Below are 57,671 nucleotides of genomic sequence, written 5' to 3'. Positions count from 1 at the left end.
GGCGGTCCGCGCGGACCGATCGGGATTGCCCTGAAGGAAGATCGCCGCGATCTCGCCGAGGCGCGCCTGCTTACGCTCAAGACGATGTTCGGCGACCGGCTCTATGTCGAGCTGGATCGGGTTTCGGGCTATGATCGCATGATCGAGAAATCCTCGATCGATCTTGCCTATTTCCATGAATTGCCGCTTGTCGCCACCAACGAGGCCTTCTTCTCGTCGCGCGACGAGTACGAGGCGCATGACGCGCTGATCGCCATCGCCGAGGGTTCGGTCGTCGCCGTCGACACCCGCCGCCGGCTGTCCCCGGACAATTTCCTGCGCAGCCAGGCCGACATGGCGAAATTGTTCGCCGATCTGCCGGAAGCCATTGACAACACGGTCGAGATCGCGCTGCGCTGCTCCTATTATCCGAAAACCCGCAGCCCGATCCTGCCGCGTTTCACGGGCGGCGATGCCTCCGACAAGGACGCCGCCGAAAAGGCCGAGGCCGCCGAACTTGCCCGACAGGCGCGCGAGGGGCTCGATGCCCGGCTTGCCCTGCACGGGCCGACACCCGGCTATACGGTCGAGCAATATCGCGAGCGGCTCGAATTCGAGCTCGGCATCATCGAGAAGATGAAATTCCCCGGCTACTTCCTGATCGTGGCCGACTTCATCAAATGGGCGAAGGCGCAAGGCATTCCGGTCGGGCCCGGGCGCGGTTCGGGCGCCGGCTCGCTGGTCGCCTATTCCACCACCATCACCGACATCGATCCGCTGCGCTTCTCGCTGCTGTTCGAGCGCTTCCTCAATCCGGACCGCGTGTCGATGCCCGATTTCGACATCGACTTCTGCCAGGACCGGCGCGAGGAGGTGATTCGCTACGTCCAGCAGAAATACGGCCGCGACCAGGTCGGCCAGATCATCACCTTCGGTACGCTGCAGGCGCGCGCCGTGCTGCGCGACGTCGGCCGTGTGCTGCAGATGCCCTATGGCCAGGTCGACAAGCTGTCGAAGATGGTGCCGCAAAACCCGGCCAATCCGGTCAAGCTCGCCGACGCCATCGCCAACGAGCCGCGCTTTGCCGAAGAGGCGGAGAAGGAGCCGATCGTCCAGACGCTGCTCGACATGGCGCAGAAGCTGGAAGGCCTCTTCCGCCATGCCTCGACGCACGCCGCCGGCATCGTCATCGGCGACCGACCATTGTCGGAACTGGTGCCGATGTACCGTGATCCGCGCTCGGACATGCCGGTCACCCAGTTCAACATGAAATATGTCGAGCAGGCCGGGCTGGTGAAGTTCGACTTCCTCGGCCTGAAGACGCTGACCGTGCTGGAAACGGCGGTCAAGCTGATCCGCCGCCGCGGCATCGACATCGATCTCGCGACCATCCCGCTCGACGATCCCGAGACCTACGCGATGCTGTCGCGCGGCGAAGTCGTCGGTGTGTTCCAGGTGGAAAGTGCCGGCATGCGCAAGGCGCTGATCGGCATGCGGCCAGACTGCATCGAGGACATCATCGCGCTGGTCGCTCTCTATCGGCCTGGCCCGATGGAAAACATCCCGACCTACAACGCCAGAAAGCATGGCGAGGAGGAGATGGCCTCGATCCATCCCAAGATCGACCATCTGGTGAAGGAGACGCAAGGCGTCATCGTTTACCAGGAACAGGTGATGCAGATCGCGCAGGAGCTGTCCGGCTATTCGCTCGGCGAAGCCGACCTTCTGCGCCGCGCCATGGGCAAGAAGATCCGCGCCGAGATGGACAAGCAGCGCGAACGTTTTGTCTCCGGCGCGGTCGAGCGCGGCGTCGCCAAGCCGCAAGCCGACTTCATTTTCGACCTGCTGGCCAAGTTCGCCGACTATGGTTTCAACAAGTCGCACGCCGCCGCCTACGCAGTCGTCTCCTACCAGACCGCCTATCTCAAGGCGCACTATCCGGTCGAGTTCCTGGCGGCGTCGATGACGTTCGACATGGGCAACACCGACAAGCTCGCCGACTTCCGCCAGGATGCGCTGCGCCTCGGCATCGAGGTCCTGGCGCCCTCGGTGATGACGAGCTTTCGTGCCTTCGAGGTCGGCGAGAACCGCATCTATTACTCGATGGCTGCGCTCAAGGGTGTCGGCGACGCCGCGGTGGAGCATATCGTCGCCGTTCGCGGCGAAAAGCCGTTCAAGAGCCTGGCCGATTTCTGCGAGAGGGTCGACCCTAAGATCGTCGGCAAGCGTGTGTTCGAGAGCTTGATCATGGCCGGCGCGCTCGACTGCTTCGGCCATGATCGCGCCCAGATGTTGGCTGGCGTCGAACGGATGATGGGGCTGGCTTCGCTCGCCCAGCAGAACGCGGTTTCCGGCCAGGCCGATATTTTCGGCGCCTCGCTGGGCGCCCAATCGCAGGCGCTCAATCTGCCGGCGACCGATCCGTGGCTCGCCGCCGACCGGCTGCACCGCGAATTCCAGGTCGTCGGCTTCTATCTCTCGGCGCATCCGCTCGACGAATACAAGGCGGCGCTGCAGAAGATGCGGGTGCAGAACTGGGCGGAGTTCTCGGCCGCCGTCAAGCGCGGCGCTTCCGCCGGCCGGCTTGCCGGCACCGTGACCAGCAAGCAAGAGCGCAAGACGCGCACCGGCAACAAGATGGGCGTGGTGGCCTTTTCCGACACCTCCGGCCAGTACGAGGCCGTGCTATTTTCGGAAGGATTGGCCCAGTACCGCGACCTCCTGGAAGCCGGCCGCTCGGTTGTCATCACCGTCGCGGCGGAGGACAGGCCCGAGGGTGTCAATCTGCGCATCAACTCCGTGCAGTCGCTGGAAGACGAAGCAAGCCGCATCCAGAAAGCACTGCGCATTTTCGTCAGGAACGATGGCCCTGCGTCGATCATCCAATCCCAGCTTACCCAGCGCGGTGAAAGCCAGGTGAGCATCATCGTGATCAAGGACGAGGCGCAGGGCGAGGTCGAGATTGCCTTGCAAGGCGGCTATCGCGTCTCTCCGCAGATCGCCTCGGCGATGCGCGCCGTGCCGGGCGTGGTCGAAGTGGAACTGGTGTGACCAGCTTGGTTGCCAGTCGGCAATCCGCGCGAAAGCAGTCGCCCCTCGCACCGTTGCAATCCGCATGAAAGGCGCGGGCGGCAAGGCGCCGCAGAGCTTGTCCGCAACGGCGCGGCTGCGCGACACACTGCGCAGGCTCTATCATGGGCGCTCGCCGGCCGCGTTCCGGTTCCAACTGGTGGCTGTCATCATCGACCTCGCCATCATCGCCTTTTTCATCGCCACGCCGGTCATCCAGCAGTCGGCCTCGTTTCTGTGGCTGGATTATGCCGTGGCGGCTCTCGTCGCCGCCGATCTCGGCGCCAGGCTGCTGGCCTCGAACGACATGCTGCGTCTGACGAAGCAGCCGACCTTCTGGGTGGACGCCTTCATCCTTCTGACGCTGCTGATGCCGACGGCGCTCGCCAATCTCGGCTTTCTGCGCATCCTGCGGCTGTGGTCGCTGTCGCGCAGCGGTTCGATCTGGCGGCATTTCGAGATGCGCGGCCTGCGGCCCTGGCGCGAGGCAAGCCACGCGGTCATCAACCTGTTGACCTTTCTCTTCGTCATCACGGGCTTCGTCTACACCTTCTTTTTCCGCAACGGCGCCGGCCTGGAAAATTACATCGACGCGCTTTACTTCACCGTCGCGACGGTCACGACGACCGGCTTCGGCGACATCGTGCTGCCGGGCATCGCCGGCAAGCTGACGGCGATCGTCACCATGATCATCGGCATATCGCTGTTCGTCAGGCTGGCGCAGGCGATCTTTCGGCCGGCCAAGGTGTTCTTTCCATGCCCGCAATGCGGGTTGCAGCGGCATGAGCCTGATGCCGTGCACTGCAAGGCATGCGGCCACGTTCTGAACATACCCAACGAAGGCGACTGATCGGCGGCGGTTTTACGAAGCCGCCACTTCCGCCGGCCTTGCCGGTTTCCGCTGCAGGTTGAGCAGGTTGCCCATCAGGATGAGCAGTGCGCCGCCGGCGGTGAAAGCGTCGATCTGCTCGCTGTAGAGCAGCCAGCCGATCAGCGCCGATAACGGCACGCGCAGGAAATCCATCGGCGAAATGACGGTGGCGTCGGCATAGCCAAGCGCGCGGGCCATGCAGAAGTGCGACGACATGCCGGTGAAGGCAATCAGCACGATCCACGGCCACAGGTCCAGCGGCGGGTTGCGCCACTCGTAAAGGGCTGGAACGAGGCCGACCACCGACTGGATGATCAGCATCCAAAAGATGATGCGCACGACGCTGTCCGTCCGCGTCAGCGACTTGACCATGACCACCGAGATGCCGAAGCAGACCGCCGCGCCGAGGACGACGAGATGGCCCGGATCGACCGAGCCTACGCCGGGCCGAACGATGACCACCACGCCGATCAGGCCCAGCACGATCGCGGCAAGCTTTGGCCGGGACAGCCTTTCACCAAGAAAAGTCACCGCCAGGATAGCCGTCCAGATCGGTGTGGTGAATTCGATCGAAATCAGCACGGCCAGCGGAATCAAGGTCAATGCGTAGAGCCATGCCGCCTGCCCGGTATAGTGGATGACGTTGCGGGCGACATGGGCGAGGGGACGCTGCGTGCGCATCGCCGCGAACCCGCCGCTCGCAAACACCAGCGGCAAAAGGATAAAGAAGCCGATCACCGAGCGCAGTTCCAGAACCTGGAAGACGTTGAGTTCGGCCGTCGTGGCACGGCCGGCGACCGACATCGCCAGGAACGACGCGATCGACAGCGCCATCCAGAACGCGGCCTTGGGGATCGAGGGAGTCGGTGCCATTTCAGCTATGTCGCAGGCCGCGATTGCCGGAGCAATCGCTAGTCCGGTGTATTCGTCTGGGCCAGTTGCGGCGAGGGCGTTTCAGATCAGTCAGGCCGCAGGCGGAACCTGATACGGCGAGGGGCGTTGAGCCCCTATATTGTCCGTGGTTTTGCAAACGTGCGTTTCCAATGTCGACAAGGAGAGTTTCCATGAGACTATTCGCGCAAGTGGCGCTTGCTGGCTGCCTGGTGGTCGCCGCCGGCGCGGCTCAAGCCGACGAGACCAAGTTTCTCCAGTCGTTCAATGGTAATTTCGCCGGCAAGGGCACTGTCCAGGTGACCACGGATGTGCCGAACGTCAGTGTCTCTTGCAGCTTCAAGTCGAACGCGACTTCTGCCTCGCTCTCGCTGGATGGCAATTGTCGCGGTCTCGTTGTGGTTTCGCGAGCCATCAGCGCGAATTTGAAGGTCTCCGGTGCGAAATACAGTGGCGTTTATGTAGGATCCCGCACAGGGCCAGCACAGCTGAACGGCAGCCGTTCGGGCAACACCATCAATCTTGGCATCCGCTGGGCGAAGGACGTCAATGGCGATCGCAAGGCGCGAATGACGGTTGAGAAGCGAGGCGAGAACGGCATGCGGCTGACGGTCATCGACACGGATCCGAAAACCGGCAAGAGCGTGGTGACGAGCCGGATCGACCTGCAGCGCTCCTGAATTCACTCTTCGATCGGCTCCGGCGGATGGGCATCACGGCCCCTGCCGAAGGTGTAGCCGGTTTCGACGGCTTTGCGGCCGAACTTGTCGCGTAGCGCATCGATGGCGCCCTCGGCCATGGCGCGCTTGCGCGATTGGACATCGACCAGATCCGGCGGATCGGCCTTGTCGTCGTCGGAAAGGTCGCTGACGCCGATGCCGAGCAATCGAAATTTCGTCCCGTCCGTCTCCTTGCGGAGAAGGTCCACGCCGGTTGAAAAGATGCGGTCGGCGAGCCGGGTCGGGTCGCCGAGCTGACGGTTGCGCGTGCGCAGCTTGAAATCCTGGGTCTTCAGCTTCAGCACCACGGTGCGCCCGGCAATGCCTGACTTTTTCAGCCGTGCCGAGACCTTTTCCGAAAGGCCCCTCAGCACCGAGACAAGCTCGTCCAGCGAGGCGATGTCGGTGTCGAAAGTGGTTTCGGCCGATACGCTCTTGGCATCTTGGTCGGGGTCGACGCGGCGGACGTCCTCACCGCGCGAAAGCCGGTATAGCCGTTCGCCCATCACCCCATAGCGGCGCATCAGGTCGCCACGCTCCATCTTCTGGAGCTGACCAATGGTGCGGATGCCGTCCTGTTCGAGCGTAGCGTTGAACGCCCTGCCGACACCCCAGATCATGGTGACCGGCTGGGGTGCCAGAAAATCGATCGCCTCGGCCTCGCCAATGACGGAAAAGCCGCGCGGCTTGCGGAAGTCCGACGCGATCTTGGCGAGGAATTTGCAGTAGGAAAGCCCGGCCGACACGGTGATGCCGATCTCCTTCTCCACGGCCAGCGCGAAGCGCGCCAGCACCACCGCCGGCGGCAGGCCGTGCAGCCGCTCGGTGCCGGCGAGGTCGAGAAACGCCTCGTCGATCGACAGCGGCTCGACCAGCGGCGTCAACGCCTGCATCATGGCGCGCACTTGCCGGCCGACGGCCACGTATTTTTCCATGTTGGGCGCGATCACCACCGCCTCGGGGCAGGCCTCGAGCGCCTTGAACATCGGCATGGCGGAACGCACGCCGCGGATGCGGGCGATGTAGCACGCCGTTGAGACCACCCCGCGCTTGCCGCCGCCGACGATCAACGGCTTGTCCTTGAGCGCCGGGTTGTCGCGCTTTTCGATGGCGGCATAGAAGGCGTCGCAATCGATATGGGCCAGATGCAGCCGGTAGAGCTCGGGATGACGGGCAAGGCGAGGGCTGCCGCAGCGTTCGCAGCGGCGCGTCTCACCGCGCTGAAACGTCAGGCAGTCACGGCAAAAACCGTGATCGGGATTGTTGACAGGAGCCGCCATTTCTGCGAACATAAAGAGAACAAACGCAATGGTACGACAGTGCAGGGTCAGCGACAAGCTTGGCCTGGGGAGAACTCATGAGCACGACCATAGTGCCGTTGGCGCCTGAGCTCTGGCCTGAATTCGAGGATCTTTTCGGCAAGCAGGGCGCCTGCTACGGCTGCTGGTGCACGCATTTCCGGCTGGCGCCGGCGGCGCGGCGCGAGAGCAGCCGCGAACGCAACAAGGATCACATCAAGGCGCGCATCGAAGCCGGCCCGCCACCCGGACTGCTGGCCTTCGAGGACGGCAAGGCGGTCGGCTGGATGCAGATCGGGCCACGCGCCGACGTGCCTGAATGGAACAACAAGGGCAGGGGCTCGGCGCCGATCGATCCCGCCGACGCTGCCGATCCCGCCGTTTGGGCGATCTCCTGCTTTTTCATCCGCGCCAAGGCCCGTGGCACGGGCATCACGCACCGCCTCGTCGAAGGCGGCATCGATTTCGCCCGCGGGAACGGCGCGCGGCTTGTCGAGGCCTGCCCGATCGACCTGTCCCGCGATTCGCGATCAATCGGCCTGTTCGTCGGCTCGTCTCAGGTGAAGGCCGGGTTCGAGAGGCTGGTTGAGCGCAAGGCAGGCCGACCGCTGATGCGGCTGGTGCTGAAGCCTGCTACCTGACTGTCATCGTCTTGCAGTCGTGATGGTATTTCCCTACCAGAGGTACGAAACGATTTTTGCCTCTCGACCGAACGGAGAATTCCCGTGAACCGTGTGTTGCCACTTGCCTTTTCCGCGCTTCTGCTCAGCGCGCCTGCTTTCGGCCAGACCGTGGACAGCCAGGGCGCCAAGCAATTGTCGGATGATCTGTCGCGCTATGTCGGCAAACAGGCGCTCGACAAAGGCATTCTGAAGGTTTCGGCCGAAGGCGACGCCTACAAGATCGTGTTTGATTTCAAGGCGCTTGCAGCAAGCTTTCCCGACCAGAAGCTGGTGAAATTCGACTTTGCGCCCTACGCCCTGCTGGTCAAGCCGCGCAGCGACGGATCCTGGGATGTCTCGATGGATTTTTCGCAGAGCGCCTCCTTCGAATTCAACGGTCCCCAGGGAAAGCAAAACACGCAATTCTCGATCAAGGACGGCAAGGGCAGCGGCGTCTACGACCCCAAGCTGGCCGCCTTCACCAGCGCCACCAGTTCGATGGCCGGAATGACGATGTCGTCGCAGGACGCCAAGCAGCAGATGGATATGACCGCCGGTGCCGGTACCGCGACGCTGTCCGCCACCAAGGCAGCCAATGGCGGCGTCGATTTCACGACCTCGCAAAAGATTTCGAACTTCGTGGAAACGATAAAGTTCAGTGATGCCGAGAGCGGACTGAATTTTCCCGTTACCGTGAAGTCGCCGGAATTGTCGGTGGAGGCCAGCGGCAAGGGCGTGCAGACCAAGCCGCTGCTCGATCTCCTGGCGTTCGCCGTGGCCAATGAGGACGAGAAGACGCTGAAGGCAGACCAGGCACAGCTCAAGGCGCTTCTGCTGGCGGCGCTTCCGGTGTGGGAGCGTATCGACGGAACCTACGGCTTCAAGGATTTCGCGGTCGACAGCCCGATCGGCACGTTCGGCGCCACGCAACTCAGCACCGCGTTCGGTTCCGACGGTGTCGCCCAGAACGGCAAGGTCAACTATGGCATCAAGGCATCGGGGCTGACCGTGCCGCATCAGCTCTTGCCGAGCTGGAGCGTCGCGCTGCTGCCCACCGATATCGACCTGAACTTCGGCGGCGCCAATATCGATCTCGACAGCATGGCGAAGAAGGCGATCGAAGCCTTTGATCTCAATCAGGATCCGCCGCTGTCGGCCGAGTTCGGCGACCAACTCAAAGCCGACTTCCTGGCCAAGACGCCGAAGGTCGTCATCGGCCACAGCACCGTCAAGAACAAGGACATGGAGATCGCGCTCGAAGGCGACATGACAAGCTTCGGCCAGAAACCCGACGCGAATCTCACGGTCGATGTCGCTGGCTTCGACAAGATCATGGAGCACCTGCAGGAAGCGGCGAAGGCGGAGCCAGAGGTCGGGCAGTACGTGCCTGTCGCTCTCATGGCGAAGGGTTTTGCCAAGACGCTGCCGGACGGCAAGCTGGAGTGGGTCATCAACACCAAGGCCGACGGCTCGGTGACCGTCAACGGCGTCATGCTCAAGCCCGCCGATCCGGCGGTGGACGACAGCGTCGACGATGGTGACGGCGCGGACAATGACGGCGTCGATAGTGGCGGCAACGCCAACGAAGGCAATGGCGGCGGCAGCGACGACGGCGGCAGCGATAATGGCGGGTCAGGGGCGAAGCTGAACCCTTGAGGGGGCCTCGAGCAACTTTCGGCAAACTGTAAAGGGTCTTCCCGGGGAAAGCGCTTGGCGCTTTCCTTTTTGGGACTTACCTCAACGCGCGCCGAGCCCCAGCGCATTCGCTATCTTCGGCGCGGCTTCATGCCAGTCCTGGACGACGACGACATCGTCCGAGACCGGCGGCAGGAACGCGCGCAGCGAATTGTCGGCCATGAGATGGAATAGATTTGCGTCGGCGACCGATTCCCGCACCGACGCCAGATTGTGCGGCTGATCGTCGACGAAGACCACCGGCCGGCCGCTCTTGCCGCGCAGCTTGGCCACCGCCGGCCCCTTGGCCATCTCGGTGGTCAGCAGCGGATAGCCTAGCCCCAGCGTATCGAGATGTGCGCGGCGCACCGCACGATGCCGGTGCGGCATGGCCGTCAGCAATATGATTTCCGCGCGGTTTCCAAGCCCCGCCAGAGCGTCCGCGGCGCCATCGGTGATGCTTTGCCAATCGGCCTGCGCGTCGAAGAAATCGCCCAGCAGCGCCGTGACTTCGGGTTGTTCGATCAGCCTGCCGCTGGCCGTTTCGGCGATGTTGCCGGTCAGCCGGAAGGACGCCAGCGTCAGGCCGTAACCGCGCGCCTTGAGGAAGTGCGGGAAGGGGCGGATGAATTCGAGCACGACGTCATCGACATCGAGCACCAGTAGCGGCCGGTCGTCGGCCGCCAGTTCCTCGATCTGGCGCGCGGTTTCGGGATCATCGCTCATGTGGAACGCTCATGATTGTCGTCGCCGAGCGGCAGTGCGCGCAACGCCTTGCCGACAGCGGCCGGCGGCGTGCCGGTCTCTTCGGCGAAGCGCATCAAGGTCGGCTCGTGGGCCAGGATGAATTGCAGGACGCCGGCCAGGAAACCCGGCTCGCCGGCGGCCCGGCGGATCGAATACGCCTCTATTCCCGTGATCGCCAGAAAGCGCGGTAGAAGCTCCGGATCGCCGGCAACGAAGCCCAATGCCTTCACGGCAATGGTTTCGGCCTCTTCGCGCATTGACGCTGCGTTTGCCATCACTACCTTCGGTGTGTGGAATGAGTCTCTCCCGCAGTAATGGCAAGAGTTGCTTGCGGCAAGCCATTAGCGTGTGGCGCGCCTTTTGGACGCGCTGGGAGGCGAGGCGGAATTCGTGCTGCTTTGCAGGCTGCGGGTTTCCGTTTCGTCAATCATATTGCCGTATAGTGAAGCAGGGTTTGGTGCGTTCAAGCAAAGGGCGCATGACGGTCACCTCCGGGCGGAGGACGGCCGGGACGGGATATCGATGCCTAAGAAGGTCATGATCGTCGAGGACAATGAGCTCAATATGAAGCTCTTTCGGGACCTCATCGAAGCAAGCGGTTACGAGACGGTGCGCACCCGCAATGGTCTTGAGGCGCTCGACCTGGCGCGCCAGCACCGGCCGGACCTCATCCTGATGGACATCCAGCTGCCCGAAGTGTCGGGACTGGAAGTGACCAAATGGCTGAAGGAAGACGATGATTTGCACGTCATCCCGGTCATTGCCGTGACTGCCTTCGCGATGAAGGGGGATGAGGAGCGCATCCGCCAGGGCGGCTGCGAGGCCTATATTTCGAAGCCGATCTCGGTGCCGCGCTTCATCGAAACCATCAAATCCTATCTGGGCGATGCCTGATGTTCCCTTCCAGCCGAGCCGGAGCCTTGTGAAATGACCGCGCGGATCCTCGTCGTCGACGACATCCCTGCCAATGTGCGGCTGCTGGAAGTCCGGCTGCTGGCCGAATATTTCGAGGTGCTGACCGCCAATAACGGGCCCGATGCGATCGAGACCTGCGAGAACGGCAAGGTCGATGTCGTGCTGCTCGACGTGATGATGCCGGAGATGGACGGTTTCGAGGTCTGCCGGCGCCTGAAGAGCGATCCGGCGACGTCGCACATTCCGGTGGTGATGATCACCGCGCTCGACCAGGTTTCCGACCGCGTGCGCGGGCTGGAGGCCGGCGCCGACGATTTCCTGACCAAGCCGGTCAACGACCTGCAGCTGATGACGCGCGTCAAGAGCCTGGTCCGGCTGAAGTCGCTGACCGACGAGCTCAGGCTGCGCGCCTCGACCACCCGCAACATCGGGATCGAGGAACTCTTGAGCCGCAATTTCGCTTCCGAGGACACGACGCCGAAAGTGCTTCTGATCGACGAGCGCAAATCGTCGGTCGAGCGCATCCAGAAGATGCTGCGCGACCGTGCCGACCTCGACGTCACCGGCGATCCGCATGCCGGGTTCTTCCAGGCCGCCGAAACGCCCTATGAATGCGTGATGATCTCGACGGCCTTCGCCGATTTCGATCCGCTCAGGCTGTGCTCGCAACTGCGCTCGCTCGATCGCACCCGTTTTGTACCGATCATCCTGCTGGCGGAGGAGGGCGAGGAAGAGCGCATCATCCGCGGGCTGGAGCTCGGCATCAACGATTATCTGATGCGGCCGATCGATCAGCAGGAACTGACGGCACGGCTGCGCACCCAGGTGCGCCGCAAGCGCTATAACGACCAATTGCGCGCCAGCGTCACCCAGACCATCGAGATGGCGGTGACCGACGGCCTGACCGGGCTGCACAACCGCCGCTATCTCGACAGCCATCTGCAGACGCTGTTCGACCGCGCCGTGGCACGGCGCCGGCCGCTGTCGGTGATGATCACCGATCTCGACCGCTTCAAGTCCATCAACGACGCGCACGGCCATGACGGCGGCGACGAGGTGCTGCGCGAATTCGCGCGGCGGTTGCGCAAGAACGTCAGGGGCATCGACCTTGCCTGCCGGTTCGGCGGCGAGGAGTTCGTCGTGGTCATGCCGGACACCGATGGCGTCGTGGCCGAGAAGGTGGCCGAGCGCATCCGGGCCGAAATCGCCCAGAAGCCGTTCGCCATCGGCGCCGACGGCAAGACGATCGAGGTCACCGTCAGCGTTGGCGTGTCCTCGGTGCTGAAGGGTGTGGACACGGTGGCGGCGCTGATGAAACGCGCCGATCTCGCGCTCTACGAAGCCAAGAGTGGCGGCCGCAACCGTGTCGTCGCCAAGGCGGCCTAACGGTCTAGGGCCTGATTATCCGGTCAACCCAACAGGGTTACCCATTTACCTTAATCCAAGCGATTCGCGAGCCTTGGTTAAGAAACTGTTGATTTTCATAAGCTCTTGCGCAAATGTGCAGGCCACGACGAAGCCGGCACGAGGGTAGACAGCCGGCTCGATACCCGAATACCCCATGATGCTCAGGTCCGCCGCATCTCCTGGGTCCGTGGGGTCGGCCGGCCGGCGCTGGCACATAGTGGCCTCCTCGTACCGCTGCCAAACGCCGACCGGCCCCCTTTGTCTCACATGACATCAAGAGTCCCTGCCAAGCCCCGAAGTTCGGGGCTTCTTTCATGCGCGGAAAAACGGAATTGGCCGCTGGGTTTGTTCCGGCGTCTGTCGGCCAGTGGCGCTTCGCGCTTGCCGGCCGGGAGGGCGAAGGAAAGGCGCTGTCCCTTCCATTACATACATATGGCGCACAAGGGGCTTGCGGCAAGACCTGGCTCCTCCCGTACAACCGCGCCCTGGCCAACGGAAACGGGAGTAGCAAAAATGCCGGTATCGATGCCGACTGACGGACCGCGACGGGATCATGCTGTGCTGATCGCCGGAGGAGGGCCGACAGGGTTGATGTTGGCGGGGGAACTCGCACTGGCAAATGTCGACGTGGCCATTGTCGAGCGGCGGCCCAACCAGGAACTCATCGGTTCGCGCGCGGGAGGCCTGCATGCCCGCACCATCGAGGTGCTCGACCAGCGCGGGATCGCCGACCGGTTTGTCTCCCAGGGACACCCGTCGCAGTCGGTGGGCTTCAACATGGTGAAGCTGGACATCGGCGACTTTCCCAGCCGGCACAATTATGTGCTGGGGCTGCGGCAGAACCACATCGAGCGCATCCTGGCCGACTGGGTCAGCGAACTGAGGGTGCCGATCTATCGCGAGCGGGACGTCACCGGTTTCGCGCAGGACGATGGCGGCGTCGACGTCGAGCTGTCCGATGGCCGGCGCCTGAGGGCGCATTATCTCGTCGGTTGCGACGGTGGACGCAGCACGATCCGCAAGACCGCGGGCATCGCGTTCGACGGATGGGATCCGACGATGAGCTGGATGATCGCCGAGGTCGAGATGACGCAGGAACCGGCATGGGGCTTTCGCAGCGATGCCTATGGAGTTCACGCGATGGGCAAGATGGAGGACGGCGGCCGGGTGGGTATCGTGCTGACCGAGAGGCAACTGACCCTTGGCGGCGAACCGACCCTGCGCGATCTCAGCGAGGCGCTTGTCGCTGTCTACGGCACCGACTACGGGGTCCACAGTCCGACCTGGATTTCCCGGTTCACCGATATGACGCGCCAGGCTGCCGCTTACCGCGACAGACATGTGCTGCTGGCCGGCGACGCCGCGCATATCCATCCGCCGATGGGCGGACAGGGCCTCAATATCGGCGTGCAGGACGCGGTGAACCTGGGATGGAAGCTGGCCCAGGTGGTCAAGGCGACGTCCCCTGCAACCCTGCTCGACAGCTACCATGCCGAACGCCATCCGGTTGCCGCGCGCGTGCTGCGCAACGCGATGGCGCAGGTCGCGCTGCGTCGCATCGATGCGCGGACCAAGGCTCTGGGCGATACCGTTGCCGAACTGCTCGCCATGGACGAACCGCGCAAACGGATCGCCGGGGAGATGTCCGGGCTGGGCGTCCACTACGACCTCGGGGAGGGGCACGCGCTGCTTGGGCGGCGAATACCCGACCTCGATCTGCTCACCGCCAACGGGCCGTTGCGGCTGTTCCGTCTGCTGCACGACGCGCGGCCGGTACTCCTTAACCTGGGCGAGCCAGGCAGATTGGAGATCGCGCCCCGGGCCGATCATCTCCGGCGGATCGACGCCAAGTATGCTGGGGCCTGGGAGCTTCCGGTCATTGGGGCGGTCGCCGCCCCAACCGCAGTATTAATTCGGCCCGACGGATATGTAGCCTGGGTGGGAGACAAGACTGATCTTGGGCTGGCCGAAGCGTTGGCCGTCTGGTTCGGCCCGCCTTGGGCGGCTTCGCACAGCCTCGGGTAAGCTGTTGATACATATGGCGTCGTCCTTCGCGGCGGCGCCACCTCCTGACAAGCGATTGACAGGAGGTTTTATCTATGTAGAAATTGGTTGGACCATTGGACCACTTGGAGGAAGCGTGGACCAGAACAGCCTGCCACCCATTCAGACGACGGCGCGCGATGACGCCGTGCTGAAGGCATTGGTGGGCTTTGTCAGCGCCGAGGCTTTGCGGCCCGGTGAGAGACTGCCGACCGAGCGTATCCTGGCCGAGCGGCTCAAGGTCAGCCGCAACACGGTGCGCGAGGCGCTGACGCGGTGGGAAGGACTGGGTCTGGTCGAACGCCGGCAAGGCAGCGGCACCTATCTCAAGGCGGCCGTCTCGCCCGACATGCTGCATCTGCCGCTGACGCTGGCGGGCGGCAATGATTTCACCAGCCTGATGCAGACGCTGGAAATCCGCCGCGCACTGGAGGCGGAGGCGGCGGCACTCTGCGCCGAGCGGGCCAGCCCGGCCGACATGACCGAGATCGAGCGCAAGCTCGACATCATGGAGCAGGCGTTCCGCACGCGCGACGGCATGTCGTCGGAAGAAGACTGGGAGTTCCACCAGGCGATCTACCGGGTCTCCGGCAATCCACTGTTCGAACAGATCATCGCTGCCATGCACGAGTTGTTTCACCGCTTCTGGGAGCATCCGCTCGGCGTGCGCGACTTCGGCCACGCCAGCTTTCCCTATCACCGCACCATCTACGAGCGCATCGCCGCGCGCGACCCGCAAGGCGCCCGCGCAGAGGCGCTGAAGCTGATCGCCACCGTCGAGGACGATTTGAAGCGCGGTGCGGCCAAACTCAAATTCTTGGGCCAGACATGAACGAGCATCCGACCGGTTTCGACCACGATTATCTTGCCGAGGCGGCGACGCTTCTGGCGCATGACGAACCATTCCCCGGTGGCGCCGTCGTGCCGCCGATCTACCAGACCTCGCTGTTCACCTTCGCCAGTTACGCCGAAATGGCAGATACGTTTGCCGGCAAACGAAAGCAGCCGATCTATTCGCGCGGCGACAATCCCACGGTCATGGAGTTCGAGGCGCGCGTCGCCGCACTCGAGGGTGCCGAGGCCGCGCGCGGCTTCTCCAGCGGCATGGCGGCGATCAGCGCCACGTTGCTTGCCTTCGTCGGCGCGGGCGAGCGTATCGTCGCGGTGCGCAATTGTTATGGCGATGCCTACCGGCTGTTCGAACGGCTTTTGCCGCGGCTCAACATCAAGGTCGATTATGTCGACGGCTCGGATCCGGATGCGGTGGCGGCGGCCTTACCCGGCGCCAAGCTGCTTTATCTGGAGAGCCCGACCTCGATGGTGTTCGAGTTGCAGGACTTGCCGCATCTGACCCGGATGGCGAAAGAGCAGGGCATCATCACCACCATCGACAATTCCTGGGCGACGCCGGTGTTCCAGAAGCCGTTCACGCATGGCGTCGACCTGGTGCTGCACTCGGCCTCGAAATATCTCGGCGGCCACAGCGACACCGTTGCCGGCGTGGTGGCGGGCTCGGCCGCGCACATCAAGCACATCAACGAGCAGACCTATTCCTATCTCGGCGGCAAGCTGTCGCCGTTCGAGGCGTGGCTCTTGCTGCGCGGTCTGCGCACTTTGCCGCTGCGCCTGCCGCACCACATGAAAAGCGGGCTCACCATCGCCGAGCGGCTGAAGGCGCATGGCAATGTCGAGCGCGTCAACCACCCCGTCTATTCGAACCATCCGGGCAAGGCGACGCTTGCCGGCTATGGCGGGCTGTTCTCGTTCGAGGTGACGGACGATATTGACATTCCCGTCTTCGTCGATGCGCTGAAGTTTTTCCGCATCGGCGTCAGCTGGGGCGGGCATGAGAGCCTGGTCGTGCCGGCCAAGGCGTCGCTCGAACAGACGCCGGGACTGAATTCGATGGCGCGCTTCGGCGTCAGCCCCCGAACCATCCGCTTCAATGTCGGATTGGAAAGTGTCGAGGATCTCTGGGCGGATGTCGCCCAGGCCTTCGAAAAAGCCAGAAAATAACAAGCGGGTTCAAAATGGGAGTCTTGAACATGAAAAAACTGACCGTCATGCTTGCCACCGTCGCGGGGCTGGCAATTTCCGCCGGAGGAGCGCTCGCCGATTCGACGCTGAAAATGGTCGAGGTCATCACCAGTCCGCCGCGCACCGAGTTCCTGAAAAAGCAGATCGCCGAATTCGAGGCGGCCAATCCCGGCGTCAAGGTCGAGCTCGTCTCGCTGCCCTGGGGCCAAGCCTTCGAAAAGTTCCTGACCATGGTGCAGGCCGGCGATACGCCCGATGTGGTGGAGATGCCGGAGCGTTGGATGGGGCTTTACGCCAACAACGCCCAGCTCGAGGATCTCGGCCCCTATATGGCCAAATGGGACGACGCCAAGACGCTCGGCGACCGCGCCAAGCAGTTCGGCTCGACAGTGAACAACACCCAGTTCATGATCCCCTACGGCTACTATGTGAACGCGTTGTTCTGGAACAAGAAGCTGTTCAAGGAGGCCGGCCTCGACGGTCCGCCAGCGACGCTGGACGAATTCATCGCCGACTCCAAGAAGATCTCGGCCATTCCAGGTAAGTACGGCTATTGCCTGCGCGGCGGCCCGGGTGCCTTCAACGGCATGCACATGTTCATGAACATCGCGCAGGGCAAGGGCGGATATTTCAACGAGGACGGCACCTCGACCATCAATGAAGAGGGCTCGGTCAAGGGCCTGCAGATGCTGGCCGACATGTACAAGGACGGTCTGGCGCCGAAGGATGCGGTGAGCTGGGGCTTCAACGAGACCGTCACCGGTTTCTATTCCGGCACCTGCGCCATGCTCAACCAGGATCCCGACGCGCTGCTCGGCATCGCCGACAAGATGAGCGCCGACGATTTCGCCGTGGCGCCATTGCCGGTCGGGCCAAGCGGCAAATCCTATCCGACGCTGGGCTATGCCGGTTGGGCGATGTTTGCCAATTCGCAGCACAAGGATGACGCCTGGAAGCTGATGGCGACGCTGCTGTCGCCGAAGGACAATCTGGAATGGGCCAAGGAAGTCGGCGTCGTGCCGATCCACAACGGCGCCGACCAGGATCCCCATTTCAAGACCGAGCAGTTCAAGGGCTGGTTCACCGAGCTTAGCGACAGCAGCAAGTATGAAATGGTGACGCCGCCGACGCATCTGGAAAATCTCGGCAATTTCGTCGACCAGGTCGCCATCAAGAATTTTCAGGAAGTGCTGCTCGGCCAGAAGACGGCCAAGGACGTTGCCGACCAGTGGGCTGCCTTCCTGACCAAGGAACAGCAGGACTGGCTGGCGAAGAACAAGAAGTAAGCGCAGGCTTTTCCCTTCTCCCCGTTCACGGGGAGAAGGTGTCACGAAGTGACGGATGAGGGCAGCGCTGAGTTCTCAGAAGCTGGCGCTGCCCCTCATCTGCCTGCCCGTCCTCCGCAGCAGCTGCGCTGCAGCTACGGAGGGTGAACCGGCATCTTCTCCCCGTGTAGTGACTGGGAGAAGGACGCTGCCCCCCCCAACGCCGCTCCAGGGAGCCGTTTCACAGCCAATGACCTACGCCGTGTCCGAAATACGATCTGTCGGCAAGCCGCGACGTAAGTGGCTCACGCATGCCGCCATCGAGCCCTGGCTTTACCTTAGCCCGGCGATCATCCTGCTGGTCGTGGTGCTGCTGGTGCCGCTGGTCATCGGCATCAGCTATTCCTTCCGCAAGTTTTCCGCTTTCAAATCCGAATATGTCGGGCTTGGTCAATATCAGGCGATGCTGTCGGATCAGGTGCTGGGCCAGGCGCTGGTCAACACGCTGTGGTGGACGGTTGCCAGCCTGTTCTTCCAGTTCTTCCTCGGCCTTGGCCTGGCGCTGTTGCTCGACAAGCCTTTCCCAGGCCGCAAGGCGGTGCAGGCGCTCGTCTTCCTGCCCTGGGCGGTGCCGTCCTTCCTGTCGGGGCTGACATGGGCCTGGCTGTTCAATCCGATCATCGGTCCGCTGCCGCACTGGCTGTTCGCGCTCGGCCTGAAGGCCGAGCCGACCAATGTGCTTTCCGATCCGGCCACCGCCATGTGGGGGCCGATCCTCGCCAATGTCTGGTTCGGCATTCCGTTCTTCGCCATCACGCTGCTGGCGGCGCTGAAGTCGATTCCTTCCGAACTGCATGAGGCGGCAGCCATCGACGGCGCTTCGCCGTGGCAACGCTTCACCAAGGTCACGCTGCCGTTCCTGGCGCCGACCATCGCCATCACCGTCATGCTGCGCACGATCTGGATCGCCACCTTCGCAGACCTGATCTTCGTCATGACAGAGGGCGGGCCTGCCGGCTCGACCAACACCGTGCCGGTCTACATCTATGTCAGCGCCTTCAAGTCGCTGGACAAGGGCTATGCCTCGGCGGTCGCCGTGCTGCTGCTGGTCCTGCTCATCGCCTACGCGATCGTTCTCATCGGCATTCGTCGCACCCTTGTGAGGCATGTCTGATGATTGCTGGACGTTCAGCCTCGCAACGGTTTTTCGGCGGCGTCGGTCTCTACGCGGCGATCGCGGCCTACGTGGTCTTCGCGCTGTTCCCGATCTATTGGACGCTGAAGATCTCGGTCACCCCGGAGCGGCTGCTCTATTCCGAGGGCATCACCTTCTGGCCGTCGCAGATGACGCTGCGGAACTTCACCACGGTGCTCGAGGCGACCGATTTTCCGCGTTATTTCCTCAACAGCGTCATCGTCTCGGTGTCGACGGCGGCCCTGGTGACGGTCATCGCGACGCTCGCCGGCTACGCCATGTCGCGCTTCACCTTTCGCGGCAAGGCGGCGCTGGCGCTGATGCTGCTTTTGACCCAGACCTTTCCCCTGGTGATGGTCATTCCGCCGATCTACCGCGTGATGGGCGAGATCGGCCTGATTAACAGCCTGACCGGGCTGATCATCATCTACACCGCCTTCAACACCGCCTTCGCCACCTTCCTGATGCAGTCCTTCTTCGACGGCATACCGAAGGATCTGGAAGAGGCGGCGATGATCGACGGCTGCACCCGCGCCCAGGCAATGCGCAAGGTGATCGTGCCGCTGACGCTGCCCGGGATGGGCGCGACGCTCGGTTTCGTCTTCACCGCCGCCTGGAGCGAGCTTCTGTTCGCGCTGATGCTGATTTCCAGCGACGACAAGAAGACCTTCGCCGTCGGCCTGCTGACCTTCATCGGCAAGTTCGCCGTCGACTGGGGGCAGATGATGGCCGCGTCGATCCTGGCGCTGATTCCGGTCTGCATCTTCTTCGCCTTCCTGCAACGCTATCTCGTCACCGGCCTGACCGCCGGCGCTGTCAAAGGATAGATCGATGGCCTCTGTCACGCTCGAAAAGGTCCGCAAGGATTACGGCGCCGTCCGCGTCCTGCACGCGGTCGATCTCGAGATCGCCGACGGCGAGTTCGTCGTCCTGGTCGGCCCGTCCGGCTGCGGCAAGTCCACGCTTTTGCGCATGATCGCCGGCCTGGAGGAAGCCTCCGGCGGCGAGATCCGCATCGGCGAGCGGCTGGTCAACGACGTGGCGCCCAAGGACCGCGACATCGCCATGGTGTTCCAGTCCTATGCGCTCTATCCGCATATGGACGTGTCGAAGAACATGGGCTTCAGCCTGATGCTGCGAAAAGCCGAGAAGCCGGCGATCGATGCGCGTGTCGATGGCGCGGCCAAGCGGCTGGGGCTCGATACGTTCCTGCAACGCCTGCCCAGGCAATTGTCCGGCGGGCAGCGCCAGCGCGTCGCCATGGGTCGTGCCATCGTACGCGATCCCAAGGTTTTTCTCTTCGACGAGCCGCTGTCCAACCTCGATGCCAAGCTGCGCGTCCATATGCGCGCCGAGATCAAGGCGCTGCACCAGCAGTTGAAGACCACTTCGGTCTACGTCACCCACGACCAGATCGAGGCGATGACCATGGCCGACCGCATCGTCGTCATGCATGACGGGCTTATCCAGCAGGTCGGCGCCCCGCTCGATCTCTACGACCGGCCGGCCAACATGTTCGTCGCCGGCTTCATTGGCTCGCCGGGCATGAATTTCCTGCCGGCAAGGGTGGCGAAGGGCGGCAAGGTGGACGCCGTGCTGTCCGATGGCCAGAAGCTTCGGCTGCCGGACGGCCTGCCGCTCAGGGATGGTGAGGTCATCACCGTCGGCCTGCGCCCGGAGCATATCAGGCTGGCGGACGACGGTGCGCTGCAAGGCGAGGTCGGGGTAGTGGAGCCGCTCGGCCTGTCGACCCAGTTCTATGTCAAGCTGGCCGGCCAGCAGCTCTGCGTCTTTGCCATGGGCCGTGCCGGCGTGAAGCCCGGCGACATGGTGCGGCTGGCGGCCGATCCGGCATCGCTGCATTTGTTCCACGAGAAGAGCGGCGACCGCATCGGATAGCTGTTCACGGCCAAGCACCGGATAAGCAGGTGGACCGTGGCCTGAGTCGCTGCTTCGCTACTCGTTGCTGAGTGTTGTTATGAACCTTTGGCTCTTTGCGGCTTATTTTTTCCGTGCCCTTTCGCTTGCCGCCATCATCCGAGCCAGTCGGTCTTGCACGGCCGGCGGTTCATTGAAAACGTAAAGTCCGCTAAGGGCGGTGTAGAGCGCAACATCAAAAGGCAAGTAGGCCTCGAGGCGATCAAGCAACCAGTCGCTCATCATATCTTCAAAGGGACCGACGCCTAGTTGAGCCACGGCCTTAGCATGCTCTGGTAGGCGGGCTTTCGCTAGAATGGCCATCACACGTTTGAGCTTGATCTCGCGCGGCTCGTCATGCGTGGACCAATGCCATTCCGAAGGATCGGCAAGATAGCTTTCAATGTAGGTTTGCGTATCCAACGGCACATTGCCCTGCGCATCCCTCCTGAAGTCAGCAGGCACCCAAGAGAGATCTTCGCTGAGATCAAGGCGAGTAAAACGGCTCATAGGATGACAACACCACAAAAGTCGGGAATTGCGACATCACAAAAAATCGGTAACTGCGACGATCGGCAGCCGCCACCGTGGAGAGCTGTAAGCGAAAAACGCCGCCCGATGGGCGGCGTTTCGGCATTCCAAAAGGGAAAAAACCCAGACTACTTGATCTTGGTTTCCTTGAATTCGACATGCTTCTTGGCGACCGGGTCGTACTTGCGGAACGACAGCTTGTCGGTCTTGGTACGGCTGTTCTTGCTGGTGACGTAGAAGAAACCGGTGTCGGCGGTCGACAGAAGCTTGATCTTGATGTTTGCGGCTTTGGCCATGATCTCAGTCCGTTATGTTCGTGGGGTTTTGGCCGCTGGAGCACGGGAAAAACACCCGGACGCGGGAAACTTGGCGCGACACATAAAGAACGTGCCTGGAAAGTCAAGCCCGGCGGACCCGATGTGGCCCGCCCAAGCCGCCCGGAATGGATAAATCAGACGGTTTCCGGCTCCGGTGCCGCGACCTTCTTCCAGTCTCCGGTCGTGTTCCACCAGCGATTCGGATTGGCCCGGTCGTCCAGCCCCTTGGAGCGGCTGGCAAGGATCGGCTGGATGCGGATCACCGGCTCCTGATAGGAATGGGCCTGGAAAATAGCCTCGACGACGCGGGCCGCCAGCTCTTGGTCGTCGGGCAATTCGAAGGAAACCTCGACTGTGCCAGGACGGCGGCGCAATTCGCTTTCGGCGCCCGCCGCGGCCCCCTCAAGCGGCCTGTAGCGCTCGATGCCGTGCGCCGACTGATAGGCATTGCGGTCATACTTGCCCATGGCAAGCGGTGCGATCGCCACAACCGCGTCCATGATGCGGTCGACGTCGGCGGCCGGAGCCTGGAAGCTGACGAGCAGCAGGAGCATCATTCGCAGCGAAGTGGTTTCAAAGCCGCTGTCGATCATCGGAGTGTCCTCGGTTCAGGGTGTTTTAGGACACCCTTTTAACCGGTGGCTGCTGACACGGTTCTGTCAGCAGCCTGCCGCTGCGCAGCGTCGATAACGACTGGGTGGCTCTACAGCAGGATCTTGCGAACGAGCCTGAAGCAGACCAGGGCGATGTAGGCGGCGAAGAACAGGCCGAGCGACCAGCCAAAGCCGGAGGGGCCGAAACTGTCCATGCCGATACCGATCGCCTGCGGGCCGAGTACCATGCCGACGCCGTAGCACAGCACGAAAGCGGCGTTGGCCGACGCCAGTTCGTGGCCGGAGAGCTGCGAGCCGAGATGGGCGAGGCCGATCGTGTACATGGCGGCAACGACACCGCCCCAGACAAACAGGAGCGCGGCCATCAAGTGCCAATTGGCGGCAAAGAAGGGCATGAATATCGTGCCGACGAGCCCGACCGTGGCGCAGGCGAGCAAGAGATAACGCCGGTCGGAGACGCGGTCACTGATCATGCCGATCGGGATCTGCAACAGGACGTTGCCAAGGCCGATCATGGTCAGCAGCAGCGCCGCGTCGGCCTCGGAATAGCCGATGCGGTTGCCATAGACCGGGAACAGCGCGAAGCCGCCGGTCTCGACCGCGCCGAACACAAGCACGGCGAAAGTCGCGGTCGGCACCAGCCAGATGTAGCGCAGGAAGTGGCTGGTCTCGCTCTCAGCCACGATGGTGGGGCTTTCGTTGCGGGCGGCCAGCACCGGTATGGCGGCGAGCGTCACCAGGGCGATGATGACGCCGAACGGCCTGAAGCCGGAACTGCCAAGATGGGCGAACAGCCACGGTCCCGCGGCAAAGCCGAGCGACAGGACGGTGGCGTAGATGCCAAGCACAAGGCCGCGACGCTGCGGCGGCGCCGACGTGCTGATCCAGAACTCCGACAGGATGAACAGCACCGTCAGCGCGATGTGCAGCACGATGCGCAGCGGAAACCACATCCAGAAATCGGGCGCGAAATGGAAACCGACGAAAGCCAGCGCGCCGGTGGCGATCATGGCGATCATCGTCCAGGCGACGCCAAACCGCATGGCAAGCGGCGTGGCGAGCGGCGCCCCGGCGATCGAGGCCAGGCCGGCAACGGCCGTGTTGAGCCCGATCATCGAGGCCGAATGGCCGCGTGTTTCCAGGATAACGCTGAGCAAGGGCATGCCGAGGCCAATGGCGATGCCGACGACGCTGATCGACGAGATCGCCGCTACCATCGGCAGCCAGTGTACGCGTTCGTCGCCCTGTGGTTGGGTATCGACCGTCATGAGATGCTGAATACTCTGTCTTTTTGAGATTGCGCAATTCCTGTGGGAAACCGCATCACACTTTTCGTGGAATTGCTCTAGAGAAGTTCGCGGGTGAAGCGGTTGCGGACAAGCCGGTAGAAGGGGACGGGACCGCCCGGTCGCAGCAGCGGATCATCGGCGAGCCGCTTTTCCAGCTCGTCCAGGATCATTCGGGTGATGTCGGGTATGTCAGCCTGCCTGGCCTTGGCGAGCGGCAGCCAGACCAGTTCCTCCAGTTCATTGGTCGGGCCGCCATCGGGCAATTCGATGGCGACATCGTCACGCCAGGCGCTGAAGAAGCGGGTGTCGAAGCGGCGTACCCGGTTCGGCGGCGTGATGGCGCGCGCGATGAAGCGCAGCGCTTCCAGCGATGGCGCCACGCCATGGTCGACGAAACCCTGCCAGTCGCGCTTGGTCGTGGCGAAGGCACCCTTGCGGCCGATCAGCAGGCCGGCTTCCTCGTAGGTCTCGCGGACGGCCGACAAAGCGATGGCGCGGGCGCGGGCATGGCCGGTGCGGCCGGGGCCGGCCGTCAGCTTGGCTTCTTCGTGCGGGTCAAGTGCGGTCGCTGTCGAGATGCGACTGTCCGCTGGGTCGGTTCGGCCGCCCGGGAAGACGAATTTCCCTGGCATAAAGGCGTGCGCGGCGTGGCGGCGTCCCATCAGCACCAGGACGTCGTCGCCCTTGCGGTCGAGCAGGATCAAGGTCGCCGCGTCACGCGGACGCAAGGGCCGGCCGCCATGGGCGGCAAGGCCCTTGTCGAGCTTGTCGACGTCCGCCTTGGTCATTCCGTTCATACGCTCGACCTAGCGGAAACTTCTTGCATGCGAAAGTGGCCTTAGCGATTGGCGTGTTGCGCCAGTGGCGCGTCACGTGCCGGCATGCGGCTCGACCTCGTCCTTTTCACCACCAAACCCGTGCATATAGAACGCCCATTGCAATCCGATGACGGCGCCTTTGACCGGTTGCAGCAGCGCCACCGAGAGCAGGATGGTCAACGGCACCCAGATGAGGATGTGCTGCCAGCTGGACAAGGTCGACGTCGCCTCGACGCCCATGAAGGCACCGAGAACGATATGGCCGACAATGACGATGACCAGATAGGCAGGCAAATCGTCGGCGCGATGGTGATGGATCTCCTCGCCGCAGACGCTGCAGGTTTCGACGGTCTTGGTGAAGCCACGGAACAGCTTGCCTTCGCCGCAATTGGGGCAGCGGCCCAGCAGGCCGCGCTTCATTGCCGTCCACAGAGGGCGTGCAACCCGGCCCGAATGATGTTCGCCGCCAAAAACCTGTTGTTCCATCACCGTCTCCTGCCGCGCGACCCCGATCGCGATTGCGACGCGCGGGCGCGGCCCTTAGCCTTGTGAAACGACCTGCTGGAGCCTGGCAGGGGCTTCGGGTCGGTCAACATCTCGAAACGCATCGCGCCGGCCATCGGCGCCACCTCGACAAGCCGGACCTCGACGCGGTCCGCGAGCTGATACCCCTTGCCTGAACGTTCTCCGAACAGGGAGCGGGCCGTCTCGTCGTATATATAGTAATCGCCGCCCAGAGTTGACACCGGTATGAAGCCATCGGCGCCATATTGCGGCAATTGGACAAAAAGTCCTGATTTGGTGACGCCGGAGATGCGGGCGTCGAAGCGGTCGTCGATGCGCTCGGCGAGGTAGGCCGAGATCAGCCTGTCGACCGTGTCGCGCTCGGCGGCCATGGCGCGGCGTTCCGTGCCGGAGATCAGCACCGCAACGTCTTCGAGGCGGGCCTCCTCGTCTTGCGTCAATCCGCCCGGACCGAGGCCGAGCGCGGCGATCAGCCCGCGGTGCACGATCAGGTCGGCGTAGCGGCGGATCGGCGAGGTGAAATGCGCGTAACGCCTGAGGTTGAGGCCGAAATGGCCGATGTTCTTGGGTGAATATTCGGCCTGGCTCTGTGAGCGCAGCACCACTTCGTTGACCAGCGCCTCATTGTCGGCGCCGCGCACGCGCTCCAGAATGCCGTTGAACTGGCTGGGCCGCATCTGGGCGCCGCGCGCCAAGGACAGGCTGAGCGTCTGCAGGAATTCACGCAGTGATTCCTGCTTGGCCAGCGACGGCGCGTCGTGAATACGGTAGACCAGCGCCTGCTTCTTGCCCTCCAGCGTTTCGGCGGCGGCGACATTGGCCTGGATCATGAACTCTTCGATCAATTTATGCGCGTCGAGCCGCTCCGGCACGATGACGCGGTCGACCGTGCCATCATCTTTCAGCAGGATCTTGCGCTCCGGCAGGTCGAGTTCGAGCGGCTGGCGGCCGTCGCGACCGCGCTTGAGGATCGCATAGGCGTCCCAGAGCGGCCTCAGCACCGTCTCCAGGATCGGACCGGTCTTGTCGTCGGGAACACCGTCGATCGCTGCCTGAGCCTGCGGGTAGGCGAGCTTGGCCGCCGACTTCATCATGACGCGGTGGAAGGAATGCCGGATCTTGCGGCCGTCGGCGGAGAAGGTCATGCGCACGGCGAGCGCTGGACGGTCCTGGCCCTCGCGCAGCGAGCAGAGATCGTTGGAGATGCGCTCGGGCAGCATAGGCACGACGCGATCGGGGAAATAGACCGAATTGCCGCGCTTCAGTGCCTCGCGGTCGAGCGCCGTGCCGTAGCGGACATAGGCGGCGACATCGGCGATGGCGACGGTGGCGATGACGCCGCCGGGATTCTTCTCGTCGAGGTCAGGGGTGGCGAAGACCGCGTCGTCATGGTCCTTGGCATCGGCCGGGTCGATGGTGACCAACGGCAGGTCGCGCCAATCCTCGCGATGATCGAGCGTCGCCGGCTTCACGGCTTCGGATTCGGCTATGACATCGGCCGGGAAGATGTGCGGAATGTCGTGCGCGTGGATGGCGATCATCGAGACCGCCTTTTCGCTGGTCAGCGAACCCAGCACGTTGAGCACCTTGGCGCGCGGCAACCCATAGCGGGAAGCGCGCGCGGGCTCGACCTCGACAAGGTCGCCGTTTTTGGCGCCGTTCTGGAATTCCTTGTCGACGATCAGCTCGGGCTGGCGCCGCTCCACCGGCTCGATGCGGAAGCTGCCGTCCTGAAGCACGCGGAAGACTCCGAGCACTGCGTCCGTGCGCTTCTCGAAAATCTTCATCACCCGGCCGGTATAGGCAGGCCCTGACGGATCGTCGGTCGGGAAGGTCTTGGCCAGCACGCGGTCGCCGATGCCCGGCGCAGGGCCGTTGCCGCCGCGCGAGACGCGGATCGAGACGACCGGCGGCTCGCCGCCGCCTGTCGATTCGGTCGGGTGTGCCAGCAAGATGCCATCGCCGTCGCGGCCAAAGATGTCGAGCACGGCGACATGGGGCAGGGCGCCGACGCGGGCCAGCCGCTTGCGTTCCCGGGTCAGGACGCCTTCGTCCTGCAGGTCGCGCAGGAGATCCTTCAACCAGATGCGGTCGTCGCCACGCAGCGCGAACGCCTTGGCGATCTCGCGTTTGCCGGCGCGATCGGGGTTTTCGCCGATGTAGCGCAGGATTTCGTCACGCGAGGGCCGATAGTCGTCCTTGACCTTGGCCCTGGTGTCGGCGGTGCGCGGATCGCCGTGGCTTCGTCCGGAGATCCTGCGCGCCACGCCGTCCTACCCTTTTTTCTTCGCAGCCGGTTTTTTGGCCGCCGTTTTCCTGGCTGCGGGTGCCTTGGCCGCCGCTGCCTTGCGGAACGGCTTCTTGCCGCCACCGCCCTTGGCTTCCTTCTCGGCAATCAGCGCCAGCGCATCCTCGATCGTCACCGATTGCGGATCCTTGCCCTTGGGCAGCGTGGCGTTGACCTTGCCGTAGTTCACGTAAGGGCCGTATTTGCCGTCGCGCACGACGATCTTGCCGCCGCCACCGGGATGGTCCCCAAGCTCCTTCAGGGCAGCCGGCGTGCCGCCATTGCGTCCACCCTTGCCCTTGGACTGCTTCTCGGCAATCACCGTGACGGCACGGTTGAGACCGATCGAGAACACGTCCTCGATGCTGTCGACATTGGCGTAGGTGCCATCATGCAGCACGAACGGGCCGTAGCGGCCGAGACCCGCCGAGATCATCTTGCCGCTTTCGGGGTGTTTTCCGACGTCGCGCGGCAGCGACAACAATGCCAGCGCCTTCTCATGGTCGATCGACTCAGGCGTCCAGCCTTTCGGCAGGCTGGAGCGCTTGGCTTCCTTGCCGTCGCCGCGCTGGATGTAGGGACCGAAGCGGCCCGAGCGCAGCGTGATTTCCTCGGCAGTGTAAGGATCCTTGCCCAGCAGCCTGGTGCCTTCCTCGCCGCCGCCATTCTCGCCATTGGGGTTGGCGGCGTCGCCGAGCTGGCGGGTGAAGGAGCATTCGGGATAGTTGGAGCAGCCGACGAAGGCGCCGAACTTGCCGAGCTTGAGCGACAGATTGCCGGTGCCGCATTTCGGGCAGATGCGCGGATTGGAGCCGTCCTCGCGGGCGGGGAAAACCAACGGCGCCAGCTCCTCGTTCAGCGCATCGAGCACGTCGGTGACGCGCAATTCCTTGATGTCCGCGACGGCGCCGGAGAAATCCTTCCAGAAGTCGCGCAGCACGTCTTTCCAGGCGAGCTTGCCGTCGGAAATCTCGTCGAGCTTTTCCTCCAGCGATGCGGTGAAATCATATTCCACATAGCGCTCGAAGAAGCTTTCCAGGAAGGCCGACAGCAGGCGGCCCTTGGCTTGCGGCACCAGCCGGCGCTTGTCGATCGTGACGTAGTCGCGGTCTTCGAGCGTCTTCAGGATCGCGGTGTAGGTCGAGGGACGGCCGATGCCGAGCTCTTCCAGCTTCTTGATCAGCGACGCCTCGGAGTAGCGCGGCGGCGGCTCGGTGGTGTGCTGGGTGGCGTTGATCGCCCGGCGGGCGAGCTGCTCGCCGGCGCGGATTTCCGGCAGGCGGCGATTCTCCTCGTCTTCGGCGTCGTCGTCCTTCTGGTCGGTGTAGGCGGCGATGAAGCCGTCGAAGCGAACGACCGAACCGACAGCGCGCAATTCGGCGGTACGGGCGCCGTTCACCGCCTCGATCTCGACAGTCGTGCGCTCGATTTCGGCCGACTGCATCTGGCTGGCGATGGCGCGCTTCCAGACCAGTTCATAGAGCCGCATCTGGTCGGTATCGAGATATTGCCGGACCGACGCCGGGGTGCGCATGAAATCCGTCGGCCGGATCGCCTCGTGCGCCTCCTGGGCGTTCTTGGCCTTGGTGGTGTATTGGCGGGGCTGATCCGGCAGATATTTCGGGCCGAATTCCTTGGCGATGGCATCTCGTGCGGCCGAGATCGCCTCAGGCGCCATCTGCACGCCGTCGGTTCGCATATAGGTGATCAAGCCGGTGGTCTCGCCGCCGATCTCCATGCCTTCATAGAGCCGTTGCGCGACCTGCATGGTGCGGGTGGCCGAGAAGCCGAGGCCCGACGAAGCGGCCTGCTGCAACGTCGAGGTGGTGAAGGGCGGCCCGGGATTGCGCCTGGTCGGCTTGGCTTCCACCGACAGCGCCTTGAAGGCGGCGCCCTCGAGCATCGCCTTGATGTCATCGGCCTGCGCCTTGTTGGCAATGTCGAGTTTTTGCAGCTTCTTGCGCTCGAACGCGGTCAGCCGCGCCTCGAAAGTCTCGTTGCGCGGCGTGCCGAGGATTGCCGCGATGTTCCAGTATTCCTCGCGGATGAAGCGCTCGATCTCGGATTCGCGGTCGCAGACCAGGCGCAGCGCCACCGACTGGACGCGGCCGGCCGAGCGGGCGCCCGGCAATTTGCGCCACAGCACCGGCGACAGGGTGAAGCCGACGAGATAGTCCAGCGCCCGGCGGGCGAGATAGGCATCGACGAGAGGCGCATCGATCTGGCGCGGATTGGCCATCGCTTCCAGCACCGACGACTTGGTGATGGCGTTGAAGACGACGCGGCTGACAGGCTTGTCCTTCAGCGCGCGCTTCTGCTTCAGCACCTCCAGCACATGCCAGGAGATAGCCTCGCCTTCGCGATCCGGGTCGGTGGCGAGGATCAGGCCGTCGGCATCCTTGACCGCGTTGGCAATGTCGGTAAGGCGCTTGCCCGAAGCGGTGTCGACCGCCCAGGACATGGCGAAATCCTCCTCCGGGCGCACCGAGCCATCCTTGGCCGGCAAATCGCGGACGTGACCGAACGAGGCCAGAACCTTGTAGTTCCTGCCCAGGTATTTGTTGATTGTCTTCGCCTTGGCCGGCGATTCGACGACGACGACGTCCATGTGGTCTCATATCAGCTGTGATGCGGCAGAAGAATTCCGCTGCGCGCGACGAAATCTCGGTTCTGTTCGTCGCTCACATGGCCGCGCTTTTGCATCCGGTCAAGGGCAAGCGGCCAAAATGCGGGGATGCCGGCAGCAATACACTCTTAGAGTGTATGGAGAAGACCACATATTTTCGGATGGGCAGGCGCCGGCCTCGGAAGATCGGGAGAGGCTCAATTTGTTGCCAGTCCAGTCGGCATGAATGTGCCAGGTCGAGTCCGCTACGACCAGGCCGCCGGACTTGGAGGGATGCCCGACGGCCAGTGGAAGTCCTGTTTGGCGGAACTCCCGACGGAAAAATCAGTCAGCCTTGACGATATGCCAGACCTCGCCGACGCCATCGCCGTTCACATCGCCGGCCTTCTTGTCCTTGATGAAGGTATAGACCGGCTTGCCGTCATAGGCCCACATCTTGGTGCCGTCGGTACGGTCGACAACGCTCCATTCGTCATCCGCCTTGGCGCCGGCCTCGGCCTCGGCCTTCAGCGGCGGCCAGTTGGCGGCGCATTTGTCGTAACAATTGGTCTTGCCCTTCTCGTCCTTGTCATAGGTGTAGAGCGTCATGCCCATGGCATCGGTGTAGATCTTTGTGCCGTTGACCTCGGCTTCCTTCCAGGCGTCGGCGGCAAAGGACGCGGCGGTGCTGAGCAGCAGTGCGGCCAGCCCTGTGGCTATCGTTTTCATGGAAATCTCCTTGATGTCTGAAGACGCGCGGAAAATCGCGGCCTCCTTGTGTCAACGCTCCGCTGACGTGCTTTCTTCCCGAGCCGCGATGACATGGCCCCGACGACTTGGCTGCGATGATATGGCCGCGATGACTTGCCACATGATGGTGATTGGCGGACAAACCCGCGTGCCGCTATATCGTCGCCAGAACAGTCGGAGGTTTGGAATGGCATTGGACATCGGCTATGTCAGCGCGGTCGGGGCGGGGGCCATCTCGTTCCTGTCGCCATGCGTGCTGCCGCTGGTGCCGCCCTATCTCTGTTACATGGCCGGCGTGTCGGTCGACGATTTTCGCGGCAATGCGGGAACAACCGCCAAGGAGGGCGCGCGCGGCGCGCTGCTCTACTCCTCGATCGCCTTTGTGCTCGGGTTTTCCACGGTGTTCGTGGCACTTGGCGCAGGTGCCTCGACCATAGGCCGGCTGCTGCGCGTCTGGCAGGAGCCGCTGGCGATGGGCGCCGGCGTGCTGATCATCCTGATGGGCCTGAATTTCCTCGGCATCCTGCGTATTCCGCTTCTGTCGCGGGAGGCGCGCTTCCAGTCGCAGGGAAAGCCCGCAAGCGCGGTCGCCGCCTATGTCATGGGCCTGGCTTTCGCCTTCGGCTGGACCCCCTGCATCGGCCCGGTGCTCGGCCCGATCCTGACGCTGGCCGGTGGTCGCGAGACGGTGGGCGAGGGCGCGTTGCTGCTTGCCGCCTATTCGCTTGGCCTTGGCATCCCGTTCCTGATCGCGGCACTGTTTTCCGGCGCCTTCATGCGCTTCCTCGGCAAGTTCCGCGTCCATCTTGGCCGCGTCGAGAAGGCGATCGGCGCCCTGCTGGTGGTTGCCGGCGTGTTCTTCCTCACCGGCGGCGTGCAGACGGTGTCGTATTGGTTGCTGGAGAATTTCCCGGTGCTGGGAAGGCTGGGCTGATCCCAGGGTGCTCGGTCCGGAAGGGCTCTCGCAGTCTCCACCACAAAATAATTTGACAGGAATCAGGATCAGGTGCACCTTCGTCCCGCCTCTGGATAGAGGCTGAAATGAAGCCTGAGATGGTTTCGGTTATTGTGCTGTTGAAAAATGGCAAAATTGGTCAGTGATACTGACACGGTTTGCGCATAGCTTTGCGCTCGTCGAACCGAAGCCAGTCTCTTCACAATTGAAGGACTGGAAATGAATAATCCAAAGTTGATCATTCGCTTCGCTCTTGTTGCTGAGCAGCCAAACCCGCGTGACGAGGAGCGCTTAAGCGGCGTCTCAAGCGAGAATTCGATTGCCGGGATCAAGCGCTACACCGGCTTTGTTCGTGGTCGCGACCTATATGCTCTCTTTGATCATGTGTCGCTGGAGGCGAATCCCCGAGCGGCGAAAACCGGCAATGTTACCGCCGCGATTCTCGAATCGCTGGAGAACACGCCCGAGCTCTTCCCTTTTAAGTCGAAGGGGATCTTGATCGGTACTTCCGGCTACGAAGCACTCCAGCGGAATCGCTTCGAATTGAACTTCGAGAACCCCGAATCGGAAGGTATCCTCGACGGCGGTCACAACATGCTGGCAATTGGCATTCATATGTTGAGCTTCGTCGCCGATGAGCGGGAACTCGTGCGCGTCACGCTTTGGGAAGACATGAAGGAGCTTTGGGAAGTGCATCGCGAGGAACTGGAAGTCGTGAAAGAGCGCTTCGAATTCCTCGTGCCGGTTGAGCTTCTCGTTCCGTCCGATCCCGACGACGTTCGTGCGGTTCAGCAGTTTGAGATGTCGGTTCTCGACATATGCGCTGCGCGAAATAACAATGCGCAGCTTACGCAAGAAACGAAGTCCAACAAGCTCGGCTTCTACACTGAGATACGCGAGCGGCTTGACGAAGCCATCGCTTCGCGGGTCGAGTGGAAGAGCAACGAGTGGGAGAGCAGCGAAGCTCGCCCTATCAAGGTGCGAGACCTGCTCGCACTCGCGTGGATCCCGCTGAATCGAGCGAACGAGGCGAAACTCCTTCCTCTCGATATCAGCGTCACCCCGCAGAACATCTACCGCAATAAGGGCGAGTGCTCGAAGCAGTTCGACAAGTTGATGATGAACCCCAGCGTTTCTGAGCCGCGTGATGGGCCCACGCACGAACTGACGAATGAGACCGTAGCGAGTTGTTTCGATATCCTTGCCGATCTGCCGAAACTGTACGACAAAATCTATGAGGACTTTCCCGAGGCGTACAACTCGAACAACTACCGCTTCGGATCGAACACCATCGTCAAGCTGTACGATCCATCACGCCGCGAATCGGCGAAGGATAAGACGGCTTACGTTGCGACCCAGCCGACCACTCACTACCTCAATCGACCGGTGAACTACAGGTATCCTGATGGCCTGATCATGCCGCTGGTCTACGGACTCAAGGGTCTTATGGAGGTTGACAGCGACCGAGTGGTTTGGGCAACCGACCCGGTCAAGTTTCTCGATCAGTATTTGGGGGACATCGCGGGTGCCTACCGCCTCGTGCTCGACATGGCGCGGTTTGATCCGCAGAAGCTTGCTAAGAACCAGGCGAGCCATGAGTTCGCCGTAGGCGAGTTCGAGAAGGCGCTGATCAAGCATCGCTCGAAGAAGGTAGCGTAACCTTTGGGGTGGCCGAAGATGGCGAGAGCGATCTTCGGCCACCTCGTGAATTTCTCGTGCAGGCTGAAAGGACGGCAGCTTCCTCAGCGGCAGGCTTGAACCAAAGGCCGGCTGATTAAGAGTCAGTTGCTATGCCGGAATTTAACCGCATTGGTGCAGCATGGCGCCACTGCTATCCTGTCTTGATTCCCAACCCTTTCATACGGTTGCCATCCCATGAGCAAGAGATCCTGCCTGTCCGTCATTCTCGCCGCCGGCGAAGGCACGCGCATGAAGAGCGCGCTGCCGAAGGTGCTGCATCAGATCGCCGGTCTGCCGATGGTTGCCCATGTGGTGAAGGCCGCCGAGGCAGCGGGGGCGAGCAGCCAGGCGTTGGTGATCGGCCATGGCGCGGATGAGATGCGCAAGGCGGCGGCGAAGTTCGCGCCGAAGGCCGAGACCTTCGTGCAGGAGAAGCGCTTGGGCACCGCGCATGCCGTTCTCGCTGCTCGCGGAGCGATATCAAACGGTTATGACGATGTGCTGGTGATGTTCGGCGATACGCCGCTGATCGACGCGGACGCGCTCACGGAGGCGCGGCTGAAATTGGCCGAAGGTGCCGCTGTCGTGGTCATCGGCTTCCGTCCGCCCAGCCCCGTTGGTTATGGCCGGTTGATCGAAAAGGGCGGCAAGCTGATTGCCATCCGCGAAGAGAAGGATTGTTCCGAGGCGGAGAAAAAGATCGGCTTCTGCAATGCGGGTATGATGGCGGTGGCAGGCGTGCACGCGCTGAAGCTGCTCGACGCGGTCGGTAACAAGAACGCCAAGGGCGAGTATTATCTGACCGACATCGTCGAGATTGCCGGCGCGCAGGGCCTCGATGTCGTTGCCACCGAAGCCAGCTTTGAAAGCGCGCTCGGCATCAACAACCGGGCCGAACTGGCACAAGCCGAGGGCATCTGGCAGGCACGTCGCCGACAAGAGGCAATGCTGTCGGGCGTGACCCTGATTGCGCCGGAAACCGTCTATTTCTCGCACGATACCGAGATCGGCGCGGACACATTGGTAGAGCCGAATGTCTGGTTCGGGCCTGGCGTCAAGATTGCGTCGGGCGCTAAAATCCATGCTTTCAGCCACATCGAGGGCGCCACGATCGCCTCCAATTGCGATGTCGGTCCCTTTGCGCGGCTGCGGCCGGGTGCCGATCTCCGCAACAAGGCCAAGGTCGGCAATTTCTGCGAGGTCAAGCAGGCCGTCATCGAGGAGGGCGCCAAGGTCAATCATCTGACCTATATCGGCGACGCGCGTGTCGGGGCGGGCGCCAATATCGGCGCCGGCACCATCACCTGCAATTATGACGGCTATTCGAAGTTCTTCACCGACATCGGCGAGGGCGCCTTCGTCGGCTCGAACTCATCGCTGGTGGCCCCGGTTACCATCGGCAAGGGCGGCTATATCGCTTCGGGAAGCGTGATCACCGAAAGCGTGCCCGACGACGCGCTGGCCTTCGGCCGCGCCCGCCAGAAGACGATCCCCGGCAAGGCCAAGGAATTGCGCGAGCGCTTTGCTTCCGCCGCGGCGGCGAAGAAAAGCAAAACCTAGCCTCGAAAAACCGAACGACTGCGGTAACCGGATTGCAAGAGCGGCCTGTCATGGTGCATGCGTGCGCAAGCGTCCGTTACAGCGGACGAAATGCAATTTGACTTTCACGGCGGGCCGGCCATCCCTAAATAGCGCTGGTTTTCCATGGGCAATCGGGGGCTGTCCGGATGTGCGGTATCGTTGGAATCGTCGGCCACTCGCAGGTTGCGCCGCTCATCGTCGATGCGCTGAAGCGGTTGGAATATCGCGGTTATGACTCGGCCGGCGTCGCCACCATCGAAAAGGGGGAGCTTGGCCGCCGCCGTGCCGAAGGCAAGCTGGTCAACCTCGAACGCCGGCTCAAGGATGAGCCGCTCGAGGGCACGATCGGCATCGGCCATACGCGCTGGGCGACCCATGGCGTTCCCAACGAGACCAATGCGCACCCGCATTTTTCCGACGGCGTCGCCATCGTCCACAACGGCATCATCGAGAACTTCGCCGAACTGCGCGATGAGCTGATCCGCGACGGCTATTCCTTCTCCTCGCAGACCGACACCGAGGTCGTGGCGCATCTGGTGGCGCGGGAACTCGCCAGGGGGCTGAAGCCGGTCGAGGCCGCGCACAAGGCGCTGAAGCGGCTGGAAGGCGCCTTCGCGCTGGCCATCATGTTCAAGGGCGACGAAGACCTGATCGTCGGCGCCCGCAACGGCCCGCCGCTGGCTGTCGGCCATGGCGACGGCGAGATGTTTTTGGGCTCGGACGCCATCGCGCTCGCCCCGTTCACCAATTCGATCACCTATCTCGAGGACGGCGACTGGGCGGTGGTGCGCCGCGACAGCGTCGCCATCTTCGACATCGACGGCAAAAAGGTCGATCGCAAGCGCCAGCAATCGCTGTCGACCAGCTTCATGGTCGACAAGGGCAACCGCCGCCATTTCATGGAGAAGGAAATCCATGAGCAGCCGGAGGTGATCTCGCACACGCTGGCGCATTACGTCGATTTCGTCTCCGGCGTCTCCAAGCCGCTCGACCTGCCATTCGATTTCGCCAAAATCGGCCGGTTGGCGATTTCCGCCTGCGGCACCGCCTATCTCGCCGGCCTGATCGGCAAATACTGGTTCGAGCGCTATGCGCGGCTGCCGGTCGATATCGATGTCGCCTCGGAATTCCGCTACCGAGAGATGCCGCTGTCGGCCAATGATGCCGCCTTCTTCATCTCGCAGTCGGGTGAGACCGCCGACACGCTGGCCTCGCTGCGCTATTGCCGCAAGGCGGGCATGAAGATCGGCGCCGTCGTCAACGTTCGGGAATCGACCATGGCGCGCGAATCCGACGTCGTTCTGCCGACGCTGGCCGGACCGGAAATCGGCGTCGCCTCGACCAAGGCGTTTACTTGCCAGCTTTCGGTGCTGGCATCGCTTGCCGTGCGTGCCGGCGTGGCACGCGGCACGATTTCGCCTGAGGAAGAGAGGGCGCTGGTGCGCGCTTTGTCGGAAGCACCGCGCTACGCCAACCAGGTGCTCAAGCTCGAAGAGCAGATCGAACGGATCGCGCGCGAAATCTCGCGCTACAAGGATGTGCTCTATCTCGGCCGTGACACCAACTTCCCGCTGGCCATGGAAGGCGCGCTGAAGCTCAAGGAAATCTCCTACATCCACGCCGAAGGCTATGCTGCGGGCGAATTGAAGCACGGTCCGATCGCGCTGATCGACGAAAACATGCCTGTCATCGTGATTGCGCCGCATGACCGTATCTTCGAAAAGACCGTGTCGAACATGCAGGAAGTGGCGGCGCGCGGCGGCAAGATCATCCTGATTACCGACGCCAAGGGCGCGGCACAGGTGAGCGTGAAGACGATGGAGACGATCATCCTGCCCGACGTGCCGGAAATCATCTCGCCGATCATCTACGCCCTGCCGATCCAGATGCTGGCCTACTTCGCCGCCGTGTTCATGGGCACCGATGTCGACCAGCCGCGCAATCTGGCGAAATCGGTGACGGTGGAATAGCGCCCCTTTAAACGACCACCTTTAAAAACTTCGCAGTTCCAAACCGGCTTGGGCTTCACTAATGTTGCGGCGCAACCCGCGCCCGGTGAACCATGTCAGACGCTCCCAAGACCTCCGGCATGACCCGGCTGAGGAACTATTTCCTCACGGGCTTCATCGTCTGTGCGCCGCTGGCGATCACCGCCTATATCGCCTGGTCGTTCATCGGCTGGGTCGATTCCTGGGTCAAACCCTATATTCCGGCACGCTACAACCCCGACACCTATCTGCCGTTCCCGGTTCCCGGTTTCGGGCTGATCGTCGCGCTTATTCTGATTACCTTGATCGGTTTTCTCACCGCCAACATTGTCGGCCGCGCCATCGTCGGCTTTGGCGAGCGTCTGCTTGGCCGCATGCCGCTGGTGCGCGGCATCTATGGCTCGCTGAAGCAGATTTTCGAGACCGTGCTGTCGAACAAGGGTGACATGTTCCGCCAGGTCGGGCTGGTCGAATATCCACGCAAGGGTGTGTGGTCGCTGGTGTTTGTCGCCAGCGAAAAGGAAACCGAGATCAATCAGAAGCTCGACCAGGAAGGCGATCCGCTGATCGCGGTGTTCATGCCGTGCACACCCAACCCGACGACCGGTTTCCTGATGTATGTTCTGAAGTCGGATATCGTGCCGCTCGACATGACGATCGAGGACGGCGCCAAGCTGATCGTGTCGGCCGGGTTGGTGGCCCCCGAGGTGAAGACGAAATTGGTCACGCTGAACGGCGAGCCGATCAACGGAACCCTGGCCAATCCGCCGCTAGGGTCTCATCCGGCGCGCAAGAGCCGCACGGCCTCGTCGCGGCCGAACAAGTAGAGCAGGAGGCGCAGCGCTTCGCCGCGATCCGACTGCAGTTCGGGGTCACGCGACAGGATCAGCCTGGCGTCGTCTCGGGCAGCCTCGAGCAGATCGGCATGCGCCTCGATGCGCGCCACCTGGAAGCCCGGCGTGCCGGACTGGCGCGTACCCAGCAATTCCCCTTCGCCGCGCAGCTTCAGATCTTCCTCGGCGATCAGGAAGCCGTCTTCGGTCTCGCGCATCACCGATAGCCGGCGCTTTGCCGTTTCGCCAAGCGGGTCCTTGTAGAGCAGCACGCAGGACGAGGGTTTGTCGCCGCGCCCGACCCGGCCGCGCAACTGGTGCAATTGCGCAAGCCCAAATCGCTCGGCATGCTCGATGACCATGATCGTGGCGTCGGGCACGTCGACGCCGACCTCGATGACGGTGGTGGCGATCAGGATGCGGGTCTCGCCAGCCTTGAAGGCGCGCATCGCTTCGTCCTTCTCGGCGCCTTTCATGCGGCCGTGGACGAGACCGATACGCTCGCCGAACAACGGCTTCAGCGAGGCGAAGCGATCCTCGGCCGACATCAGTTTTATCTCTTCGGATTCCTCGACCAGCGGGCAAATCCAGTAGATTTTTTGGCCATCGGCGACGGCATCGAGCATGCGGCCGACCAGTTCGTCGAGCCGTTCCAGCGGCAGGGTGACGGTGCGGATCGGCTGGCGGCCGGCTGGTTTTTCCGTCAGCTTCGAGACGTCCATGTCGCCGAAGGCGGTCAGCACCAGCGTGCGCGGGATGGGGGTAGCGGTCATCACCAGCATGTCGGGCGCATCGCCCTTGGCGGTGATGGCAAGCCGCTGATGGACGCCGAAGCGATGCTGCTCGTCGATGACGGCCAGGACCAGATCGTGGAAGCTGACCGTGTCCTGAAACAGCGCATGGGTGCCGACGACGATGTCGATCTCGCCGCCGGCCAGGCCCGCCAGCGTCTCGGCTCGCTCGCGACCTTTTTCGCGGCCGGTCAGGATGGCGATGCGCAAGCCGACCTTGGCGGCAAGCGGGGTGATTGTCGCCAGATGCTGGCGCGCCAGGATTTCGGTCGGCGCCATCAGCGCCGCCTGGCCGCCGGCCTCCACCGCCCGTGCCATGGCCAGCAAGGCCACGACCGTCTTGCCGGAGCCGACATCGCCTTGCAGCAGCCGCAGCATGCGTTCTGGATCGGCAAGATCGGCGTTGATTTCGGCCAGCGCGAATTCCTGCGAGGGGGTAAGCGAATAGGGAAGGGCAGAACGCAGTTTCTCGACGATGCGGCCGTCGCCGACGAGAGGGCGGCCTGACAGGCGTCGCACCTTTGCGCGCACCAAGGCCAGAGAGACCTGGCCGGCGAGCAGTTCATCATAGGCGAGGCGACGCCAGGCAGCCCCTTCGACCGCGACATCGATCGGGTCGGCGGGGTAATGGATGCGGGTCAGCGCATCGCCGAAGGACGCAAAGCTCTGGCGGCGCATGAAGGCACCGTCCTGCCATTCCGGCAATTCCGGCAAGCGGCCGAGCGCCTGGCCGATCGCACGGCGCAAAACCTTGGCCGAAAGGCCTGCGGTCAGGGGATAGACCGGCTCGACCAGCGGCAGGCTCTCGGCTTCGCCGGCGAGGGCGATATGATCGGGGTGGACCATGGTCGGGCGGCCGTTGAACCATTCCATGCGGCCAGACACCACGACATGCTCGCCCACCGGCATTGCCTTTTCGAGATAGGCGGCGTGGGCATGGAAGAAGGTCAGGCCGATTTCGCCGGTGTCGTCATGGGCGTAGACCCGGTAGGGCACCGATTTGTTGCCGCGCGGCGGCGGCTGGTGGCGGTCTATGCGCAGCTCGAGCGTGACGATGGCGCCTTCGGCGGAACCCGCGATGCCGGGCCGGTTGCGGCGGTCGATGACGGTGTGCGGCAGCACGAATAGGAGGTCGCCCGCGCGCGCGGCACGGTCGCCGAGGTCGGCCGCCACGACCTTCTCGATCAGCGCGCCGACCTTCGGCCCGACGCCGGCAAGCGAGGTGATCGGGACGAACAGGGGGTCGAGGATGGAAGGACGCATGATGTCAGCTTATGTCGCGACGGCGGCAGCGCAAGGCTGACACCGCCCACTATCCACGCTATATGCGCCGCTTGAAGCGAGGATGCGGCACAATGACCGGAACGAAACGATCAAGCGGGGGGCTGGACGCACACCGCCGCAAGCTGTTGTTCCGCTCCTGGCATCGCGGCATGCGCGAGATGGACTTGATCCTCGGCACGTTCGCGGACGCCGAGATCGGCACCTTGACCGCCGAGGAAATCGACCAATATGAGAAGCTTCTCGATATTAACGATACGGAATTCCTGCCGCTGATCACGGGCGAGCGCCCGGTGCCGGCAGAAATCGACTGTGCCGTCCTGCAAAAAATCCTGGCGTCCCGCCGGACCATGACTTTCTGAACACATGACTTTCTGAACACAGGCAATCCAGGAAAAGTGCGAAGCGGTTTTCCCACCGGAATTGCGACAACCAAGACCGTGATTTGATGGCTCTCATCCCCACCATTGGCTTGCCGAAGGGCCGTCCCGGCCAGTTCATCGTCGACGGCGTCGCCGACGGCTACGAAGCTTTCGCGCTGGTACAAACGGCGCTCGAGATCGCACCCGACAAGCCGGTGCTGTTCGTGGCCCGCGACGGCCAGCGCCTGCCTGCCATCATCGAGGCGCTGTCCTTCGTGGCGCCGGGCCTGCCGGTGCTGGAACTGCCGGCCTGGGACTGCCTGCCATACGACCGTGTGTCGCCCGGTTCCGATGCCGCCGCCAAGCGCCTCGATGCGCTGACCGCCATGATCGCGCTGGCGAAGAAACCGCATCGTGCCGTCGTTCTCACAACCGCCAATGCGCTGCTGCAGCGTATTCCGCCGGCGGAGCTTGTCGAGGCACAGACCTTCCACGCCCGGCCCGGCAACCAGATCGACATGAATGCGCTGATCGCGCGGCTGGAGACGTCGGGGTTCGAGCGCGTGCCGACCGTGCGCGGCATCGGCGAATTCGCGGTGCGCGGCGGCATTCTCGACCTGTTCGCTCCGGGCTGGACGGAAGCGCTGCGGCTTGATTTCTTCGGCGACACGCTGGAATCGATCCGCGTCTTCGATGCCGCCACGCAACGCACCACCGGCCAGCGCAAGTCGATGGCGCTGCAGGCGATGAGCGAGGTGGCGCTGACGCCCGAAACCATCAGCCGCTTCCGCCGCGCCTATATCGAGGCCTTTGGCGCACCATCGCGTGACGACGGGCTCTACGCGGCAGTCAGTGAAGGCCGGCGCTTCGCCGGCATGGAGCATTGGCTGCCGTTCTTCTACGAGCGGCTGGAAACCGTGTTCGATTACCTGCCGGACGCACCCGTGGTTTTCGACCACCTGGCGCATGAGGCGCTGGCCGAACGCCATACGCTGATCCTCGACCATTACGAGGCACGCAAGAAGCAGGCTGACGGGGCGCTCAAGGATGCGGTGCCCTACAAGCCGGTTGCGCCGGACCTGCTCTATCTCTCGCCGGACAATCTCAAGGCTTCGCTTGGGGAGCGCGAGGACATCGACTTCACCGTGTTCGATGCGCCCGACGTAGGGGGCAAGAAAGTCTTCCACGCCGGCTCGCGCCATGGTCGCAGCTTCGTCGAGGAGCGCGCCGACCCGAACGTCAACGTCTTCGATGTCGTCGTCCGGCACATAGCCGACGAGCGCGCGGCGCGCCGCCGCGTCGTCATCGCCGGCTGGACCGAAGGCTCACTCGACCGGCTTGGCCAGATCCTGGCGGAGCATCATCTCGGCAATCTCAAGCAGGTCGAGACGCTTGCCCAGGCCGAACAGCTCGAGCCGGGACAGGCTGCGTTGGCCGTGTTGCCACTGGAATCGGGCTTCGAGACCGACAAGCTGGTCGTTGTCGCCGAACAGGACATTCTGGGCGACCGGCTGATCCGGCGCTCGAAGCGCAAGAAGCGCGCATCCGATTTCATCGCCGAGGCCTCGGCTCTGTCGGCCGGCGATATCGTCGTCCATGCCGACCACGGCATTGGCCGCTTCATCGGCCTGCGCACCATCGAAGCCGTCGGCGCGCCGCATGACTGCCTGGAAATCCACTATGCCGGCGACGACCGGCTGTTCCTGCCGGTGGAAAACATCGAGCTTTTGTCGCGCTACGGCTCCGATACGGCCGAGGCGACGCTGGACAAGCTCGGCGGCGGCGCCTGGCAGTCGCGCAAGGCCAAGCTGAAGCGGCGCCTGCTCGACATGGCCGGACAGCTGATCCGCATCGCCGCCGAGCGGCAGATGCGCGCCGCCCCGGCGCTGGTGCCGGCCGAAGGCCTCTATGACGAGTTTGCCGCCCGTTTCCCCTACGAGGAAACCGACGACCAGCAGACGGCCATCGATTCGGTGCGCGACGACCTCGGCGCCGGCAAGCCGATGGACCGGCTGATCTGCGGCGACGTCGGCTTCGGCAAGACCGAAGTGGCGCTGCGCGCCGCCTTCATCGCGGCGATGGAAGGGTTTCAGGTCGCAGTGGTGGTGCCCACGACGCTGTTGTCGCGCCAGCACTTCAAGACGTTCTCGCAGCGTTTCTCAGGGCTTCCCATCCGTGTCGCCCAGGCCTCGCGGCTGGTCGGCGCCAAGGACCTGGCCGAGACCAAGAAGGGCATTGCCGAAGGACAGGTCGATATCGTCATCGGTACCCATGCGCTGCTGGGCTCCGCGATCTCGTTCAAGAATCTCGGCCTGCTGATCATCGACGAGGAGCAGCATTTCGGCGTCAAGCACAAGGAACGGCTGAAGGACCTGAAGACCGATGTCCATGTGCTGACGCTGTCGGCGACGCCGATCCCGCGCACGCTGCAACTGGCGCTGACCGGCGTGCGCGAGCTGTCGCTGATCGCCACGCCGCCGGTCGACCGCATGGCGGTGCGAACCTTCATATCGCCTTTCGATCCGCTGGTCATCCGCGAGACGCTGCTGCGCGAGCGCTATCGCGGCGGCCATTCCTTCTATGTGGTTCCGCGTATCAGCGATCTCGCGGAAATCCATGATTTCCTGAAGGAATCTGTTCCTGAACTGAAGGTCGCCGTGGCCCATGGCCAGATGCCGCCGGGCGAACTCGACGACATCATGAACGCCTTCTACGACGGCCAGTACGATGTGCTTTTGTCGACCACCATCGTCGAATCCGGCCTCGATATCCCGACCGCCAACACGTTGATCATCCACCGCGCCGACATGTTCGGCCTGTCGCAGCTCTACCAGTTGCGCGGCCGCGTCGGCCGCTCGAAGGTGCGCGCCTATGCGCTGTTCACACTGCCGGCCAACCGCAAGCTGACCGACACCGCCGAACGCCGGCTCAAGGTGCTGCAATCGCTCGACACGCTGGGCGCCGGCTTCCAGCTTGCCAGCCACGACCTCGACATCAGGGGCGCCGGCAATCTTCTGGGCGAAGAGCAGTCCGGGCATATCAAGGAGGTCGGCTTCGAGCTCTACCAGCAGATGCTGGAGGAAGCGGTTGCCGAGGTGAAGGATTCCGGCGAGGTCCAGGATGGCGGCTGGTCGCCGCAGATCGCTGTCGGCACGGCGGTTATGATCCCGGAAGGTTACGTGCCGGACCTGCAGCTCAGGCTGGCGCTCTACCGCCGTCTCGGCGATCTCGAAAACACCGAGGAGATCGACGCTTTCGGCGCCGAGCTGATCGACCGCTTCGGTCCGCTGCCGGAGGAGGTGAAGCATCTCCTGAAGATCGTCTTCATCAAGGCGCTCTGCCGCAAGGCCAATGTCGAAAAGCTCGATGCCGGGCCGAAGGGTATCGTCATCCACTTCCGCAGGCGCGAATTTCCCAACCCGGTCGGGCTGGTCAAGTACATCGGCGAACAGGGGTCGCTGGCCAAGATCAGGCCGGACCACAGCGTGGTCTTCATCCGCGACTGGCCCACGGCCGAGAAGCGGCTGGCGGGTTCGGCGGTGGTGATGACCCAGTTGGCTCGGCTGGTCGCCTAGTCGCGGGGAGCATTCGCCAGGGCTGAAATTCCGGTCTAGAATAGGAAATCGGCTTCGTGTATGGAGCCGCAACCCCATAGAGGGACAGGAAATGGCGGGCGAGAGTGTTCGCCGGAAAGAGCGTTGGGTGCAGCGATGACGAAATGGTCGCCGAATTCGTGGAGAGCAAAGCCGATCAAGCAGGTTCCCGCCTATCCGGACCTTGCCGCGCTCAAGAACACGGAAGCCCAGCTCGCCACCTTCCCGCCGCTGGTTTTTGCCGGCGAGGCGCGCAAGCTGAAGAAGCAGTTGGCGAGCGTCGCGGCCGGTGAGGCCTTCCTGCTCCAGGGCGGCGATTGCGCCGAGAGTTTCGCCGAACACGGTGCCGACAACATCCGCGACTTCTTCCGCGTCTTCCTGCAGATGTCGGTCGTGCTGACCTTCGCTGGCGCGCAGCCGGTGGTGAAGGTCGGCCGCGTCGCCGGCCAGTTCGCCAAGCCGCGCTCGTCCGACAACGAGACCAAGGGCGAGGTGACGCTGCCGAGCTACCGCGGCGATATCATCAACGGCATCGAATTCGATCAGAAGTCGCGCATACCCGATCCCGCCCGCCAGGAAATGGCCTACCGCCAGTCGGCGGCGACGCTCAACCTTCTGCGTGCCTTTGCGCAAGGCGGCTATGCCAGCCTGGAGAACGTGCATCGCTGGATGCTGGGCTTCGTATCAGACAGCCCGCAGGGCGAGAAATACGAATCTCTCGCCAACCGCATCACCGAGACGATGGACTTCATGAAGGCCGTCGGCATCACCTCGGAAACCAACTATGCACTGCGCGAGACCGACTTCTACACCAGCCACGAAGCGCTGCTGCTCGGCTACGAGGAGGCGCTGACTCGCGTCGATTCGACCTCCGGCGATTGGTACGCCACGTCGGGCCACATGATCTGGATCGGCGATCGCACGCGCCAGCCCGACCATGCGCATGTCGAATATTGCCGTGGCATCAAGAACCCGCTCGGCTTGAAATGCGGTCCGTCGCTGACGCCGGATGGCCTTTTGGAACTGATCGATCTGCTGAACCCCGAAAACGAGCCCGGCCGGCTGACGCTGATCGCCCGTTTCGGCTCCGACAAGGTTGCCGACCATCTGCCGAAGCTGGTGCGCGCGGTGCAGAAGGAAGGCCGCAGCGTGGTCTGGTCGTCGGACCCGATGCATGGCAACACGATCGAGGCGGCCGGCTACAAGACGCGGCCCTTCGACCGTATCCTGAAGGAAGTGCAGACCTTTTTCGAGGTGCACCGCGCCGAAGGCACCCATCCGGGCGGCATTCATGTCGAGATGACCGGCAAGAACGTCACCGAATGCACCGGTGGCGCCCGCGCCATCACGGCCGAGGAGTTGCAGGACCGCTACCACACTCATTGCGATCCGCGCCTCAACGCCGACCAGGCGATCGAGCTGGCCTTCCTGGTCTCTGACCTTTTGAAGAAGAGCCATCCGGTGCAGCACAGGCAGGCCGCGAACGGCTGATCCTGGCAATTGGACCGATAAAGCAAAGGCGCCTGGGAAACCCGACGCCTTTTCCATTTTCGGCTTTTTGTGTGTGCCTCCGACCGTGCTGGCGCGACCGGCAAAAAGCGCAGGCTTCAGTCTTTCTTGTAGAGCAGCCAACTCTTGCCGGCTCGTCCCATTGTCGAATGCCTGGTGACGCGGTTGCGACCGCTGACCTTGGAGCGGTAGAGCGCCCGATCCGCCTTGGTGTAGAGGTCTTCAGGCCCTTCGGCTTCTGATGCCATGCAGATACCCATCGATACCGTCACGGTGCCGTAGTTCATGCCGGTCTGGCTGCTGGTGAACGGCGTCTGCTCGATCAGGGCACGAATGCGTTCCGCGATGTCGTAGGTGGCGTCCTCGCTGGCGCCCTCGATGATCAGCGCGAACTCCTCGCCGCCGGTGCGGGCGACGAACATGTCGCCGCGAATGCTGGTCTGGAAAATCTCGGCGATGATCTGGATGATCTTGTCGCCGACAGGATGGCCATAGCGGTCGTTAATGTCCTTGAATCGGTCGATGTCGACAAGGATCAGGGCATTGAACAGGATACCCTTGTTGCTGTTGTAGATTCGGGTGATTTCCTTGTCGAAGGCGCGGCGGTTCCAGATCTGGGTCAACGGATCCGTATCCGCCAGCCGCTTGTATTCCTCGAGCTTCGACTTGACGCTCTCCAGTTCGGCCGTCTTGTCGTTGAGCATCGAAGCGACCTGCCGGCCGTGATCGATCGTCGAATTGGTGGCAACGGCCATGGCGCCGGCTATCTTCTGCAGAAGATCCTGGGAGAGAAGGCTACGGTTGCTCAGGCCGCTGGACGTCTCATCGAGAATCCGGCCGTATTTCTCGATGTGGCTGCGCTCGCTGCGCAGCAGCGACGCCACTTCCTCGAGTTCCCTGGCGATGACGTCCCTGGCATGCTCGACGATGCCGGGACCATGATTGTGGGCAAAGAAGGCGCGCCCGATCTGATCCAGCTCATCCTGCGTCGGCCGGTTGCTCAGCGATACGACGGCAAGACTGAGCTCGCGGTTGGTGCCGCTCAAGGCTTCGTAGAAGATCTCGTAGTTGCGCGGCAGGCCCAGCACGCCAAGCTGGCGCATGGTCGCGACGACGGTGCTTGCAATGTCGGTGCTTCGTTCGGTCTGGGCTGCTACCGGCTGCATGGTCTGTTCGCTTCCCCTCGGATGCCGCAACGGAATTTGTGAATTCCGCGTGCCACCGCTGGGGAATGCTATTCGGTAGTCCAGAACACTCTGCGAAGAGGCGCGTCCCCACACGCGACCTTCGTTTGGCACACCATAAATTCAGTAGCGCTAAAGTTTCCTTAATTCGCAGAACTGCCGCCGGTTTTGTCTACCCCCGGCTGTAAAGGCGTCCAACCCAGGCATCATCACCGCGCATCGAGGCCTGCTTTGTCCGGCCTCCGACGGGGTTCATGAATCACGCCGCTGAAAGTGAAACTGAATTCCGTATTTGCTACGCCAGTACATGTCGCTTTTGCTAGCGTGTGGCGGCCGCAAATCGGGAATCCTCACGAGGTGGCAGGTAGGTTCTTCAAAGGGCGCCGAATGAGTGACGATCACCAGGGATCATGTCTGTGCGGAGCGGTCCGCTTCCGGACAAAGGGGGCGCTGCGTGGCGTTGTCTACTGCCATTGTTCGCAATGCCGTAAACAGAGCGGGCATTTCTATGCCGCGACCAATGTCGCCGATACCGACATCGCGATCGAGGGTGCGGAAAGCATCACCTGGTACGAAGCGTCCGGCTTCGCCAGGCGCGGCTTCTGCAAGGCATGCGGATCAGTGCTGTTCTGGAAGGCAATGGATCAGGACTATATTTCGGTCTTGGCGGGATCGTTCGACAAGCCAACGGCGCTCAAGGGTGAATGTCATATCTTCGTCGGCGACAAGGGCGACTATTATTCGATAGACGATGGGCTGCCGCAGTTTGAAAAGTCTACGCCATCCATACCGGTGGCCGAATGAAATTTGGACGATCCGCCTTATTCCATTGATCGGGGCATTGCTTTATCCCGGGCCGGTGATTCCGAGAGGGGCCTGGGCATGCAGCGGCTGATCGACGCTTTTTTCAATTCGGTGCGGGCGTTTCGCAAGCTGACCGCGAGCGAGAAGGCCTTTCAGCAGGAGCTTATGCTGCTGGTGCTGGCCCTGCCGGCCGGATGGTTCATCTCGATCTCCTGGCGTGGCTACGCCTTGCTGATCGGCGCGGTGCTGCTGATGATCATGGTCGAGGTGCTGAATACCGGCATCGAGGCGGCCTGCGACGCGTTCAGCCGGGAGTTCAATGTCGACATCCAGCTGGCCAAGGACTGCGGCTCGCTCGCGGTGCTGATTTCGGTGGTCATTGTCGCCGGCGTCTGGGGCATCGCCATCATCGAGCGGATCACCGGCTTCCCCATCTGATCTCCTCGCGAGACGGCGTCATTGCTCCCGGCCGCGCTCCCGCTTGGCGAGGTGGCGACCGACAAGCCAGGCCAGTACGGCCACGGCAAGGGCGATGCCAAGCCCGACGAACAGCCGCTCGTGGCGCATCAGCGCCTGGCCAATCAATTGTTCGGCTCCCAATCCGAAGACATAGCCGATCGTGCTGAACAGCATCGCCCAGATCACCGATGAGATGGCGTTGAGGATAACGAAACGCGGCGCGGCTATGGTCGAAAGGCCGGCCGCGATGCCGCCGACCAGACGCATGCCGTAGACATAGCGGTTCGACAGCACGAAGATGTTGGGATGGGTGTTGAGCAGACGGTAGGCGCGGCGAAAGCCGGGCCGCCGGCGCAACCTGACGACATGGCGGTTGTCGGCGAAACTCCTGCCGAGGATGAAGAAGAAGGTGTCGCCGACAAAGGCCCCGAGCGCTGCCGCGACAAAGGCATGCCACAGCACGAAAACATGCTGGTGAGCGAAGAAGCCTCCCAGGATGGCGGCACTTTCGCCTTCAGCCACGCAGCCGAGAAAAACCGCCAACAGCCCGTATTGTTCGATGAAGTGATGAATCGCCTCGGTCATGACGCCGACTGCTGTGACAGTCTTTCATCGATCCGCTTGATCACTTCCGCCAGCCGCGCGATTTCGTCGCGCATGCCGATGATCTGGCTGTGGCGCAGTTCGTCCAGTTTCTCATGCAGCGCCATGATCTCGATCTCGGCCTTCAGATTGACCTCGTAGTCGTGAGCGGCATCGATGCGGTCGCGCTCGGTCTGGCGGTTCTGCGCCATCATGATCACCGGCGCCTGCAAGGCGGCGACCATCGACAGGACGAGGTTGAGGAAGATGAAGGGGTAGGGGTCGAACGCATCGCGCGACAACAGCCAGACATTGCCTGTTGTCCACAGGAACAGGAAAACGAGAAAGCCGACGATGAACGACCAGGAGCCACCGATGCGGGCAATCGTATCGGCGAGGCGGTCACCAAAGGTCTGGTGGAAGGCGACGGCCTTGTTGGTGTCCCGGGTGATGGTGGTGCGCTCGATGGTGCTTTGCAGCACCCGGTTCTCCAGGGCACTGAGACCATCCGGCTTTCGCTTCAGCCAGCGGTTCGCCAGATCGTCGATCGTCTTGTTCATGGCCATCTCCAAGGGCTTTGCTGCGCTAGAGGTAGAGGCTGCCGGCCCGGGCGGGAAGTGCTAGATTGAGGCGAACCGAGAGGGACCGATGGCCGACTTCAAGAAAATTCGCGCTCGCGCGGCAAACCGCAAGGGCAGCGAGGCGGAACTGGCCTCCCTGTTGGGGCCGCTGCCCGACAATGCGGCGGTGGCCGACATCACCGACGACCGTATCCTCTCGACAATGGCCGAGCGCGTCTTTGCCGCCGGTTTCGTCTGGCGCGTCATCGAGCAGAAATGGCCGGGATTCGAGGAGGCGTTCCTGCGCTTCGAGCCCAAGCGGCTGTTGTTCCAGCCCGACGATTTCTGGCACGATCTGGCTTCCGACCAGCGCATCGTGCGCAACCCGCAAAAGATCAAATCCGTTCGCGACAATGCCGCCTTCGTCGAGCATGTCTCGAAAGAACATCGCGGTTTCGGCCAGTTCCTCGCCGACTGGCCCGCCGACGACCAGGTCGGGCTGATGGCCTATCTCGGCAAGCATGGCAGCCGGCTCGGCGGCAACACCGGCCAGTATTTCCTGCGCTGGCTGGGCTGGGACGCTTTCGTCATCTCGGCCGACATGGCCGCCGCCTTGCGCGACGCCGGCCTCGACATCGCTGAAAATCCGACCTCGAAGAGGGATCTGGACAAGATCCAGCTCCAGATCAACCGCTGGGTGGCGGATACTGGCCTGCCGCGCCGGCATATTTCGCGCATCCTCGCGATGTCCATCGGTGAAAACCATTCGCCGCAATCGCTGCGCGAGTATATGGGCGACGATTAACGGTCTGAATTGGTCCAAGCGAACGCCATTGCGGGGCGGATTTCGCCGCGCTAAGTCAGCAGGCATGACCAAGAAGCTCGACATTCTGCGTATCGCCATCGCCCAGCTCAACCCGACTGTCGGCGATGTCGCCGGCAACCTCGCCAAGGCGCGCGAGGCGAGGGCGGATGCCGCCCGCCAGGGCGCCGATCTCGTGCTCTACACAGAGCTTTTTCTCGCCGGTTATCCGCCGGAGGATCTGGTGCTCAAGCCGGCCTTCCTCAAGGCATGCGAGCGGGCGGCACAGGATTTTGCCGCCGATACCGCCGATGGCGGTCCGGGCGTCATCATCGGCACGCCGCTGAAGCGCAAGAGCGGCACGCATAATTCCATCGTCTTCTGCGATGGCGGCAAGATCATCGCCGAGCGCTACAAGCTCGATCTGCCGAATTATGGCGAGTTCGATGAAAAGCGCGTCTTCCAGGCCGGGCCCGAGATCCAGGGACCGGTCAATTTTCGCGGGGTGCGCATCGGCATACCGATCTGCGAGGACATCTGGGGCGAGGTCGGCATCTGCGAGACGCTGGCCGAAAGTGGGGCGGAAATCCTGCTGGTGCCGAACGGCTCACCCTATTACCGCGCCAAGATCGACGTTCGCCACCAGGTCGTCATCAGGCAAGTGATCGAATCCGGCCTGCCGATCATCTATGCCAACCAGCTCGGCGGCCAGGACGAGCTGATCTTCGACGGCGCTTCCTTCGCCATTGGCGCCGACAAGACGCTCGCCTTCCAGATGAGCCAGTTCGAGGACGCGGTCGACGTCACCACCTGGAAGCGGACCGACAATGGCTGGGTCTGCTCCGAAGGCCCGATGTCGAAAATTCCGGAACGGGAGGAAGCCGACTACCGCGCCTGCATGCTCGGCCTGCGTGACTACGTCAACAAGAACGGCTTCAAGAATGTCGTGCTCGGCCTCTCCGGCGGCATCGATTCGGCGATCTGCGCGGCGCTTGCAGTGGACGCGCTGGGCGAGGAGCGGCTGCGTGCAGTCATGATGCCATATCGCTACACCTCGAAGGATTCGCTCAAGGACGCCGAGGACTGCGCCCGCGCGCTCGGCTGCCGCTACGACATCGTGCCGATCTTCGAGCCCGTCGAAGGGTTTTTGCATGCGCTGACGCAACTCTTCGAGGGCACGAAGGAAGGGATCACCGAGGAGAACCTGCAGAGCCGCGCACGCGGCACCATCCTGATGGCGATCTCCAACAAGTTCGGCTCGATGGTCGTCACGACAGGCAACAAGAGCGAGATGTCGGTTGGCTACGCCACGCTCTACGGCGACATGAATGGCGGCTTCAATCCGATAAAAGACCTCTACAAGATGCAGGTCTACGCGCTGTCGCGCTGGCGCAACAGCCATGTGCCGCCGGGCGCGCTCGGGCCTTCGGGCGAGGTGATCCCGAAGAGCATCATCGACAAGGCGCCGTCGGCGGAACTGCGTGAGAATCAGACCGACCAGGATTCTTTGCCGCCCTATCCGGTGCTGGACGATATTCTGGAATGCCTGGTCGAAAACGAGATGGGCGTCGACGACATCGTGGCGCGCGGCCATGACCGGGCGACGGTGACGCGCATCGAACATCTGCTTTACATCGCCGAATACAAGCGCCGTCAGGCGGCGCCCGGCGTGAAGATCACCAGGAAGAATTTTGGCCGCGACCGCCGCTATCCCATCACCAACCGTTTCAGGGACCGCGGCTAGCGAGCCTTTGCTTTTGAGAGCCTTGGGGGGCGTGCATGTTTATCAGCTATTTCAAGGGAACGCCTGAATACCACATCGTCTGCTTCAAGAACGGGCAGATCCGGCAGCAGGGACGCGGCATCAGCTTCTGGTACGGCACGTTTGGCACCACCATCGCCACGGTGCCGGTGACCTCGCTCGACAATCCGTTCATCTTCACCGAAACCACGGCTGATTTTCAGGATCTGGCGATCCAGGGCTCCGTCAGCTACCGCATCGTCGATCCGGTCAAGGCGGCGGAAGGCTTTGATTTCAGCGCCAAGCTCGGCCGATCCGACGTTGCCGGCGACGGCCGCGAGAAGATCGCCGAGCGCCTGGTGCTGGCTATCCAGAGCCGCGCACGGGCCGTTGTTTCGAGCATGACGCTCGAACAGGCGCTGGCCGAGGTGACCAAGCTCGGCGGCAATCTTGCCGATCTGCTGCGCAACGATCCGATCGCCTCGACCGCGGGCCTGTCGATCGAGGAGGTCCATATTACGTCGGTCCAGCCGACACCGGAAATCCGCAAGGCCCTGCAGACCGAATATCGCGAGGCGCTGCAGCGCCAGGCCGACGAAGCGATCTATGCGCGCCGGGCGCATGCGGTGGAAAAAGAACGCGAGATCAAGCAGAGCGAACTGGCAACCGAGATCGAACTGGCCGAACGCAACAAGCTGCTGGTCGACACGGAAGCCCGTAACAAGCTGACATTGGCCGAGGCCGCCGCCAAGGCGCAGCAGCTCGAACTGACCGTCTATTCGTCGGCACCCGCCAATGTGCTGACGGCCATGGCGTTCAAGGCGTGGGCGGAAAAGGGCGGCTCGGTCGGCAATCTGTCGATCACGCCTGATATGTTGACCAGCGCGCTGAGCCAACTCGCCGCGCCGGCGAAGACCGACAAGTGACCTAGAAAGTGGCCGGCGACCAGGGCGATAGACCGATCGACCGGGTGATCGTCGTCACCCGCAAGACCGAGCTCGAGGAACTGACCGCGCGTTTCAACACGCAAGGCCAGGCCCGCTTCTATCTCAGGCAAGCGGGTATGAATTTCGACCCGGTCAAATCAGCGCACGATATCTATCATCGCGCGCTCGACCGGGTGATGGGTTCGCTTCCGCCAGGTCTCAAACAATTGCGGCTCGACCGCGAACTGGTGCCGCAATTCGAATTCGGCTCGGATGTCGTGATCGCGCTCGGCCAGGATGGGCTGGTCTCCAACACCGCGAAATACCTGCCGCACCAGCCGCTGATCGGCATCAATCCAAATCCCGCGCTTTTCGACGGCGTTCTCTTGCCGTGGAATGCCGACGATACCGAAAAGGTCCTCGACCTGACGATGTCCGGCAAGGCGCGGCGCCAGGCGGTGGTGATGGCCGAGGCGCGTTCCAATGACGGAAGGCGGCTGATTGCCTTCAACGATCTCTTCGTCGGCGCCAGCACCCATGTCTCGGCACGCTACGAACTGACCTATGGTGGCCGGACCGAGCGGCAATCATCAAGCGGCATCATCATTTCGACCGGCGCTGGTTCCACCGGCTGGCTGCGCTCGGTCATGGCGGGGGCGGCCGGTCTGGCCGCGGCCTATGGCGACACATCGGTGCCGACATTGCCGCCGCGGGGCTACGACCGAGAAGGCGAGCAGTTGTTCTTCTCGGTGCGCGAGCCGTTTCCGAGCAACACGACAGGCGTGTCCCTCGTCCATGGCGTGATCACCCGCGACCGGCCGCTGGTCGTGTCTTCGCGGCAGAGCAAGGGTGGCGTCATTTTCAGCGACGGGATGGAGGTCGATTTCGTCGAGTTCAATTCCGGCACCGACGTGACCATCGCGATCGCCGATCAGAAGGCCTATCTGGTGGTGCCGTGAGTACCGCGCCAGCAACGGCCTCCGAAACCAATGCCATTCGAAGGTGAAGCATGCCCGACTGTGAAATTGACTTCGACCTGTCACGCATCGATTTCCGCACAACCTCCGACCTGTTGATGGCGAGCTACTGGGGGGCGGGACGCAGCGATGACTTTCATCGCCGGGCCTTTGCCAACTCGTTCTGCGCCGCCGCTTACATTGCTGGCAAACAGGTCGGTTTCGGCAGGGCAATCACCGACCGCACGGTATTCGGCTATCTCGCCGACATCATCATCTGGCCCGAACATCGCGGGCAAGGCATCGGTTCGCGGCTGGTGCGGGCACTCATCGAGCATCCTGAACTCAGCACCGTCTCGCATTGGAGCCTGTCGACCAGCGACGCGCATGGGGTCTATGAAAAGCTCGGCTTCAAGGCATCGACGGATGGTCGATACATGCGTCTCGATCGTGCGCCGCCTGCCGGGTAACACCATGGGACGACGATAGGCATCGGTTGCACTGTTGCAAAATCGCCTCATCGGCTGGGCCAGAAGCGCTTTTGGCCATGGCTTGGCTTGGCTGGCGATCGAAGCATCCCTATAACGGCCTCTCCGCGATTCCCTTCAGGGAGGACCGAATGCCAGGATTTGACATCGTTATGCGAGGCCGCGAAGCCTAGGTCTGTGCCGGTGTTCCGAAGTATCGGAACCACACCGGACGCAGAAAAGGCATTTGCCGCTGCCGGTCACCGCCCACGGGCGGGCCACCGACCATAGCCGAACCTCCGCATTCACGGGCACTTTGCCCAGGCGCGGTTTTCAATTTTCGACTTTACTGGGATCGGGCTCGTTCGCGCCCGAATGACATCATGGCTCGTTTCAAGATCGATTTGCGCGCGAGCGCCTTTCGCAGCGTTCTTGGTTTCACGCTAACCCATTGGCGGCGCCAGCCCTGGCGGCTTTCGCTGATCATGGGTGGTTTCCTGCTGTCTACGCTGGCCGACGTCCTGACACCGCTCTATTCCGGCCGGCTGGTCGATGCAGTCGCCAGCAGCGCCGGCGCGGACGCCATTGCCTGGAATGCCGCGATGACGGCATTCTCGATTCTGATGGCGCTGGCGCTTACCGGCGTGGTGCTGCGCAACCTTGCCTTCATGGGAATCGTCGAGCTGACGCTGAAGATGATGGCCGACATCGCCGCGGACGCCTTCCACCGCGTCCAGCGCTTCTCAACCGACTGGCACGCCAACTCGTTTGCCGGCTCGACCGTGCGCAAGGTGACGCGCGGCATGTGGGCGCTCGACCTGCTCAACGACACCATCCTGATCGCGCTGCTGCCGTCGCTGGTCATGCTCGTCGGCTCGACGCTGCTGCTCGGCTGGTTCTGGCCGCTGATGGGCGCGGTCGTCGCGGCCGGTTCGGTGCTGTTCATCACCGTGACGGCGATGCTGTCGCTCGGCTACGTCGCACCCGCGGCAAGGCTCGCCAACACCTGGGACACGCGCCTCGGCGGCTCGCTGGCCGACGCGGTGAGCTGCAACGCCGTGGTCAAGGGCTTCGGCGCCGAGGAGCGCGAGGAACGCCGCCTCGCCAGGGTGGTCGCCAAATGGCGTGCGCGCACACGGCGCACCTGGGTGCGCGGCACCATCAACGGTACCACGCAAGGGGCGCTGCTGCTGGTCATGCGGGCCGCGGTGATCGGCCTGGCACTGATGCTGTGGTCGTGGGGGCAGGCGAGCGCCGGCGATGTCGCCTTCGTGCTGACCTCGTTCTTCGTGCTGCAAGGCTATTTGCGCGATATCGGCACGCATATCCGCAATTTGCAGCGTTCGATCAACGACATGGAGGAACTGGTCGATTTCCAGTCGGAATCGCTCGGCATCGAAGATCGGCCCGGTGCTGGTCCGATCGCCATCACGCAGGGCCACATCGCCTTCGACAACGTCACCTTCCACTACGGCAATCACCGGTCGCCGCTCTACCGCGACTTTTCGGTCGATATCGCGCCGGGGGAACGTGTCGGGCTCGTCGGTCACTCGGGTTCGGGCAAGACAACCTTCGTCAAGCTGATCCAGCGGCTCTATGACGTGAACGCCGGAAAGATCGTGATCGACGGACAGGATATCTCGCGGGTCGCGCAAGCGTCGCTGCGCGGCCAGATCGCCATCGTCCAGCAGGAACCGATCCTGTTCCACCGCTCGCTGGCCGAAAACATCGCCTATGCCAGGCCTTGCGCGACACGGGAGGAGATCGAGCATGCCGCCAGGTTGGCGAGCGCGCACGACTTCATCACCAACCTGCCGAAGGGCTATGGCACGCTGGTCGGCGAACGTGGCGTGAAACTGTCAGGTGGCGAGCGCCAGCGCGTGGCGATCGCCCGCGCTTTCCTGGCCGATGCGCGCATCCTGATCCTGGACGAGGCGACCTCGAGCCTCGATTCGGAATCGGAGGTGCTGATCCAGCAGGCGATGGAACGGCTGATGGTCGGCCGAACGACGCTTGTCATCGCTCACCGGCTCTCCACGGTGCGGGCGCTCGACAGGCTGCTGGTCTTCGATCGCGGCAGAATCGTCGAGGAAGGCTCGCATGACGAGTTGATCCGGCTGAAGGGCGGCATCTACCGCCGCCTGTTCGAGCGCCAGGCGCTCGAGCTGACCAAGGGCCTCGTCAACTGACCTGGATGGCCTCCGGCTTGGCCCGGAGGCCATCCATCGCGCTCCCAGCGGCCAGGATGGCGCAAGGCACGTGATCGCAGGCCCGGCTCTATACTGGCCCAGCAAATCCGCCAGTGAACTCTTCTCCAGATCGCGTCTGTTTACGTTACCGACCGAGATTCGTTGTTTCTACTTTTGGTTGCTGTATACCTCTGAAGGGCAACCTAAGCGGTCTCACGATGCATCTTCTTTCCGAAAACACCGGTGTGGGAAGGGTGGCTGCGCCATCGGTGCTGGACTCCCAGCACGGCTCGGTCCGGCCCCTCGTCGCTGAAGATCTCGAGCGCGTCGCCACGCTCTTCCTGACGAAGTTTCGCCGGCGTCGGCACCAATTGCGCGATCTGGCGATCGCGGAGACGGCCGAATATATGAGAAGGATCTATCTTGACCCCGCCAGCCAGCCCGGTGCGAGCAGCGCTCTTGTCCAGATCAACCCGCAGGGCGATCTGGGCGGATTCCTCGGCGTCCTGAAAGCCGGTTACGAACTCAACGGAACGGCATTGAATGCGGCGATCATCGGCCCGTTCATGGCCGACCCTGGCGCCGACCATGGCTCGGCGGGACCTCAATTGCTGCGTGCCCTGCATCAAGGCGAGTTCGATCTGCAACTGACGGATTCGGCCAACCGGGTCTCCCTGGCCTTCGCGCGTCCGATGAAATACCAGCTCCTGCCGGTCCATTGCCTGGGATGGACCTATATCTTCCAGCCGGCCGCGATGGCCGCCGCCGCACTGCACCGTAAATGGCCCCGCCTGCCTCGTTTGGCCCTCGATCCCTGCGCGAGAGCATTCGACGCTTTCACGAAACGGAGGTTCGGGCCGCCCGTCCAGCCTTCATCGTCGCATAGGGTCCATGCGGAGCCGATCACCGCGGCCCAATTTGCCGAGCGGCTGCCGGCCCTCCTGTCCGACTACGCTCTTCGGCCGACCTGGACGGATGGCGAGCTGCCGCGACTGCTCGCGCTGGCGGCCGAGAAGCGGGCCGACGGTCCACTTCATTTCGGCGGGACTTATGACGAGACGGGCAGAATGCTCGGCTGCTATGCCTTCTACGGCCAGGCCGGCGACATGGCGAACCTGTTGCAGATCCAGGCTGCCGGACCACACTGGGGCGCGACGCTGGATAGCCTTGTCGCGGCGGCGCGGGACATGGGCTGCGCGGGCCTCACCGGGCAGACCCAGAGCAGGTTCATGCCTCATCTCTTCGGCTACAGGAATGTCTTCTTCCGCTATGCCGGCGGGACGATGGTCCGCTCGCGAATAGCCGAGGTCACGCAAGCGGTCCGCTCCGGCGACATCGCCATCGGCGGATTGATGGGCGACCGCTGGACCCGCCTCAGCTCCGACGATTTCGGCCGCTGATCGCCTTCAGCGGTTTCTTCGTCGGCTTCACGGCAGGCTTGCCTCAGTCTTTTCATTCCAGCCGCCATGTTCTATGTCTGCGGCACGGCGCGGGGGCGCATCTTGTCAATCACAAAGGCATCCGGTACGCCCCGCTCATGACAGTTACCGTTCGTTTCGCCCCGTCACCGACCGGCCGCATCCATATCGGCAATGCGCGCACCGCTCTGTTCAACTGGTTGTTCGCCCTCAACAACAAGGGCCGTTTCATCCAGCGCTTCGACGACACCGATATTGCCCGTTCGAAGCAGGAGTTCGCCGACGCCATCCTTTACGACCTGCACTGGCTGGGCATTTTCCCCGATGCCACGGAATATCAGTCGCGGCGCTTCGAAATCTATGACGCTGCGGTCGAGGGGCTGAAGGCGGCGGGGGTTCTCTATGCCTGCTACGAAACGCCGGAAGAACTCGATCTCAGGCGAAAAGTGCGCCGCACGCGAGGCCTGCCGCCGGTCTATGGCCGCGAGGCATTGGCGCTGACGACAGAGCAGGTGGCCGAATATCAGGCCGACGGGCGCCGGCCCCACTGGCGCTTCCTGTTGCCCAATTTCTCCGGCGATCCGC

General features: G+C 63.0%; 49 protein-coding genes (2 of these 49 running past the window's edge). 32 read left to right on the top strand and 17 right to left on the bottom strand.

The window, feature by feature from the left end:
* Both dnaE and FJ948_RS01980 read left to right on the top strand, forming a co-directional pair.
* Positions 1–3,030, top strand: the 3' portion of a protein-coding gene (gene dnaE / locus FJ948_RS01985) for a DNA polymerase III subunit alpha (RefSeq protein WP_140701533.1). The gene continues 498 nt to the left of window position 1, outside the view; the window shows 3,030 of its 3,528 coding nt (coding positions 499–3,528); its start codon lies off the left edge, out of view; its stop codon occupies positions 3,028–3,030.
* 64 nt (positions 3,031–3,094) lie between these two features.
* Positions 3,095–3,898, top strand: a complete 804-nt coding sequence (locus FJ948_RS01980; RefSeq protein WP_140701532.1) for a potassium channel family protein — start codon at positions 3,095–3,097, stop codon at positions 3,896–3,898.
* Between the two features lie 12 nt (positions 3,899–3,910).
* On the opposite strand, the gene FJ948_RS01975 is transcribed toward FJ948_RS01980, so the two are convergent.
* The gene (locus FJ948_RS01975) at positions 3,911–4,792 is read right to left on the bottom strand and encodes a DMT family transporter (RefSeq protein ID WP_140701531.1); all 882 of its coding nucleotides are present in this window, start codon (positions 4,790–4,792) and stop codon (positions 3,911–3,913) included.
* A 191-nt stretch (positions 4,793–4,983) separates the two neighbouring features.
* On the opposite strand from FJ948_RS01975, the gene FJ948_RS01970 reads away from it, so the two are divergent.
* On the top strand, positions 4,984–5,490 hold the full coding sequence (locus tag FJ948_RS01970) for a hypothetical protein (RefSeq protein WP_140701530.1): 507 nt from the start codon (positions 4,984–4,986) through the stop codon (positions 5,488–5,490).
* Between the two features lie 2 nt (positions 5,491–5,492).
* On the opposite strand, the gene FJ948_RS01965 is transcribed toward FJ948_RS01970, so the two are convergent.
* Positions 5,493–6,821 carry a DNA polymerase IV gene (locus FJ948_RS01965; RefSeq protein ID WP_140701529.1) on the bottom strand — a complete coding sequence of 443 codons (1,329 nt, stop codon included), beginning with the start codon at positions 6,819–6,821 and terminating at the stop codon, positions 5,493–5,495.
* Positions 6,822–6,886: 65 nt separating this feature from the next.
* On the opposite strand from FJ948_RS01965, the gene FJ948_RS01960 reads away from it, so the two are divergent.
* Positions 6,887–7,468, top strand: a complete 582-nt coding sequence (locus FJ948_RS01960) for a GNAT family N-acetyltransferase (RefSeq protein WP_140701528.1) — start codon at positions 6,887–6,889, stop codon at positions 7,466–7,468.
* An 84-nt stretch (positions 7,469–7,552) separates the two neighbouring features.
* Positions 7,553–9,145, top strand: coding sequence for a hypothetical protein (locus FJ948_RS01955; protein ID WP_140701527.1), 1,593 nt, complete (start codon positions 7,553–7,555; stop codon positions 9,143–9,145).
* Positions 9,146–9,226: 81 nt separating this feature from the next.
* On the opposite strand, the gene FJ948_RS01950 is transcribed toward FJ948_RS01955, so the two are convergent.
* Together FJ948_RS01950 and FJ948_RS01945 are read right to left on the bottom strand one after the other, a co-directional pair.
* A complete protein-coding gene (locus tag FJ948_RS01950) occupies positions 9,227–9,889 on the bottom strand; it encodes a hypothetical protein (protein WP_140701526.1) in 663 nt (220 codons plus the stop codon).
* The gene (locus FJ948_RS01945; protein WP_140701525.1) at positions 9,886–10,185 is read right to left on the bottom strand and encodes a DUF3572 domain-containing protein; all 300 of its coding nucleotides are present in this window, start codon (positions 10,183–10,185) and stop codon (positions 9,886–9,888) included. Before FJ948_RS01945 ends, FJ948_RS01950 begins: the two co-directional genes overlap by 4 nt.
* Positions 10,186–10,432: 247 nt before the next feature.
* Here FJ948_RS01945 and FJ948_RS01940 point away from each other — a divergent pair, with 247 nt between their 5' ends.
* From FJ948_RS01940 to ugpC, 9 genes are all read left to right on the top strand, one after another.
* Positions 10,433–10,804, top strand: coding sequence for a response regulator (locus FJ948_RS01940; protein ID WP_006334976.1), 372 nt, complete (start codon positions 10,433–10,435; stop codon positions 10,802–10,804).
* A gap of 33 nt (positions 10,805–10,837) precedes the next feature.
* Positions 10,838–12,211, top strand: a complete 1,374-nt coding sequence (locus tag FJ948_RS01935; RefSeq protein ID WP_140701524.1) for a PleD family two-component system response regulator — start codon at positions 10,838–10,840, stop codon at positions 12,209–12,211.
* Between the two features lie 534 nt (positions 12,212–12,745).
* Positions 12,746–14,257: an FAD-dependent monooxygenase gene (locus FJ948_RS01925; RefSeq protein ID WP_246677437.1), complete on the top strand. Its 1,512-nt coding sequence runs from the start codon at positions 12,746–12,748 to the stop codon at positions 14,255–14,257.
* Positions 14,258–14,372: 115 nt separating this feature from the next.
* On the top strand, positions 14,373–15,107 hold the full coding sequence (locus FJ948_RS01920; protein WP_140701522.1) for a FadR/GntR family transcriptional regulator: 735 nt from the start codon (positions 14,373–14,375) through the stop codon (positions 15,105–15,107).
* Positions 15,104–16,291 carry a PLP-dependent transferase gene (locus FJ948_RS01915; protein WP_140701521.1) on the top strand — a complete coding sequence of 396 codons (1,188 nt, stop codon included), beginning with the start codon at positions 15,104–15,106 and terminating at the stop codon, positions 16,289–16,291. The genes FJ948_RS01920 and FJ948_RS01915 overlap by 4 nt, the downstream gene beginning before the upstream one ends.
* A gap of 29 nt (positions 16,292–16,320) precedes the next feature.
* On the top strand, positions 16,321–17,598 hold the full coding sequence (locus FJ948_RS01910) for a sugar ABC transporter substrate-binding protein (RefSeq protein ID WP_140701520.1): 1,278 nt from the start codon (positions 16,321–16,323) through the stop codon (positions 17,596–17,598).
* A 229-nt stretch (positions 17,599–17,827) separates the two neighbouring features.
* Complete coding sequence (locus FJ948_RS01905) at positions 17,828–18,751, top strand: sugar ABC transporter permease (protein WP_140701519.1); 924 nt, start codon at positions 17,828–17,830, stop codon at positions 18,749–18,751.
* The gene (locus FJ948_RS01900; RefSeq protein ID WP_140701518.1) at positions 18,751–19,599 is read left to right on the top strand and encodes a carbohydrate ABC transporter permease; all 849 of its coding nucleotides are present in this window, start codon (positions 18,751–18,753) and stop codon (positions 19,597–19,599) included. The genes FJ948_RS01905 and FJ948_RS01900 overlap by 1 nt, the downstream gene beginning before the upstream one ends.
* Positions 19,600–19,603: 4 nt before the next feature.
* Positions 19,604–20,671: a sn-glycerol-3-phosphate ABC transporter ATP-binding protein UgpC gene (gene ugpC, locus FJ948_RS01895; protein ID WP_140701517.1), complete on the top strand. Its 1,068-nt coding sequence runs from the start codon at positions 19,604–19,606 to the stop codon at positions 20,669–20,671.
* Positions 20,672–20,773: 102 nt separating this feature from the next.
* Here the strand turns inward: ugpC and FJ948_RS01890 are convergent, their stop codons facing one another.
* The 9 genes from FJ948_RS01890 to FJ948_RS01850 form a co-directional block, all read right to left on the bottom strand.
* Positions 20,774–21,199 (bottom strand): hypothetical protein, encoded by a 426-nt coding sequence (locus FJ948_RS01890; protein WP_246677436.1) that lies wholly within the window; start codon positions 21,197–21,199, stop codon positions 20,774–20,776.
* A 149-nt stretch (positions 21,200–21,348) separates the two neighbouring features.
* Positions 21,349–21,516 carry a 50S ribosomal protein L33 gene (gene rpmG, locus FJ948_RS01885; protein WP_006201775.1) on the bottom strand — a complete coding sequence of 56 codons (168 nt, stop codon included), beginning with the start codon at positions 21,514–21,516 and terminating at the stop codon, positions 21,349–21,351.
* A 155-nt stretch (positions 21,517–21,671) separates the two neighbouring features.
* Complete coding sequence (locus FJ948_RS01880) at positions 21,672–22,130, bottom strand: hypothetical protein (protein ID WP_140701516.1); 459 nt, start codon at positions 22,128–22,130, stop codon at positions 21,672–21,674.
* Between the two features lie 110 nt (positions 22,131–22,240).
* Positions 22,241–23,419 (bottom strand): MFS transporter, encoded by a 1,179-nt coding sequence (locus tag FJ948_RS01875; RefSeq protein WP_140701515.1) that lies wholly within the window; start codon positions 23,417–23,419, stop codon positions 22,241–22,243.
* 77 nt (positions 23,420–23,496) lie between these two features.
* Positions 23,497–24,237, bottom strand: a complete 741-nt coding sequence (locus FJ948_RS01870) for an NUDIX hydrolase (protein WP_140701514.1) — start codon at positions 24,235–24,237, stop codon at positions 23,497–23,499.
* Positions 24,238–24,309: 72 nt separating this feature from the next.
* On the bottom strand, positions 24,310–24,744 hold the full coding sequence (locus FJ948_RS01865; RefSeq protein WP_140701513.1) for a DUF983 domain-containing protein: 435 nt from the start codon (positions 24,742–24,744) through the stop codon (positions 24,310–24,312).
* Entirely contained in the window at positions 24,744–27,050 is a 2,307-nt protein-coding gene (gene rnr / locus FJ948_RS01860; RefSeq protein ID WP_140701512.1) for a ribonuclease R, read from the bottom strand. The genes FJ948_RS01865 and rnr overlap by 1 nt, the downstream gene beginning before the upstream one ends.
* Before the next feature lie 6 nt (positions 27,051–27,056).
* Entirely contained in the window at positions 27,057–29,678 is a 2,622-nt protein-coding gene (gene topA / locus FJ948_RS01855; RefSeq protein ID WP_140701511.1) for a type I DNA topoisomerase, read from the bottom strand.
* A gap of 342 nt (positions 29,679–30,020) precedes the next feature.
* On the bottom strand, positions 30,021–30,404 hold the full coding sequence (locus tag FJ948_RS01850; protein ID WP_140701510.1) for a hypothetical protein: 384 nt from the start codon (positions 30,402–30,404) through the stop codon (positions 30,021–30,023).
* A gap of 208 nt (positions 30,405–30,612) precedes the next feature.
* Between FJ948_RS01850 and FJ948_RS01845 the strand changes: the two genes are divergently transcribed.
* From FJ948_RS01845 to FJ948_RS01825, 5 genes are all read left to right on the top strand, one after another.
* Positions 30,613–31,359, top strand: a complete 747-nt coding sequence (locus FJ948_RS01845; protein WP_140701509.1) for a cytochrome c biogenesis CcdA family protein — start codon at positions 30,613–30,615, stop codon at positions 31,357–31,359.
* A 240-nt stretch (positions 31,360–31,599) separates the two neighbouring features.
* The gene (locus FJ948_RS01840) at positions 31,600–33,039 is read left to right on the top strand and encodes an AIPR family protein (protein ID WP_140701508.1); all 1,440 of its coding nucleotides are present in this window, start codon (positions 31,600–31,602) and stop codon (positions 33,037–33,039) included.
* 216 nt (positions 33,040–33,255) lie between these two features.
* Positions 33,256–34,620 carry a bifunctional UDP-N-acetylglucosamine diphosphorylase/glucosamine-1-phosphate N-acetyltransferase GlmU gene (glmU, locus tag FJ948_RS01835; protein WP_140701507.1) on the top strand — a complete coding sequence of 455 codons (1,365 nt, stop codon included), beginning with the start codon at positions 33,256–33,258 and terminating at the stop codon, positions 34,618–34,620.
* A gap of 167 nt (positions 34,621–34,787) precedes the next feature.
* The gene (glmS, locus tag FJ948_RS01830; RefSeq protein WP_140701506.1) at positions 34,788–36,611 is read left to right on the top strand and encodes a glutamine--fructose-6-phosphate transaminase (isomerizing); all 1,824 of its coding nucleotides are present in this window, start codon (positions 34,788–34,790) and stop codon (positions 36,609–36,611) included.
* 92 nt (positions 36,612–36,703) lie between these two features.
* Positions 36,704–37,456, top strand: coding sequence for a DUF502 domain-containing protein (locus FJ948_RS01825; RefSeq protein WP_140701505.1), 753 nt, complete (start codon positions 36,704–36,706; stop codon positions 37,454–37,456).
* Here FJ948_RS01825 and recG read toward each other — a convergent pair.
* Entirely contained in the window at positions 37,408–39,516 is a 2,109-nt protein-coding gene (gene recG, locus FJ948_RS01820) for an ATP-dependent DNA helicase RecG (RefSeq protein ID WP_140701504.1), read from the bottom strand. The genes FJ948_RS01825 and recG overlap by 49 nt on opposite strands.
* Positions 39,517–39,608: 92 nt before the next feature.
* Here recG and FJ948_RS01815 point away from each other — a divergent pair, with 92 nt between their 5' ends.
* The 3 genes from FJ948_RS01815 to FJ948_RS01805 all read left to right on the top strand — a co-directional run bounded on the left by FJ948_RS01815 (position 39,609) and on the right by FJ948_RS01805 (position 44,980).
* Positions 39,609–39,896, top strand: a complete 288-nt coding sequence (locus FJ948_RS01815; RefSeq protein ID WP_140701503.1) for a succinate dehydrogenase assembly factor 2 — start codon at positions 39,609–39,611, stop codon at positions 39,894–39,896.
* 86 nt (positions 39,897–39,982) lie between these two features.
* A complete protein-coding gene (mfd, locus tag FJ948_RS01810) occupies positions 39,983–43,471 on the top strand; it encodes a transcription-repair coupling factor (protein ID WP_140701502.1) in 3,489 nt (1,162 codons plus the stop codon).
* A 135-nt stretch (positions 43,472–43,606) separates the two neighbouring features.
* A complete protein-coding gene (locus FJ948_RS01805; RefSeq protein ID WP_140701501.1) occupies positions 43,607–44,980 on the top strand; it encodes a 3-deoxy-7-phosphoheptulonate synthase class II in 1,374 nt (457 codons plus the stop codon).
* A gap of 116 nt (positions 44,981–45,096) precedes the next feature.
* Here FJ948_RS01805 and FJ948_RS01800 read toward each other — a convergent pair whose 3' ends face one another.
* Entirely contained in the window at positions 45,097–46,164 is a 1,068-nt protein-coding gene (locus tag FJ948_RS01800; protein ID WP_140701500.1) for a diguanylate cyclase, read from the bottom strand.
* Between the two features lie 405 nt (positions 46,165–46,569).
* Between FJ948_RS01800 and FJ948_RS01795 the strand changes: the two genes are divergently transcribed.
* Positions 46,570–46,986, top strand: coding sequence for a GFA family protein (locus FJ948_RS01795; protein WP_140702190.1), 417 nt, complete (start codon positions 46,570–46,572; stop codon positions 46,984–46,986).
* A gap of 78 nt (positions 46,987–47,064) precedes the next feature.
* The gene (locus FJ948_RS01790) at positions 47,065–47,424 is read left to right on the top strand and encodes a diacylglycerol kinase (protein WP_140701499.1); all 360 of its coding nucleotides are present in this window, start codon (positions 47,065–47,067) and stop codon (positions 47,422–47,424) included.
* Between the two features lie 18 nt (positions 47,425–47,442).
* On the opposite strand, the gene FJ948_RS01785 is transcribed toward FJ948_RS01790, so the two are convergent.
* Entirely contained in the window at positions 47,443–48,030 is a 588-nt protein-coding gene (locus tag FJ948_RS01785; protein ID WP_140701498.1) for a DedA family protein, read from the bottom strand.
* Positions 48,027–48,587, bottom strand: a complete 561-nt coding sequence (locus FJ948_RS01780) for a DUF1003 domain-containing protein (protein ID WP_140701497.1) — start codon at positions 48,585–48,587, stop codon at positions 48,027–48,029. Before FJ948_RS01780 ends, FJ948_RS01785 begins: the two co-directional genes overlap by 4 nt.
* Positions 48,588–48,675: 88 nt before the next feature.
* Between FJ948_RS01780 and FJ948_RS01775 the strand changes: the two genes are divergently transcribed.
* The 8 genes from FJ948_RS01775 to gltX all read left to right on the top strand — a co-directional run.
* Positions 48,676–49,392, top strand: a complete 717-nt coding sequence (locus FJ948_RS01775) for a DNA-3-methyladenine glycosylase I (RefSeq protein WP_140701496.1) — start codon at positions 48,676–48,678, stop codon at positions 49,390–49,392.
* A gap of 64 nt (positions 49,393–49,456) precedes the next feature.
* Entirely contained in the window at positions 49,457–51,133 is a 1,677-nt protein-coding gene (locus FJ948_RS01770; protein WP_140701495.1) for an NAD+ synthase, read from the top strand.
* 35 nt (positions 51,134–51,168) lie between these two features.
* Positions 51,169–52,056 carry an SPFH domain-containing protein gene (locus tag FJ948_RS01765; protein WP_140701494.1) on the top strand — a complete coding sequence of 296 codons (888 nt, stop codon included), beginning with the start codon at positions 51,169–51,171 and terminating at the stop codon, positions 52,054–52,056.
* A gap of 8 nt (positions 52,057–52,064) precedes the next feature.
* On the top strand, positions 52,065–53,015 hold the full coding sequence (locus tag FJ948_RS01760) for an NAD(+)/NADH kinase (RefSeq protein WP_210242259.1): 951 nt from the start codon (positions 52,065–52,067) through the stop codon (positions 53,013–53,015).
* A 50-nt stretch (positions 53,016–53,065) separates the two neighbouring features.
* On the top strand, positions 53,066–53,482 hold the full coding sequence (locus tag FJ948_RS01755) for a GNAT family N-acetyltransferase (RefSeq protein WP_140701493.1): 417 nt from the start codon (positions 53,066–53,068) through the stop codon (positions 53,480–53,482).
* A 380-nt stretch (positions 53,483–53,862) separates the two neighbouring features.
* Positions 53,863–55,668: an ABC transporter ATP-binding protein gene (locus tag FJ948_RS01750; protein WP_140701492.1), complete on the top strand. Its 1,806-nt coding sequence runs from the start codon at positions 53,863–53,865 to the stop codon at positions 55,666–55,668.
* Between the two features lie 218 nt (positions 55,669–55,886).
* Positions 55,887–57,068 (top strand): hypothetical protein, encoded by a 1,182-nt coding sequence (locus tag FJ948_RS01745; protein WP_140701491.1) that lies wholly within the window; start codon positions 55,887–55,889, stop codon positions 57,066–57,068.
* 137 nt (positions 57,069–57,205) lie between these two features.
* Positions 57,206–57,671: the 5' portion of a glutamate--tRNA ligase gene (gene gltX, locus FJ948_RS01740; RefSeq protein WP_140701490.1), read on the top strand. It continues 908 nt past the right edge of the window; the window shows 466 of its 1,374 coding nt (coding positions 1–466); the start codon lies at positions 57,206–57,208; the stop codon falls past the right edge of the window.

It is taken from the genome of Mesorhizobium sp. B2-3-12 (assembly GCF_006442205.1).
Classification (GTDB): Bacteria; Pseudomonadota; Alphaproteobacteria; order Rhizobiales; family Rhizobiaceae; genus Mesorhizobium.
This window is presented reverse-complemented; position numbering and strand designations above follow the sequence as displayed.

Bases quoted from the DNA above. Each gene is read 5' to 3' on its own strand.
- FJ948_RS01980 (WP_140701532.1), top strand. From the start codon at position 3,095: ATGAAAGGCGCGGGCGGCAAGGCGCCGCAGAGCTTGTCCGCAACGGCG.
- FJ948_RS01975 (WP_140701531.1), bottom strand. From the start codon at position 4,792: ATGGCACCGACTCCCTCGATCCCCAAGGCCGCGTTCTGGATGGCGCTG.
- FJ948_RS01970 (WP_140701530.1), top strand. From the start codon at position 4,984: ATGAGACTATTCGCGCAAGTGGCGCTTGCTGGCTGCCTGGTGGTCGCC.
- FJ948_RS01965 (WP_140701529.1), bottom strand. From the start codon at position 6,821: ATGTTCGCAGAAATGGCGGCTCCTGTCAACAATCCCGATCACGGTTTT.
- FJ948_RS01960 (WP_140701528.1), top strand. From the start codon at position 6,887: ATGAGCACGACCATAGTGCCGTTGGCGCCTGAGCTCTGGCCTGAATTC.
- FJ948_RS01950 (WP_140701526.1), bottom strand. From the start codon at position 9,889: ATGAGCGATGATCCCGAAACCGCGCGCCAGATCGAGGAACTGGCGGCC.
- FJ948_RS01945 (WP_140701525.1), bottom strand. From the start codon at position 10,185: ATGGCAAACGCAGCGTCAATGCGCGAAGAGGCCGAAACCATTGCCGTG.
- FJ948_RS01940 (WP_006334976.1), top strand. From the start codon at position 10,433: ATGCCTAAGAAGGTCATGATCGTCGAGGACAATGAGCTCAATATGAAG.
- FJ948_RS01935 (WP_140701524.1), top strand. From the start codon at position 10,838: ATGACCGCGCGGATCCTCGTCGTCGACGACATCCCTGCCAATGTGCGG.
- FJ948_RS01925 (WP_246677437.1), top strand. From the start codon at position 12,746: ATGCCGGTATCGATGCCGACTGACGGACCGCGACGGGATCATGCTGTG.
- FJ948_RS01915 (WP_140701521.1), top strand. From the start codon at position 15,104: ATGAACGAGCATCCGACCGGTTTCGACCACGATTATCTTGCCGAGGCG.
- FJ948_RS01910 (WP_140701520.1), top strand. From the start codon at position 16,321: ATGAAAAAACTGACCGTCATGCTTGCCACCGTCGCGGGGCTGGCAATT.
- FJ948_RS01905 (WP_140701519.1), top strand. From the start codon at position 17,828: ATGACCTACGCCGTGTCCGAAATACGATCTGTCGGCAAGCCGCGACGT.
- FJ948_RS01900 (WP_140701518.1), top strand. From the start codon at position 18,751: ATGATTGCTGGACGTTCAGCCTCGCAACGGTTTTTCGGCGGCGTCGGT.
- ugpC (WP_140701517.1), top strand. From the start codon at position 19,604: ATGGCCTCTGTCACGCTCGAAAAGGTCCGCAAGGATTACGGCGCCGTC.
- FJ948_RS01890 (WP_246677436.1), bottom strand. From the start codon at position 21,199: ATGAGCCGTTTTACTCGCCTTGATCTCAGCGAAGATCTCTCTTGGGTG.
- rpmG (WP_006201775.1), bottom strand. From the start codon at position 21,516: ATGGCCAAAGCCGCAAACATCAAGATCAAGCTTCTGTCGACCGCCGAC.
- FJ948_RS01880 (WP_140701516.1), bottom strand. From the start codon at position 22,130: ATGATCGACAGCGGCTTTGAAACCACTTCGCTGCGAATGATGCTCCTG.
- FJ948_RS01875 (WP_140701515.1), bottom strand. From the start codon at position 23,419: ATGACGGTCGATACCCAACCACAGGGCGACGAACGCGTACACTGGCTG.
- FJ948_RS01870 (WP_140701514.1), bottom strand. From the start codon at position 24,237: ATGAACGGAATGACCAAGGCGGACGTCGACAAGCTCGACAAGGGCCTT.
- FJ948_RS01865 (WP_140701513.1), bottom strand. From the start codon at position 24,744: ATGGAACAACAGGTTTTTGGCGGCGAACATCATTCGGGCCGGGTTGCA.
- topA (WP_140701511.1), bottom strand. From the start codon at position 29,678: ATGGACGTCGTCGTCGTCGAATCGCCGGCCAAGGCGAAGACAATCAAC.
- FJ948_RS01850 (WP_140701510.1), bottom strand. From the start codon at position 30,404: ATGAAAACGATAGCCACAGGGCTGGCCGCACTGCTGCTCAGCACCGCC.
- FJ948_RS01845 (WP_140701509.1), top strand. From the start codon at position 30,613: ATGGCATTGGACATCGGCTATGTCAGCGCGGTCGGGGCGGGGGCCATC.
- FJ948_RS01840 (WP_140701508.1), top strand. From the start codon at position 31,600: ATGAATAATCCAAAGTTGATCATTCGCTTCGCTCTTGTTGCTGAGCAG.
- glmU (WP_140701507.1), top strand. From the start codon at position 33,256: ATGAGCAAGAGATCCTGCCTGTCCGTCATTCTCGCCGCCGGCGAAGGC.
- glmS (WP_140701506.1), top strand. From the start codon at position 34,788: ATGTGCGGTATCGTTGGAATCGTCGGCCACTCGCAGGTTGCGCCGCTC.
- FJ948_RS01825 (WP_140701505.1), top strand. From the start codon at position 36,704: ATGTCAGACGCTCCCAAGACCTCCGGCATGACCCGGCTGAGGAACTAT.
- recG (WP_140701504.1), bottom strand. From the start codon at position 39,516: ATGCGTCCTTCCATCCTCGACCCCCTGTTCGTCCCGATCACCTCGCTT.
- FJ948_RS01815 (WP_140701503.1), top strand. From the start codon at position 39,609: ATGACCGGAACGAAACGATCAAGCGGGGGGCTGGACGCACACCGCCGC.
- mfd (WP_140701502.1), top strand. From the start codon at position 39,983: ATGGCTCTCATCCCCACCATTGGCTTGCCGAAGGGCCGTCCCGGCCAG.
- FJ948_RS01805 (WP_140701501.1), top strand. From the start codon at position 43,607: ATGACGAAATGGTCGCCGAATTCGTGGAGAGCAAAGCCGATCAAGCAG.
- FJ948_RS01800 (WP_140701500.1), bottom strand. From the start codon at position 46,164: ATGCAGCCGGTAGCAGCCCAGACCGAACGAAGCACCGACATTGCAAGC.
- FJ948_RS01795 (WP_140702190.1), top strand. From the start codon at position 46,570: ATGAGTGACGATCACCAGGGATCATGTCTGTGCGGAGCGGTCCGCTTC.
- FJ948_RS01790 (WP_140701499.1), top strand. From the start codon at position 47,065: ATGCAGCGGCTGATCGACGCTTTTTTCAATTCGGTGCGGGCGTTTCGC.
- FJ948_RS01785 (WP_140701498.1), bottom strand. From the start codon at position 48,030: ATGACCGAGGCGATTCATCACTTCATCGAACAATACGGGCTGTTGGCG.
- FJ948_RS01780 (WP_140701497.1), bottom strand. From the start codon at position 48,587: ATGAACAAGACGATCGACGATCTGGCGAACCGCTGGCTGAAGCGAAAG.
- FJ948_RS01775 (WP_140701496.1), top strand. From the start codon at position 48,676: ATGGCCGACTTCAAGAAAATTCGCGCTCGCGCGGCAAACCGCAAGGGC.
- FJ948_RS01770 (WP_140701495.1), top strand. From the start codon at position 49,457: ATGACCAAGAAGCTCGACATTCTGCGTATCGCCATCGCCCAGCTCAAC.
- FJ948_RS01765 (WP_140701494.1), top strand. From the start codon at position 51,169: ATGTTTATCAGCTATTTCAAGGGAACGCCTGAATACCACATCGTCTGC.
- FJ948_RS01755 (WP_140701493.1), top strand. From the start codon at position 53,066: ATGCCCGACTGTGAAATTGACTTCGACCTGTCACGCATCGATTTCCGC.
- FJ948_RS01750 (WP_140701492.1), top strand. From the start codon at position 53,863: ATGGCTCGTTTCAAGATCGATTTGCGCGCGAGCGCCTTTCGCAGCGTT.
- FJ948_RS01745 (WP_140701491.1), top strand. From the start codon at position 55,887: ATGCATCTTCTTTCCGAAAACACCGGTGTGGGAAGGGTGGCTGCGCCA.